The sequence below is a fragment of the Microbacterium sp. UMB0228 genome, assembly GCF_002871415.1.
Lineage (GTDB): Bacteria > Actinomycetota > Actinomycetes > Actinomycetales > Microbacteriaceae > Microbacterium.
In genome coordinates this window covers 536,295-591,387 of sequence record NZ_PNFU01000003.1, presented here as the reverse complement: position 1 = coordinate 591,387, position 55,093 = coordinate 536,295, and the positions used below count along the sequence as shown (strand labels likewise).

The following is a 55,093-nucleotide window of genomic DNA, read 5'->3' as shown; positions in this document are numbered from 1 at the left end:
ATGTCGACCTTCTGCCGCGGGGCGACGAGCGCGGCTCCGGGGAGACCGGGGACCGGAGACTCCTGGTACGGCGCGCGCTCGGCCTGGACGCGATCGATGAGCTGCACGAGCTGGGCCGCGCTCTCCAGGTCGCCGAGGAAGGGCTCGCTCTGCCCGGCGGGCGGGTCTCCGCGCAGGGCGAGGAAGCGGAGGATCCCGGCGTCGAGGAACTCCCGGATGAGCGCGGTGGCGCCGGCGTAGGTGTTGCCGACGCACGTGAGATGAGCGAGGGGTTCGACGTCGGTGTGCTCCCGGATGAAGCGCAGCACATCGAGCGAGCGGCCGCCGGTCGAGCCGCCGGCACCGTAGGTCACCGACAGGAACTCCGGGCCGGCCGCGGCGAGACGACGGACGGTCTCATGCAGGGCCTCCTGGCTCGACTCCGAGCGCGGCGGGTAGAGCTCGAAGGAGAACGGCACGCGGGAGGCGTGGGAGGCGTCGAACGTGGAAGACATCTTCTCTCCAGGGGACAGGGGCCGGGGTCCGCGCACGACGAAGAGCACGTCGTTCGCGGGCGGGTGCCGGGCTCGGCTGTCGCTCCACGCCCGGGATGAACCGGGCGTTTCCAGAAACCTAGAACACGCCCTCGGCCCGCCGCACGAGTGTGACGCCGTGTGTCACCGCCCGTAGGCTCGAGGCATGTCCTCACCGTTCGGCTCCTGGTCCTCCCCCTTCACCGCCGCAGCCGTCGCTGGAGCGGCGCCGCGCATCGACGGGGCCCGCTTCGTGGGCGACGAGGTGTGGTGGGCCGAGTCGGTCCCGGCCGAGGGCGGACGCGTCACGGTGCGCAGCTCGACGGGCGCGGAGATCCTCCCGGCACCCTGGAACGCCCGCTCCCGCGTGCACGAGTACGGGGGCGGCGCCTGGACCGTCGACGGCGACACCCTGTACTTCGTCTCCGGAGCCGACCAGCGCGTGCACCGGATGGACCGCGGGACGGAGCCGAGCCCCCTCACCGCCGCCGGCCCCGCGTACGGCGGGCTGCGCGTGCAGAGCGGCCGACTGCTGGCCGTGCGGGAAGACCTCTCGACCGACCCGCACCGCCGCGCGATCGTGGAGATCCCCGTGGACGGTTCGGCCGCCGAGGACGCCTCCGCGATCCGGGTGATCGTCGAGGGTCCCGGCTTCTTCGCCCATCCCGCGCTCTCGCCCGACGGCAGCCGCGTCGCCTGGGTCGAATGGCAGGCGGACAGCATGCCCTGGGAGAGCGCCACGCTCGCGATCGGATCGGCGGCCGGCGGGACGATCACCCGGGTCCCCGCCTCCGCCGCCCTGCAGCCGGAATGGATCGGCGACGACGCGCTCGTATTCGCCGACGACGGCTCGGGACGCTGGCAGCTCCAGCACCTCGCGCTCGACGGCCTCCAGCCCGGCGCCTCGCGCCCGCTCACCTCATCCGACGCCGACACCGGCTACGGCCTGTGGGTGCTCGGCAACCGCTGGTTCCAGCCGCTGGCGGACGGCCGCCTCGTGGCCGTCCGCACCGACGGACGCGACGAGGTGCAGCTCGTGTCCCCGGACGGCGAGACGCGCGCGATCGCGGTCCCGGCCGACGGGCATCTCAGTGTGGACGACGTCTCCGGCTCCCGCGTCCTGCTCAGCGGAGACGGCTCGCGCGTGACCTCCGGCGTCTGGTGCGTCGACGTGGACAGCGGGGCCGTCGAGACCGTCACCGGCGGCGCTCCGGTCGACGAGGACTGGATGCCGGCGGCCCAGCAGCTCGTCGTGGAGGGGGCGCACGGCCCGGTGCACGCCTTCGCCTATCCGCCCGCCGCGCCCGGAGAGCCCCGCGGCGCCGCCGGCGAGCTCCCGCCCTACATCGTGCTCGTGCACGGCGGGCCCACCGCCCACGTCACGGGAGCGGCCTCCGCCTCGATCGCCTTCTTCACGAGCCGGGGAATCGGGGTCCTCGACGTGAACTACGGCGGGTCCACCGGTTACGGCCGGGCGTACCGCGACCGCCTGCAGGGACAGTGGGGCGTCGTGGACGTCGACGACGTGATCGCGGCCGCCCGCGGGCTCGCCGACGCCGGGCTCGCCGATCCCGCGCGCATCGCCATCCGCGGCGGCTCGGCGGGCGGCTGGACGGTGCTCTCGGCGCTCGTGCGGGGTGGCACGTTCGCCGCGGGCATCAGCCGCTACGGCGTCGCGGATCTGCGGATGCTCGCCGCCGAGACCCACGACTTCGAGGCGTCGTACCTCGACGGCCTCGTCGGTCCGCTCCCCGCCGCCGAGGACGTGTACATCGAGCGCTCGCCTCTGACCCACGCCGACCGCATCGACGTGCCGGTGCTGCTGCTGCAGGGCGGGGAGGACCGCGTCGTGCCGCCGTCCCAGTCCGAGGCCATCCGCGACGCGCTGGCGGCGAACGGCATCGACCACGAGTACGTGCTCTACCCGGGAGAGGGCCACGGGTTCCGCAGCGCGGAGACCATCGTCGACGCGCTGGAACGCGAGCTCGCGTTCCTCGGCCGGGTGTTCGGCTTCACGCCGAGCCTCTGAGCGCAGGCGGCTACTCGCCCACCCGGTTGCGCAGCCGCATCGCCCGCTCGGCCTCACGGGTGTCCTGGCGTTCGCGGAGGGTCTGACGCTTGTCGTACTCGCGCTTGCCCTTCGCGAGGGCGATCTCGACCTTGGCGCGACCGTCCGAGAAGTACAGCTTGAGCGGGATGAGCGTGTATCCGCCCGCGGAGACGGCGTGAGCGAGCTTCGCGATCTCCTCTCGGTGCAGGAGGAGCTTGCGGATGCGCTTGGCCGAGTGGTTCGTCCAGTGCCCCTGCGAGTACTCCGGGATGTGCACGGCGTCGAGGAAGACCTCGTTGCCCTTCACGAACGCGTACCCGTCGCTGAGGTTCGCGCGCCCCTGACGGAGCGATTTCACCTCGGTGCCGGTGAGCACCATCCCCGCCTCGTACGACTTCTCGATGGTGTAGTCGTGACGCGCGCGACGATTGGTCGCGATGACCTTCTCCCCGCGTTCCCTGGGCATGATGATCTCCTGTGCTGTGGTGCTGTGGACGGCTCGGCAGCGGATCGGCCGAGCAGCCTTTCAGGATATCAGGTGCGCAGCCACCGTCGGATCGCGAAGCCCGCCGACAGGGCCGCGAGGACCACGCCGATCCCGACGAGGACCGGGACGACGAGGGCAGCATCCTGCATGGTCACCCAGGTGGTGATGAAGGGCACGCGGCCGCGCAGGTAGCCGTTCACGCCGAAGTGCATGCCCGCGACGACGGCGGCACTGGCCAGGGCGGAGCCCAGCAGCGCGGCGAACACGCCCTCCAGCACGAACGGCGTCTGGATGAAGCGGTTCGACGCGCCCACGAGGCGCATGATGCCGATCTCCTTGCGCCGCGCGTAGGCCGACAACCGGATCGTCGTGCCGATCAGCAGCGTCGCGGCGATGAGCATGAGCACGGCGATGCCGACGGCGATGTAGGTGGCCACCGTGAGCGCGGAGAACAGCGGTTCGAGGTATTGGAGCTGGTCCTGGACCTGCTCCACTCCTGCTTGGCCGCTGAACGCCTCGGCGAGCACCTGCGACTGCCCGGGGTCCTTCATGGTGACGAAGAAGACCTCGAACGCCTGGTCGGGCGAGAGCACGCTGGCCTGCTCCTCCCCCACCTGCTCGACGAGCTTGGCGTACGTCTCCTCCTTCGTGTCGAAGGTCATGGAGCTGATGAGCGGCGACAGCGCGTCGCCCTCCAGCTGGGCGCGCACGGCGGCGACCTGCTCCTCGCTCGCCGCGCCGTCCACGCAGGTGTCCGACTCCGACACCGCGGAGCACATGTATACCGCCACCTGGGCGCGCTCGGCCCAGTAGCCGCGCATCACGCCGATCTGCGACTGCATGAGGATCGCGGCGCCGACGAACGTCAGCGACACGAACGTGACGAGCACGACGGAGATCACCATCGAGATGTTGCGCCGCAGGCCGACGAGGGCCTCGGTCAGGATCAGGCCGATTCTCATGAGGTCGGACCCACTTCCTCGTCATCCTGGTCCGACAGGCCGAGGCGGTCCGCGACGCCGAGTTCGGCGACGTCCACCTCGGGGATCACGATCGGATGAGTGCGCGGCCCCCCGGGTGCGGGGCGCGCGGCAGCGGGCGGCGACGATGCAGCCGGAGGGTGCACGACATCCGGCGGTTCGACCACGCCCGGATCCCGCGCGGGCTCCGGCGGCTCGACCACCTGCGGCATCGGGTCAGGGGCGGGCGCGGTGACCGCGGGAGACGCCGCGGCGGCCCGACGCTGAGCCTCCACCTCCTCGGCCAGTGCGGCGCGGACCACCGAGAGGTCGGCGGTCTGGCGCTGCACCTCCTGCACGGCCGTGAGAGCGGCGGCAGCCGCGGCGCCGCGGACCTCCTCCGGCACCAGGCGGGGGATGTTCGAGGTGTCGCCGTATCCGCCGTGCACCTCGTCTCGGACCATCTCGCCGTCACGGAGTTCGATCACGCGGCGGCGCATCTGGTCGACGAATCCGGCCTCGTGCGTGGCCATGAGCACCGTGGTGCCGCCGGCGTTGATCCGGGCGAGCAGCTGCATGATGTCGACCGAGGTCGCGGGGTCGAGGTTGCCGGTGGGCTCGTCAGCCAGCAGCACCTGAGGGCGGTTGACGAGCGCCCTGGCGATCGCGACGCGCTGCTGCTCACCGCCGGAGAGCTCGTGCGGCATGCGCTTCTCCTTGCCGTCGAGCCCGACGAGGGCGAGCGCCTCGGGGACCGCCTGCTGGATGAAGCCGCGGGACGAGCCGGTGACCTGCAGCGTGAAGGCGACGTTCTGATGCACGGTCTTGGACGGCAGCAGCCGGAAGTCCTGGAACACCGAGCCGATGTGCCGACGGAAGTAGGGCACCTTCCGGTTCGCGAGCGCCCGCAGGTCGCGTCCGAGAACGGCCACCCGACCGCTCGTCGGCACATCCTCGCGGAGGATCAGGCGCAGACAGGAGGACTTGCCGGACCCGGAGGCGCCGACGAGGAAGACGAACTCCCCGCGCTGCACCTCGAAGTCGACACCGGACAGGGCGGGCTTCGACGTCCCGCGGTAGCGTTTCGTGACGTTCTCGAACCGAATCATGGCGATTCGAGCCTAAGCGCGCCACCGCCTGCGGCTCGGCACGACACCCCGCCGCGCCGCGCGCCGCCCCGTGATTCCTCCGTGTTCTCCGGCCCCGCGGCGTCGTCGCCCGCTGCTATACATGGAGTGTCGATTCGCGTGCCCACGCGAGCGCACACACGGAGGGGATCCCCATGACGACACCGGCTGGTTGGTACGACGACGGCTCCGGGCGCCTGCGCTGGTGGGACGGCCAGCAGTGGACCGAGCACTTCGCGCCGGAGACGACCGCGGCGACCGCGGCGACCGACGACACCACCGCGACGACGGCCGAAGACGCGGCCGCGGAGAGCACCCCGGCGGAGGACCCCGCCGCGGCCGACGACGGCGCTCCCCTCGGAGAGGAGCCGACGGCGTCGGCGGAGACCGTCGCTCCCGAGCCCGTCGCCGCTGAGCGCGAGATCGCTCCGGACGAGCCGGCGACCGAGTTCATCGTCGCGCCGGAGCCGGCCCAGGACTGGACCGCACCGGCCAGCGGCGCGCACGACCTCCCGGGCGCGGCGCCGATCGTCCCGCCGGCCGGAGCCGAGGGCTCAGCGCCGTATCCCCCGGCGGCGCCTGCCGCTCTCGGGCAGAACGCGTACCAGGGCCAGGGCGGATACCCGGCACCGGGCGCGTACCCGGGCGCGCAGAGCGCCGGCGGATACCCGAGCCAGGCGCCGGGTGGTCAGGGCACGTATCCGGGACAGGGGACGTATCCCGGCCAGGGCGTGTACCCCGGCCAGGGCTCGTATCCCGGTCAGGCGCCGGCTCCCGCGGCGCCGAAGAAGGTCTCGGTGCTGGGGCTCGTCGGCCTCGGACTCGCCGCACTCGGCCTCCTCCTCGCGTTCATCCCTGTGACGCTGCCGTTCGCCTGGTTCCTCCTGGCGGCCGGATTCATCGTCTCGCTCATCTCCCTGTTCCTGAAGGGCACCAAGTGGCCGGGGATCACCGGGCTCGGGGTGTCGGTGCTCGGCGGCATCGTCGCGATCGTCGTGAGCATCTTCTTCGTGCTGGCCGTCGCGAACACCGTGCGCCCGGTCACCCTTCCGGACTACGACGAGGGCACGAGCCAGAGCCCGGCGCCGGAGACCGACGACACCGGCGACGCGGGGACCGGGGAGATCGCCGAGGGCAGACTCGGCGAGCCGGTCGCCGTGCCGCAGCTGTCGGGCACGGCCGAGGTCACGATCCGCTCGGCCACGTACGGTCCCACCAACGGCACGGACTTCGAGGCCGCGAACGGTGGGTACCTGGTGATCGACGTCGCCTGGGAGACCCTCGATGGGATGACCTACGTCAACCCGGTGTACTTCTCCGTCGAGACCGCAGACGGCACCGAGGGCGACTACGACATCTTCGGCGAGGCGACGCTGGAGTCCAGCGAGCAGGACGCCGGTTCCACGGCGGAGGGCACCGTCTCGTTCGACGTCGCGGAGAGCCCGTCCTACGTGATCGTCATCACGAACGAGATGCTGCAGGAGGTCGCGCGCGTGACCGTCGAGGCGTCGGCACGCTGACCCGTTCGCACGGCACGACGAAGGCCCCGGGAGCTCCCGGGGCCTTCGTGGTCAGGGGTCAGTCCTCGTCTTTGCGCTTGCGCCAGCGGATGCCCGCCGAGATGAAGTCGTCGAGGTCGCCGTCGAACACGGCGGCCGGGTTCCCGGACTCCTGGCCCGTACGGAGGTCCTTCACGAGCTGCTGACCGTAGAGGAAATAGGAGCGCATCTGATCGCCCCAGCTCGCGGTGATGTTGCCCGCGAGCTCCTTCTTCTTGGCCGCTTCCTGCTCCTTCTGCAGCAGGAGGAGACGGTTCTGCAGCACGCGCATGGCCGCGGCGCGGTTCTGGATCTGCGACTTCTCGTTCTGCATCGACACGACGATGCCGGTCGGGAGGTGCGTGATGCGCACGGCGGAGTCGGTCGTGTTGACGGACTGGCCGCCGGGGCCCGAAGAGCGGAAGACGTCGACCCGGATGTCGCTCTCGGGGATGTCGACCTCGGTCGCCTCCTCCATGAGGGGGATGACCTCGACGGCGGCGAACGACGTCTGGCGCTTGTCCGCCGAGCCGAACGGGCTGATGCGGGCGAGGCGGTGTGTGCCCGCCTCGACCGAGATCGTGCCGAAGGCGTAGGGCGCGTCGATCTCGAAGGTCGCCGACTTGATGCCCGCGCCCTCCGCGTACGAAGTGTCCATGACCTTCACGGGGTACTTGTGACGCTCCGCCCAACGCAGGTACATGCGCATGAGCATCTCGGCGAAGTCGGTGGCGTCATCGCCGCCGGCGCCGGAGCGGATGGTGACGATGGCGCTGCGCTCGTCGTACTCCCCGTCGAGCAGCGTCTGCACCTCAAGCTGGTTGATGAGGTCGGTGAGGGTCTGGAGCTCCTTGCGGGCCTCGACCGCCGACTCCTCGTCGCCCATCTCGTTCGCCAGATCGACGAGCACCTCGAGGTCGTCGAGGCGCTGGGCGATGCCGGTGATGCGGGCGAGCTCCGACTGACGATGGCTCAGGGCGCTGGTGACCTTCTGGGCGTTCTCGGTGTCGTCCCAGAGGTCGGGCGCGCCGGCCTCCTCGCTGAGACGCGCGATGTCCTCGCGGAGACGGTTGACATCGACGACCTCGCTGATGTCGCCGAAGGTGTGCCTGAGCGCCTGGATTTCGGCGGAGAGATCTAGTTCGAGCATGACACCTCAGCCTAACGTGCCGCCCGCGCGCGCGGGGACGGTGGTGTCCGGTCGTCCGCGCCGACCGGAGTAGCGTGAAGGGCGTGAGCAGTGCATCCACGGTCCTCCGCCAGTTCGGACCGATGGTGTACCTGCCGACCGTCCTCTTCTCCCTCGGCGAAGGTGCGGTCATCCCGCTCATCCCAGTCATCGCCGCGTCCATGGGGGCCGACGTCGCCTTCGCCGCCCTCGTCGCCTCGGCGCTCGTGGTCGGTCAGCTGTGCGGCAACCTCCCGGCCGGCTGGGCCGTGGGGCGCATCGGCGAGCGCTTCACGATGGTGATCGCGGGCGTCATCGCCATCCTCGCCGCCGTCGGCATGGTGTTCGCGCCGTCGCTCGGGGTCCTCGCGGCGTCCGTGTTCCTCCTGGGCCTGTGCGCCGCGGCGTTCGGGCTCGCCCGGCACGCGTTCATGACCACGCGGGTGCCGCTGGCGTTCCGCGCCCGCTCGCTCTCCCTGCTCGGCGGCAGCTTCCGTCTGGGTATCTTCATCGGCCCGTTCGTCTCCGCGGGTCTGCTGCAGCTCTTCGGCACCGAGGCCGCGGCGATCTGGTTCTTCCTCGCCTGCCTCGTGGTCATGGTCGTGCTCGTGCTCTTCGGACCGGACCCCGAGAAGACCGTCGCCCCGCTGCGGACGACCGATCGATTCGTGGAGGACAGCGGAGAGGCGGTGACCGGGTCGATCCCCACCGTCGAGCGGGCCGGGATCTTCCAGACCATGTGGCAGCAGCGCGGAGTGCTCGGTCGGCTCGGACTCGCTGCGGCCTCGCTCTCGGCGGTGCGGTCGGCACGGCAGGTCGTCCTCCCGCTGTGGGGGCTCTCCCTGGGCCTCGACGCGTCGACCATCGCTCTCGTCGTCGGGGTGTCCGGCGCCATCGACTTCGCCCTGTTCTACGCCAGTGGCCAGGTGATGGATCGCTTCGGCCGGCTCTGGGCGGCGATGCCCGCGATGGTGCTGATGGGCGCCGGGTTCCTCGCCCTGTCGGTCACGCACGACCTCGACTCCGCGGTGCTCTGGTTCGGCATGTTCGCCGCGGTCCTCGGCGTCGGCAACGGACTGTCGAGCGGCATCCTCCTCACCCTCGGCGCGGACGTCGCCCCGAAGCACGACCCCGCCGCGTTCCTCGGGTCGTGGCGCACGCTGACCGATGCCGGCGGCGCGGTCGCTCCGCTCCTCGTCTCGGGCATCACCGCGGTCGCCTCCCTGTCGTTCGCGACGGGAGCCATGGGCCTGATCGGACTCGTCGGCGCCGCCGGTTTCCTCCGCTGGATCCCCCGGTTCGTCCCCCGGACGCCCCCGCGCACGCCGGACCCCGCCGGCGACTGAGCGCCCGATCCCTCAGCGCAGCGCTGTGCGGCTCGTCGCCGTCGCCTGCAGCGGCACCCCGTCCGGCACGAACGGGGAGAGCAGGGGCGGGTGCCAGACGGCCGCGACGGTGACGCGCGCGCTCACGCCGTCGGGGGTGCCCGCATCGACCACGGTCGCCTCCCACCCCGCGTCACGGATGAGCGGCACCACCTGCTCGGCCACCCCGGCATCGGTGAGCGTCGCCCGGGGCGTCTCCCCCTCCACCTCCAGCGTGAACCCGTCCGCTCCGGCGAGCGCCGCCGCATCCGCGAGCCCGTCCAGCCGCTTCTGGGTGATGTAGAGGTCGGTGGCGCAGACGCACACGAACAGCACGGCGAGCGCGAGGATCAGGTAGCCGAGCACGAGCAGCAGCACGCTCCCGTCGTCGTCGCCCTCACCGTGCTGCTTCGGCGCCGGCACGCGCCCCCTCATCCCCCGCCCCATCGCCGAGACACCTTCTGCACCGATACGGCTTCGACGGGGACGGAGGTCGCCTGGTCGAGTCCGAGCACGCCTGGCACGAGCGGCAGCGGTACCCGCGTCGAGACCGTGACGACCACCGTCGCTCCCGCCGCTGGACAGCCTGAGGTCCGGGAACGGCACGACACCGCAACGTCGACCGCTCCGCGATCGATGCCGTACTCCGCGACGACCCCGTCCAGCACCTCCTCCCCCCGGTCTGCCGCCGCTGCGATGTCGGGCGCCGAGGCGATGGCACGGGCGGCCTGCCGCGCCGCGGCCTCCACGCCCAGCGACTGCTCCTGCACCGAGCCCACGGCGATCACGAGGTACAGCAGCGGCACGAGCATGATCACGCCGACGGCGATGAACTCCAGCGAGCTCGACCCCGTGTCATCGCGCATCGAACGACTCCCCCGGTGCGTGGGCCTCCACCTGCAAGGCCGCAGGGACACCGACGAGCCCGAACACCGGGAGCATCGTCCGGATGCGGACCTCGACGGTCTCCTGTCCGCCCCGCCGTGCCGAGGCCACCGTGATGTCGTCTGCATAGGAGGGGCCGACCGCACGACGGATGACCTCGCGCGCCCGCTCTTCCCCCTCCGCGGCCGTCGTGTCGGCGAGAGCCGCGTAGTACGCCCCCTCCACGGCGGCGTCATGGACGACGTTGCGCACGTAGATCGCGAACGCCAGTTGCAGCACCGCGAGGGTGAGCGCGGTGAGCAGGGCGCCGACGAGGAGGAACTCCACCGGGTTCGACCCGCGGTCGTCGGTCACCCCCGCAGGCGCACGCATGTCAGAGCCCCGACACCCGCTGGATGGCCTGCTCGAAGAGGGAGGTGAGCGCGGGTCCGGCGACCGCCCAGATGAGCACGACGAGGCCCGCGGTCATCAGGGTCACGAGCACCCAGCCGGGCACGTCTCCCCGTTCGTCGTCGTGGAGGGCACGGAGCATCGAGCGCGCACGAGAGATCATGCCGCCAGTGTGCATCGGAGACCCGTCGCGGCGCGGACGTTATCCACAGGGGCGGCCTTCATGGTCGTCTACCGGTGCTGATCGCGATCGTCGTCGGCGTGGTGATCCTCGTCGCCGTCATCATCGTCGTCGGTGCGCGAAGGGCGAAGCGGCGCGGTTCTGTACTCCCGTCGCGTGAATCGCACAACCCCGGGTCCGGACACCACGACGAGGGATAGCCTGTCACGCATGCGCCCCGGACCTTACGATGAGATGCGGGCGCGGGTCGAGATCGACGGGCTCACCTATCTCCTGCCTCGCGGCACGGATGTCGTCGCCCTCCGCGAGCGGATCGAAGCCGCCGCGCGCGTCGAACCCACTTTCGTCTCGTTCGCCACGTCGGACGGCCTCGCCAGCGTCCTCGTCCACCCGACTTCGCGGGTGTTCCTCTTCCAGGTCAGGGCGTCCGACGACGGAACCCTCGCCGCAGACCTCGGCGGATTGCCGGACTGGGACGTCTGAGCACCTCGGAGAGCCGCCGCAGCGTCAGGAGGTGAACTCGTCGATGAGGAGTTCGCCGCGCGCGTTCAAGCGCTCCATCATGTGGCTGACCCGGGCCGGGTCTATCGCCGGGACCGGGTCGGCGTCGAACTCGAGCACCAGCGGGATGGCCGGGTGCATCCACGCGGAGAGCCGGCCGGGGCTCTTCCTTCCCGAGGGCCACGTCATCATGAAGCTCTCCTGGCGACGGAGCTTGGTGGAGATCACGATCTTCAGATGCGCCAGCAGGGTGTCCTCGACGTCGATCGGCGGACGAGAGCTGTTGTACTCGAGGCTTCCCATAGAGCAAACGTAAGCCCTCGCGCCCTTTCCCGCCGACCACTCACCCGATGCCGAGGCGCAAGATGAACAGACCAGGGTAGATCGCGAACACGACGGACAGCGGCAGGATCAGGAAGACCAGCGGCAGCAGCATGAAGATCTCCTTCCGTCCGGCCTGCTCGATGAGCGTGCGCTTGGCCTCCTCCCGCGTGTCGTCAGCCTGAGCGCGCAGGACGGCGGCGAGCGGCGCGCCATGTTCGAGCGCCGCGACGATCTGGTCCACCGCCCGCGTCAACCCGGGAAGCTCCAGACGAGCCGCCATCGCCGTCAGCGCATCCGCCAGCGGCGACCCCGTCCCGACTTCCACTACCACGTGACGCAGCTCGACCGTGAGCTCGCCCGACCCCACACCGGCCACGCGCTTCACGGCATCGAGGAACCCCTCGCCCGCCGAGAGACAGAGGGCCAGGAACTCCAGCGTCGTCGGCAGCTCCTCGGTCAGACGCACCTTCCGCCCACGCACCCGCGCCGACAGTCGCAGGTCGTACCCGACACCGGCCGCCGCTCCCGCGAGGAGCGGGATCGACCCGACCGGAAGCGACCACCGACCGATCACGACGAGAACGATGACGGCGAGCGCTCCGGCAGCGATTCCGCCCACGATCACCGCGAGCTGACGACCGCGGAAGGCGACGGGATCGAGTGCGGACCCCGCTTGCGCGAGCCGCCGTCGGAGAGCTTCCGTCCCGCCGAGCAGACGGTCGAGCGCCCGCGCCCCGCGCGCACCGAGGCGGAACCCTCCGGCGGGCAGGGTGCCTGGTCTGGGGAAGGCGTCCCGCGGCAACACCTCGTCATCGACGGCGTCCCGCACGTACGGCGCGATCCGCGACGCGAGCGACGCCGCCCGCCACCGCGGGAGGTCCGCCAGAAGCGAGAGGACACCCGCGGCGAATCCCCCGCCGAGCAGCACGGCCACGGCGAGCGCGGAGAGCCCGCTCACCCGAACCACCGACGGGGCTCGGGCAGCCGACCGATCCGGATCATGAGGCGGAATGCGACGACCGACACGACCGCGCCGACGACGATCACGGCGATCCCTTCCGGCGTGCCATAGGCCTTGGCCCCCTCCGGGCGCAGGATCAGGAGGGTGAGGATGACCCACGGCGCCACGGCTCCGAGGACGGCCGCCCCGCGGATCCACGACTGCCGCGCCTCGACCTCGCCGCGGAGCGCCGCGTCGGCACGCACGGACGACGAGAGCGCCCGCAGCACGCCGATGAGCTCGGTGCCACCGACCTGCCGCGCCATCCGAAGGGTCTCGATGATCCGGTCCCCGAGAGGATCAGCGAGGACGGCTTTCAGCCGGTCGAGACTGGCGTCGAACCGTCCGCTGCTCCGCAGGTCTCGGGCGAACACGTCGAACGCGGGGCGGAGCGGCGGTGGAGCCGATTCCGCGAGGGTGGCCACCGCGTCGGGGAGCGACAGACCGACCCGGATCGCGGCGATCAGCAGGTCGCAGACGTCGGGCCAGAGCTGGCGCCGCAGACGCCGCAGCCGCAGACGGCGGCCACGCAGGTAGGCGATCGGCACCGTGCCTCCGGCCAGCCCGGCGAGGATCGCGAGCGCGGCGCTCCCCGTGACGAGCCAGGCGAGGGAGGCGGCGCCGAGCGCGGCACCGGCGATGCCGATCAGGATAGAGCGGGTCTGCACCGCCGGGAACCCCGCCTCGCCCGCGAGACGAGCCAGGCGACCGCGACGCGGAGAGGACGCGGAGCGTTCCCCTGCCGGCCACAGCCACGGTGACAGGATCAGGAGCACGCCGGCCGCGAGCGTCGCACCGAGCAGGATCGTCATGCGAGGACCTCCGAGCCGCCCGGGGCCGATCGGCCGCGGGGGCGCCCGGCTCCGAAGACCGGCCTGCTGAGCACCCGCCCCTCGATCACCTCACCCGTCGGGGCGATGATCTCCTCGACGTATCGGCGCCCCGCCGCATCGCGCGTGCAGTGGACGACGAGGTCGACGGACGACGCGATCGCCGGGGCGACGAAGCCGCGGTCGATGTTCCGGCCGGCGAGCAGGGGCAGCAGGCACAGCTTGTCGAGTGCCTCCGCGGCGGAGTTGGCGTGGACCGTGCATGCGCCGGGCACGCCCGTGTTCAGCGCGAGCACGAGGTCGAGCGCTTCCGCATCGCGCACCTCCCCCACCACGAGCCGGTCCGGTCGCATCCGCAGGGCCTCCTTCACCAACCGCCGCAGCGTGATCTCGCCGGTCCCCTCGAGGCTCGGCTGACGCCCCTGCAGCGCGACCACATCGGGGCCCTCCACCGCGAGCTCGAACGTCTCCTCCACCGTGATGATGCGCTGGTCCGCCGCGCAGGCGGCGAGCAGCGCCCCGAGCATCGTCGTCTTGCCCGCGTGAGTCGCCCCCGACACGATCACGGATGCGCCCGTCCGCATCGCCTTCCCGAGGGCCCGCGCGGCCTCGGGGGTGAGCGCCCCCTGCATCACGAGCGCATCGAGCGAGCGGTGCCCGGGAAGGAACTTGCGGATGTTCACCGCCCACGACCCACGCACGACATCGGCGATCGCCACATGCAGCCGCGATCCGTCCGGCAGCGACGCGTCGACGAACGGCTGCCCGATGTCCACCCGCCGCCCCGTCGCCTGCAGCATCCTCTCCACCAGATCCCGAACCGTCGCCTCGTCCCACCGCAACGCCGTTCGCTCCGCCACCCCACCCCGCGCCGTATGCACGACCCCATCGCCGTTGACCCACACCCTCCTCGATGCCCGGGTCGTCGAGCAGCGGCTGCAGAGCACCGAAGCCGCTCACCGCCGCCAGCACGTCCCGCACGCACGCCGCCTCGTCCTCAACCAGCACGCCGCCCCGCGCGAGCGCCCGATCGTCGTGACGCCGCACCTCCGCCCGGGCGACCTCCCGCGCCCGCTCCGGGTCGGTCGCCGGATCCACCCCCTCGGTCCGCAGCCGACGCCGCACGAAATCGGCGATGATCGACGCGGGCTGCTCCATCCCTGCATCCTCGCAACGATCACCTCCCGGCCCACGGAGTTATCCACACCCCATGCGCGGCCTCCGAAGCGGAGGCCGTCCAGCACCCGGTACCGTGCAGGCATGAAGCGGTTCACTGTCTCGTGCGGGCTCCTCGGCGTTCTCGTCCTGTCCGGCTGCACCGGGGGTGCCGATCTCCTGCAGTGCCAGAGCGTGGCCGCCGTCGACACGGAGCTCGAGGCCTTCTTCGCCCAGGACACGGTCGGCGGCACGCCGAGCCCGGAGCAGACCGAGCGGCTGAAGGAGCTCGCGAACGAGTACGCCGATCTGGACGTCGACGGCGAGGTGCAGCAAGCGGCGACGGCGGTGAGCGACGACCTCCGCGCGCTCTACGACTACCGTGTCGGCGTCCAGAACGGCGACGACGCGAACCCTGACCGCGAACAGATGCTCCGCCGGACCGCGATCGATACCTTCGTCGAGGAGCAGGCCGTGTGCATCGAGGGCTCCTCCTGACGCCGCCGTATCGAGCCGCCCACCCAAGTGTCAACCGGTACGTCCCCCGTCGTCGCGCTCCCTAGGCTGAGGAGCAGACCTGCGAGGAGACGACGTGCACCGCGCCACACCAGCCGCCCCCGAACCGACCCTGAGCGTGGTCATTCCGGTCAAGGACGACGCGACGGAGCTGCGGCGGTGTCTCCGCGCCCTCGCCCGGCAGACGCTCCCGCCCGGCGAGATCATCGTCGTGGACAACGCCTCGACCGATGATTCGGCCGCCGTGGCTGCCCAGCACGGTGCACGGGTCGTGCGGTGCGACACCCCGGGCATCCCCGCGGCGAGCGCGACCGGGTACGACGCGGCGACGGGCGACGTGATCCTGCGACTCGACGCGGACGGCGTCCCGGGGCCCCGATGGATCGAGACGATGGCGACTGCGTGCACACGCGATCCGCGGGTCGGCGCCTGGACAGGCGGCGCGCATTTCGTCGACGGCCCCCGGTTCCTGCGCCGGCCCCTCGCGGCGGCCTACCTGCTGACCTACGTCGTCGTGTGCGGCTCGGCCCTCGGCCACGCACCGCTGTTCGGGTCGAACCTCGCGCTCCGCCGCTCGACATGGCTCGCCGTCCGGGACCGCGTGCACCGCGACGACGCCGAGCTCCATGACGACCTCGACCTCGCCTTCCACGTCGGCGAGCGCCACCGCATCCGCTGGCTCGTGCAGACCGACATGGGCATCTCCATGCGTCCGTTCGGCAGCGGCCGCTCTTTCGCCCGCCGCTCCTGGGTCGGTGCCCGCACCGTCCTCGTCCATTGGCCGGAGGACTTCCCTCCCGTGCGCTGGGTGCGGCTCGCCCTCCGCCGGGTACTGCACCGCCTCGGCGTCCCCGCGCCCGGAGCCCGCCGATGACCGTCCCGCTCCTCGGAACACCGTCCGCCACCGAGCTGCACGTCATGACCCTCAACATCCGCCGCGACCTCGGTGCCCTCGCCTGGCCGCGCGCCGACCGCTGGAAGATCCGACGCCCCCGGCTCACCGCGCTCCTGCGCACCGAGAGGCCGGACGTCCTCGGTGTGCAGGAGGCCGTTCCCGCGCAGGCTGCCGCCGTCTCCGCCGCGCTCGGCCCGTCGTTCCGCCGCGTCGGCCACGGTCGCCTCCCCGGACCCCGCGGCGAGGGCTGTCCCCTCTTCTACGACGCCGACCGGCTGGAGCTGCGCACCTGGCGACAGATCGCGCTCTCCCGCACCCCCGATCGCTCCGGTTCCCGCTCCTGGCTGAGCGTCGCGCCGCGGGTGGCGGTGGAGGCGTCCTTCCGCGACCGCCGCACGGACGCTCCCGTCACCGTGCTCAACACCCACCTCGACGCCTTCTCGCCGTGGGCGCGACTCCGTCAAGCCCAGGCCGTGCACGACCTCGCCGCCGCCTCTGCGACACCCGTCATCCTCCTCGCCGACGTCAACGCCGCCGCGGGCTCGGCACCGTGGCGTGCCCTGGAAGCCGACGACGTCCTCCGCGATTCGTGGACGGCCGCCGTGTCCCGCCGCACCCCCGCCTGGAGCACGTTCTCCGGCTACCGATCGCCGCGCCGCGGACGCCGCATCGACGGCATCCTCACCTCCCCCGCGCTGCCCGCGCGCCGGGTGGGCATCGACGCCCGCCAGTATGGAGGGGGCTGGCCGTCGGATCACCTCCCCGTGCACGCCCTGATCGATCTCGCCCCCGCTGCCGCACCCGAGGAGCCCGCATGAAGGAGGACTTCCTCCGCCCGCCGCAGTCCGTGGCGGAGTACGGCGCCGACGCCGTCCGGGTGATCGGCATCCTCAGCGTCCTCGTCGCGGCGATCTGGTCGACCCCGACCGACGCCGGCATCCTCGCGCTCGCCCTTCCCGCCCTCATGCTCCCCCGCGTCCTCGGGATGCGCGGCGGCATCGACCTCGCGATCGGCCTGATCGTGCTCATCGCGGCGGCGAGCAACGTGTTCGACCTGTACCGCACGCTCCCCGGGTGGGACCTCGTCGTGCACTTCGTCTGCACCGGCGCCCTCGCCGCCACCGGTTACCTCGTGCTCTCGCGCCTCGGCATCGTCACCGCGCAAGAGTCACCCGCGTTCCGCCCCCGCATCCCGATCGTCCTCTGCACCGTGATCGGGCTCGCGGCCAGCGCCGTGTGGGAGATGATCGAGTGGGCCGGGCGCACCTTCGTCACTGACGAGATCTTCGTCACCTACGAGGACACGATCGGCGACATGGCGATGGGCGGCCTCGGTGCGCTCGCGGCGGGAGTCCTCGTCGCCGTCGTCCGACTGGAGCGTCATCGCCCTGCGTGACGGCGCGGAACTGCGGGACGATCCCCAGGGTCGAACAGCGCGCGGGTCAGTAGACTGAAGCCACCGCGCGGGAGTGGTGGAATTGGCAGACACGCAGGATTTAGGTTCCTGTGCCCCAGGGCGTGTGGGTTCAAGTCCCACCTTCCGCACGACGGGTGCTTCGGCGCCCGCATCGCTCCACCGCCGACACCTCACGACCGACGGGAATCCCGCCAGTGCTCGAAAGCATGCTGCACGCCCCCACCGCGCTCATCCCGTGGCTCGATCCGCAGACGATCATCGGGGCGGCGGGTCCGTGGGCGCTCCTCGTGGTCTGCTTCATCATCTTCGCCGAGACCGGTCTGCTGGTCGGCTTCCTCCTGCCCGGTGACACGCTGCTCATCATCGCGGGCCTGCTGACCCACACGAGCAACGTCTTCGGCGTGAACATCTGGGTCGTCTCCCTGCTCATCGCCCTCTCGGCGTTCATCGGGGGCGAGCTCGGCTACGTCATCGGGCACAAGGGCGGCCCCGCGGTGTTCGAACGCAAGGAATCGGGCCTGTTCAGCAAGAAGAACGTCGAGCGCACCAACGCGTTCTTCGAGCGCTTCGGCGGCCTCACCGTGATCCTCGCGCGCTTCGTGCCGATCGTGCGCACGTTCGCTCCGGTCGCGGCCGGCGTGGGCCACATGCCGTGGCGGCGCTACTCGCTCTACAACTTCATCGGAGCGATGATCTGGGGCTTCGGGCTCACGATGGTCGGCTACCTCATCGCCTACATCCCGTGGATCCGGCACCTCGTCGTCGAGTACATCGACATCATCCTGCTCATCGCCGTCGGCGGTACGGCGATCGTCACCCTGTGGCACTACCTCACCGAGCGCCACAAGGCGAAGAAGGCCGCGGCCGCAGGCGAAGACGTCGTGACCGACCACGAGGAGGCGGAGGAACTCGTCCTCGACGCCGACGTGTTCGACCGGGCCCCCGACCTCGACGGCGACGGCAAGCACTGATCCCGTCGCGGGTCAGCCCGCGTTCTTCGAGCGCTTCTCCTTGGAGCGGGCCACGCTCGCGCGCAGCGCCTCCATCAGGTCGATGACCTCGCCGCCGTCCGCCGCCTTCTCGCCGTCGCCGCCGAACGTCTCGGCCACATCGAACGTCTCCCCGGCCTCGATCTTCGCGTCGATGAGGGTGCGCAGCTCCTTCTGGTACTCGTCGACGAACTCCTCGGGATCGAAGTCGGCCGAATAGCTGTCCACGAGGGAGGACGACAGCTCCAGCTCCTTCTTCGAGATCCGCACGTCCTCGTCGAGAGACGGGAACTCCGCCTCCCGGACCTCGTCCGACCACAGGAGCGTCTGGAGCACGAGCACCTTGCCCCGCACGCGCAGGGCGGCGAGGCGCGTCTTCTGGCGCAGCGTGAACCGCACGATCGCTGTTCGGTCGGTCTGCTCCAGGGTCTTGCGCAGCAGCACGTACGCCTTGGGCGACTTCGAGTCGGGCTCCAGGTAGTACGGCTTGTCGAGGGTGAGCGGATCGACCTGTTCCGAGGGCACGAACTCCACCACGTCGATCTCGCGGCTCTTCTCCGCCGGCAGCGCGGCGAGGTCGTCCTTGGTGAGCACAACCGTCTGCCCGTCGTCGACGTAGGCGCGGTCGATGTCGGAGTAGGCGACCGTCTCGCCGCACACCTCACACGTCCGCTGGTAGCGGATGCGGCCACCGTCCTTGTCGTGCACCTGATGCAGCGGCACGTCGTGGTCCTCGGTCGCGGAGTACACCTTGACCGGCACGTTCACCAGCCCGAACGTCAGGGCGCCCTTCCAGATCGTCCTCATCACACCAGTAGACACCAGCCCCACCCGTCACGACCACCCCTTGACTACGCTGGCTCCATGGTGGGAGAGGCGCAGGTCGTACAGGTCGACGGCCGACGACTGCGCGTGACCAACCTCGACAAGGTCGTCTATCCGGAGACGGGCACGACCAAGGGCGAGGTCATCGCCTACTACACCGCCATCGCACCCCTGCTCCTCCCGCTCCTCGACGGCCGCCCGGTCACCCGCAAGCGCTGGGTCGAGGGCGTCGGCACCGCCGCGGCTCCCGAAGACTCGTTCTTCACGAAGCAGCTCGAGCCCGGGGCTCCGGACTGGATCCCGCGGCAGGACATCCAGCACTCCGACGGCCCCAAGGCGTATCCGCTGGTGGAGGACGTGCCCACATTGGTCTGGCTCGCGCAGGTCGCGGCGATCGAGCTGCACGTGCCGCAATGGCGGTTCACCCCGGAGGGTCTGCCCGGTCGCCCCGACCGTCTCGTGCTCGACCTGGACCCCGGACCCGGCGCCGACCTGGCGCAGTGCGCCGAGGTCGCCCGGATCGCCAGGACGCTCCTCACCGGCATGGGCCTCGACCCCCTGCCCGTGACGAGCGGCAGCAAAGGCATCCACCTCTACGCGTCCCTGCCCGGCGAGCAGACCAGCGCCGAGGTCTCCGCCGTGGTCAAAGAACTGGCCCGCATCATCGAGAACGACCACCCGGACCTCGCGACGAGCGTCATGTCCAAGGCCGTGCGCGGGGGCAAGGTGTTCCTCGACTGGAGCCAGAACAACGGCAAGAAGACGACGATCTCCCCGTACTCTCTGCGCGGGCGCGCGCGCCCCGGCGTCGCGGCGCCGCGCACGTGGGAGGAGCTCGACGACCCTGGACTCGCCCACCTCGAACTGGACGACGTGCTCGCACGCGCGGCTGCGGGATTCGACCCCCTCTCGTCGCTCCGCCCCGACGCTCCGGCACTGCCCTCGAACGCGCCCGCCTCGACCCCGGCTCCCGCGATCCGGGCGGCGGCCCCCGCCCCCACCCGCCGCGGACGGCCCCTCGCCGCGCCCGCGCCGTCACCCGCCGGGGCCACCCTCCCCTCCCTGGCCCCGATGCTCGCCGAGAACGGCACCCCCGCGATCGCTCGAAACCTCAGCACCCCGTCCTGGGTGGAGGTGAAGTGGGACGGCATCCGTGCGATCGGCACCTGGCGCGACGGGCACATGTCGCTGCACGCCCGTCGCGGCACCGACATCACCGCCCGCTACCCCGAGCTGACGGCCGACGGCGCCCCGTTCCTCCCGGTCGATGAGGCGATCGTCGACGGGGAGATCGTCGCCTTCGACAGCGCCGCCCGGCCGAGCTTCTCCCTGCTGCAGAACCGCATGCACCTCACCCGGCCCCGGGAGATCGAGCGCGAGGTGGTGCGCACACCCGTCGTGTACATGCTGTTCGACCTGCTCCGCCTCGACGGCCATGACCTCACCGGGATGCCGCTCCGCGAGCGCCGCACGCTCCTGGGCGACATCGTGGCGGGAGTCGACGCGCCCATCCAGGTCCCACCCGTCTTCGACGACGTGGACGCGGCGCTGGCCGCGAGCGAGGAGTTCGGTCTGGAAGGCGTCGTCGTGAAGGATCCGGCGTCGCGGTACCGCGCCGGCCAGCGCTCGCCCTCCTGGCTCAAGCTCAAGAACACCCGCATGCAGGAGGCGGTGATCGTCGGCATCCGCCCGGGAAAGGGCGAGCGGGAGGGCACTCTCGGCTCTCTCCTCCTCGCGGTCCCGGAGCGCGGCGACCTCCGCTACATCGGCCGCGTGGGCACCGGATTCACCGACCGGATCCTTCGCGATCTCCTCGCGCGCCTGGAGCCGCTGCGCGTGCCGCGGGCACCGCTCGACGGCGTGCCCCGACCGGATGCCTCCGACGCCCTGTGGGTGCGACCCGAGCTCGTGGGCGAGGTGGAGTTCGCGAACTGGACGCCGGACGGCATCCTCCGGCACGCGCGTTGGCGAGGTCTGCGCCCGGACAAGACCGTCGACGAGATCACCGTCGAGGCGTGAGCGGCACGCCGCTCAGGCGTGGTGCGGTTCGCAGTCGCTCTGCTCGGCCGGCTCGATCTGGAACGTGGAGTGCGCGACGTCGAAGTGATCCGCGAGGCACGCCTGCATCTCCGACAACAGGGCCGCCGAGCGGCCGTCCGCCAGCAGGTCCGGTCGCACGCTGACGTGCGCGGTGAAGACGGGCGCACCGCGGGTGAGCTGCCACACGTGAACGTCGTGGACCCCGACGACGCCGTCGTAGCCGAGCAGGTGGGTTCGGATCTCGCCGACGGCCATGCCCTTCGGGGCCGACTCGGCGAGCACGGAGAACACCTCCTTGAGCAGCACGAACGCCCTCGGGATGATCATCGCCGCGATGAACAGCGAGGCGAGCGCGTCGGCCGGCATCCAGCCCGTCACGAGGATCACGCCCGCCGCGATGATGACCATGAGCGAGCCGAGCAGGTCGCCCATCACCTCGAGGTAGGCGCCCCGCACGTTCAGGTTCGTGCGCTGGGCCCGGCTGAGCAGCCACATCGACACCGCGTTGGCGACGAGGCCGACGACCGCGACGACGAGCATGAGCCCGCCGGCGACCTCGACCTCGGCCGGGTTCAGCAGCCGCTGCACCCCCTGCACGGCGACGACGGTGGCGAGGGCGATGAGGATGACCGCGTTGATGAGCGCGCCGAACACCTCGGCCCGCTGGTAGCCGAACGTCCGGCGGTCGTCCGCAGGACGCGCCGCCACGGTCGCGGCGATGAGGGCGATCACGAGCGCCGAGGCGTCCGTGAACATGTGCGCGGCGTCCGCGAGCAGCGCGAGCGAGCCCGTGAGGAGGGCTCCGACGACCTGCACGATCATCACGGTCGCCGTGAGGGTCAGCGAGATCGCGAGCAGGCGACGGCTGCTCGCCGAACGGAGACCGCCGGGCGCGGGCGCGTGATCGTGCATGCCCCCAGGCTAGCCCGGCATCGGGTGCGGAGAGGCCGTTTCCGCCTAGTCGGGAACAGTAACGATTCTCACCGTCAGCAGGGGTTCTTCTGCGGGATTCTCAGAGCGCGGCGAGCAGCGGCACGAGCGCCGTGAAGGCGCGGGCGCGATGCGACTGCGACTGCTTCTCCTCCGCCGTGAACTCTCCCACGGTGCGCTCCGCGCCGTCGGGCTGGCCGTCCGGGATGAAGATCGGGTCGTAGCCGAAACCGCCGCCCCCGGAGGCGTCGTGGGCGAGGCGTCCGGGCCAGATCCCTTCGACGACGTGCTCGCGACCGTCCGGGAGGACGAGGGCGATGGTCGAGGTGAAGTGCGCCGAGCGATGCGGGTCGGCGACGTCGCGCAGCTGGTCGAGCAGCAGCTCCAGGTTCGCCGTGGCGTCCTTCTTCTGTCCTGCCCAGTACGCCGAGAACACCCCGGGCGACCCGCCGAGCACGTCCACGCAGATGCCGGAGTCGTCGGCGAGCGCCGCGAGGCCGGTGTGCGCGGCGGCCGCTCGCGCCTTGAGGAGGGCGTTCTCCGCGAACGTCACCCCGTCCTCGACCGGCTCGGGACCGTCGTAGCCGACGACCTCCAGGTCGGGCCGCGTCTGCTGCACGATCTGCTGGAACTCCGCCACCTTGTGCGGGTTGTGGGTCGCGAGGACGACGCGCATGCTCAGGCTCCCGCCAGAGCGGCGAGCTGCCGGTCCTTCAGCTCCGCGCAGCCGGCGACCCCGAGGTCGAGGAGCGCGTCGAGCTCGCGCTTGTCGAACGGCGCCCCCTCGGCGGTTCCCTGCACCTCGACGAACAGGCCGCGGCCGGTCACGACGACGTTCATGTCGGTCTCGGCACGCACGTCCTCGACGTAGGCGAGGTCGAGCATCGGCTCCCCGTCGACGATGCCGACCGACACCGCGGAGACCGAGTCGAGCAGCGGCGTCGAGTTCTTGCCGATGAACTTCTTGTCCCGGCCCCATTCGATCGCGTCCGCCAGGGCGACGTAGGCGCCGGTGATCGCCGCCGTGCGAGTGCCGCCGTCGGCCTGGAGCACGTCGCAGTCGATGACGATGGTGTTCTCGCCCAGCGCCTTGGTGTCGACGACGGCGCGGAGAGCGCGACCGATGAGGCGGGAGATCTCGTGCGTGCGGCCGCCGATGCGCCCCTTCACGCTCTCCCGGTCGTTGCGGCTGTTCGTCGCGCGCGGGAGCATCGCGTACTCGGCCGTGACCCAGCCCTTGCCCTTGCCGGTGAGCCACCGAGGCACACCGTTCGTGAACGAGGCGGTGCACAGCACCTTCGTCCCGCCGAAGCTGATGAGAGCCGAGCCCTCGGCCTGCGCGCTCCAGCCGCGCTCGATGGTGATCTCGCGGAGCTGCGAGGTGGAACGGCCGTCGGCGCGGACGATGTCGGTCATGTGCTTCTCTCGGTCGGGGATGGAGGGACGGGCTCAGCGCGCGTCGAGGGCAGAATCGGGAAGCGTGATGACGCCGGTCTGGACGAGCTGCACGTCGCGCACCTCACGGCCCATGAGCCGGTTCGCGAGCGCCGTGAAGTCGTCGGCGGAGTCGCCCGTGGCCTCGTAGACGTACGTCGCGGTGGCGTCGGGCGGTGCCAGCAGATCGCCGCGCACGAGCTGGCGGTACACGTCACCCGCGGTCTCGTCGTCGCTGGAGACCAGGGTCACGCCCTCCCCCATGACGTAGCTGATGGCACCACGGAGGAACGGGTAGTGCGTGCAGCCGAGGACGAGCGTGTCCACGTCGGCCTCCCGCAGCGGCGCGAGGTACTCCTCGGCCACGGCGAGCACCTCGGGGGTCCCGGTCACCCCGCCCTCGACGAACTCGACGAAACGGGGGCAGGCCGCCGTGAACACCTGCAGGCGCTCGTTCACCTCGAGCATGTCCTGGTACGCCCGCGAGCCGATGGTGCCGACGGTGCCGATCACGCCGACGCGACCGTTCCGCGTCGTCGAGACCGCACGCCGGACGGCCGGACCGATCACCTCGACCACCGGGACGTCGTAGCGCTCGCGCGCATCGCGCAGCATGGCCGCGGAGGCGGTGTTGCAGGCGATCACGAGCATCTTCACGCCCTGGTCCACGAGCGTGTCGAGCACTTCGAGCGCGTAGCGGCGTACGTCGGCGATGGGCTTGGGGCCATACGGCGAGTGGGCGGTGTCGCCGATGTAGACGAACGATTCGCGGGGCAGCTGGGCCCGGATGGCCCTGGCCACCGTGAGCCCGCCGACACCGGAGTCGAAGATCCCGATGGGCGCGTCGTTCATGACTCCCCAGCCTACCCGCGTGCGCGGCGCCGCGTGCATCCTGGCCTCACTAAGCTGAGCGCATGACCACGTCGACGGCGCTGCTCACCGACCGTTACGAGCTCACGATGCTCGCCGCCTCGCTCCGGGACGGCACCGCGTCCCGCCCGAGCGTCTTCGAGCTCTTCTCCCGGCGTCTCTCCGGCGGACGTCGCTTCGGCGTCGTGGCCGGCACCGGGCGACTGCTCGGGCTGCTGCGCGATTTCCGCTTCGGTGACGACGAGCTGCGCTTCCTCCGCGACGAACACGTCGTCGATGCCGAGACCCTCGCCTCCCTCGAGCGCTACCGCTTCACCGGGACCATCCGCGGCTACCGCGAGGGCGAGCTCTACTTCCCCGGGTCGCCCATCCTCACGGTCGAGGGTTCGTTCGCGGACGCGGTGGTCCTGGAGACCCTGGCGCTGAGCGTGCTCAACCACGACTCCGCCGTCGCGACGGCCGCCGCGCGCATGAGCATCGCCGCCGGAGAGCGGCCGCTCGCCGAGATGGGCTCGCGCCGCGCGGCGGAGCGCTCGGCGGTCGCTGCCGCGCGGGCCGCCTACATCGCCGGCTTCGGCGCCACGAGCAACCTCGAGGCCGGTCGCTCCTGGGGCATCCCGACCATGGGCACCGCCGCCCACTCGTGGACCCTGCTGCACGACAGCGAGGAGGACGCCTTCCGCGCGCAGGTCGAGAGCATGGGCGTGGACACCACCCTCCTCGTGGACACCTATGACATCCGCACCGGCGTCGAGACCGCGATCCGGGTGGCCGGGACCGGGCTGGGCGGCGTCCGCATCGACTCCGGCGACCTCCCGATCGTCGCCGCGGAGGTGCGCGCACAGCTCGACGAGCTCGGCGCCACCGAGACCCGCATCACGGTCACGAGCGATCTCGACGAGTACGCGATCGCCGCTCTCGCCGCGTCGCCCGTGGACGCGTACGGCGTGGGCACGTCCGTCGTGACGGGTTCCGGCTATCCCACCGCGAGCATGGTCTACAAGCTCGTGGCCCGGCAGGATGCCGACGGCTCGTGGATCGGGGTCGCCAAGGCGTCCGCCGACAAGGCCTCGTTCGGCGGCCGCAAGGCGGCGTTCCGCACGCTCAGCGACGGAGTCGCCGCGGCGGAGACGGTCGTCGTCTCCGACGGGTTCGAAGCGCTGGACACTCCTGCCGAGCACCCGGACGGGCGCCCGCTCCAGGTGACCCTCGTCGACGGCGGGGAGATCGACAGCGCCTTCGAGGGTGCTGCGGGGACCGCCGCCGCCCGCGCGCACCACCTGCGCGTCCGCGAAGAGCTGCCGGTGCGCGCGCTCGCGCTCAGCAAGTCCGACCCCGCGATCCCGACGGTCTACGTCGAGGCCGACTGACCGGGGTCAGCGGACCATCGACTCGTAGATCTCCTTGCACGTCGGGCAGATCGGGAACTTCTCGGGGTCGCGGCCCGGCGTCCACTTCTTGCCGCAGAGGGCGCGGACGGGCTTGCCCGTGATCGCCGACTCGAGGATCTTGTCCTTCTTCACGTAGTGCGAAAAGCGCTCGTGGTCGCCCGGTTCGATGTTCTCCTCGCGGAGGAGTTCTTCCAGTTCGCGATCAAGCGTTGCCACGCCGCCCTGATCGGGGCTGTCCAGCGGAGTACTCATCCCGCGATTCTAGCCGCGTCTCCCCCTCGGCGGGGCGGTCTCACGCGGTCTCGACGAACTCCATCAGACGTTCGCCACTGCGCTCGAAGATGCGACCACCGAGCACGGCTCCCCCGAGGAACACCGCGATGCCGGTGAGGATGCCGACCCAGAAGGCGGCGGGCGCGTAGCCGGAATCGGCGACGATGCTCGCCGCGAACAGCCACATCGTCGGCACACTCAGCACGATCGCGCCGAGGAACGCCGCCGCGGGGCCGTACACGCCGCGGGACGTCGGCCGCTGCGGCTGCTGGAACGGGCTGTCCCCCGGGCGGGAGACCGCATAGGGCGCGACCACGGACACCACGCTGGAGATCCCGAGGGCGCTGAACAGCAGGCTCGCTCCGAGACCGACGAGCGGCAGGAGCAGGCTCCACCGACCGGCGAGGAGCAGCGAGAGCGGCACCGCGATCGCCAGCACGGGGACGGCGACGAGCAGCACCGGCACGAGGCGCCCGAGACGGTCGGGAAGACCGCGGACGCCGCTCGCGACGTGGGTCCACAGGGCCGTGGAATCGTAGGCGACGTCGTTGTGGGGCAGCCAGCCGAAGAACAGGGCCATGACGGGCACGGGCACGAGGGCGGCGATCTCGACCGGCACACCCGCGACGATGAGGGGGAACACGGTGAGCACGCCCGCCACCGGCACCACGATGATGTTCATGATGTACCGGCGGTCGCGCAGCCAGTACACGAGGCTCCGCGCCGCGATGGCGCCGAAGGCGTTCGAGGGCAGGAGACCGAACCAGCCGAGTCCGCTCCGTTCCCGTGCCGCCACCGGACGCTCGGTCGTGGTGAGCAGTCGACGCACGAACCAGGTCCAGGCGAGCCACAGCAGCGCCAGGGTGACGACGGCCACCAGGCCGCTGACCCAGGCCGCGGCCGTCTCCCCTTCTGCCGCCGCGAACATCGCCGCCGGCGAGGCGGCGAGCGGGGTGAAGCCGATCACGGAGGTCAGGGTCGCCAGCGATGCCGGCACCTCGCCGTCCCAGCGGAGGGAGCCGAGGAACACGGCGACGGGGAACGCGATGACGATCAGGGCAAGGGCGAACAACGCGGTCAGCTCCCGGGAGCGGCGCTCCGGAAGCAGGAGCGCGTTGAGCGCCATCCCGACCCGCGAGAGGAGGATGGTCGACAGCAGCCCCATCAGCGCCAGGAGGATGGCCGGGAACCACGGCGCACCGGCCCCGATCGCGACGACGGTCACGCTGATGTAGACCGCGAGGAGCGCGAGGCTCGGGACGCTGACGAGCGACGCGACCGCGAGCACCCAGGGCATCTTCCGCTCGTCGACGCCGAACACCGCGAAGCGCCGCGGATCGAGCTGGTCGACGGCCCCCACGAGCAGCGGCCCCACGAGGAAGCCGAGAAGGACGGCCGCCCCGCCGAGCACGGTCACCGCCTTGGATACCGGGACCGGGGCGCCGCCGAGGCTGAACACCGCCACGCACACCACCACGGTGACCGCGATCACCGCGCCGAAGGAGAGCAGGGTGCGCACCCGGTGTTCCCCGCGCAGGGCGCCCAGGAGGAGCGCGAACCTCAGTCGGAGAACGTGTGCAGCCACTCGAGCCCCTCCACCTCGCCGCTGGAGCCCGCGAGCTCCACGAATCGGGACTCGAGCGTCTGGCCTGCGCGCACCTCGTCGATCGTGCCCTCGGCGAGCACCTCGCCGTTCACGATGATCGCCACCCGGGAGCACACGCGCTCCACGAGGTCCATGCCGTGGCTCGACAGGATCACCGTGCCACCGTGCGACACGTACGCCCGCAGGATGTCGAGGATCACGGCGGACGACACGGGGTCGACGGACTCGAACGGCTCGTCGAGGACGAGCACGCGGGGCGAGTGGATCATCGCGCCCGCGAGCATGATCTTCTTCGTCATGCCGGCCGAGTAGTCGGACACCACCCGGTTCAGGGCGTCGCCGAGGTCGAAGGCCCTGGCGAGGTCGCCGGTGCGCTTCTCGATGACGTCGGCGGCGAGCCCACGGAGCAGTCCGTAGTAGTAGAGCAGTTGACGCCCGGTGAGGCGGTCGAACGTGCGCAGCCGGTCGGGCAGCACGCCCATCACGCGCTTCGCGGCGAGCGGGTCGGTCGCCTGGTCGATGCCGCAGATGAGGACGCTGCCCTCGTCGGCGCGCAGGAGGCCGGCGACGATCGACAGGGTCGTCGTCTTGCCGGCGCCGTTCGGCCCCACGATGCCGTAGAAGGAGGCCGCGGGCACGGTGAGGTCGATGCCGTCGACCGCGCGGTTCTCGCCGAACTGCTTCACGAGGCCGCGGATGCGGATGGCCTCGGTGCCGGGCTCCGCCGCCGCGTCGTCAGCGGTCTCTGCCGGTGGCTCCTCGGCGATCACCGGGTCGACCACCTCGACGATCTCGACCTCCGCGACGCGGCCGTCTTCCGGTGCAGGCTCCGTCGTCACCGGCAGAGCGGTGTCGGACACCTCGACGGCGGGCTCCGTGGCACGGTCCTCGATGACCGCGGGGTCCTCGACGAGCGTCGCAGGTTCGGCGGTTCCGTCGTCCGACGCCGCCGCCTCGGTGGAGGCGGTTTCGGTGTCGATGGCCTCTGCGGACGCGGTCGGCGACGACACGGCGCTGGAGTCCTCCGGCTGCGTCTCCGCAGCGGCCTCGGCTTCCGCGACCTGTGCTTCCGCGGCCTGTGCTTCCGCCGCCTCTGCTTCCGCCGCCTCTGCTTCCGCGGCTTTCGCGGCAGCCGCCTTGGCCGCGGCCGCCTTCGCCGCAGCGGTCTTGGCGGCGGTGGTCTTGGCCGTCGTCTTGGCCGCCGATGCCTTCGCGGCGGCCGTCTTCGCCGCCGCGGCCTTGGCCGCAGCCGTCTTGGCGGCCGTCGTCCTGGCGGCAGCCGTACTCGGCTTCGTGGTCGTCGCGGACGGACGCTTCGAGCCGGTGGTGCGCGCCGCGGTGTTCTTCATCGCGGCCGTTCGGGCTGCGGAGGCCGTGCGCGCAGCGGCGGGATCCACGCTCGCTGCGGGCGTGGGCTCCACCACGACCTCGGACGAGGGGGCCGCCTTCTCGGCCGCAGCCTTGGTCGGCGCGGGCCGCGTGGCGGCCGTCTTCTTCGCCGCGGAAGCCTTCGCCGCGGGTGCCTTCGACGCCGCGGAGGACTTCGCCGCGGACGACTTCGTCGTGGAGGACTTCGTCGTGGTGGTCTTCGCCGAAGCGGGCTTCGCACCCGCGGTCTTGCCCGCGGTCGACGTCGCACCGGTGGTCTTCGTCGCAGGCGACTTCGCGCTCGTGGTCTTCGCAGCCGGGGACTTCGCCGCCGTGGCCTTCGCAGCGGTGGACGTCGAGGCCGCGGTCTTCGAGGTCGTCGTCTTCGCGCTCGTGGTCTTCGCCGCCGTGGACTTCGCCGTGGAGGTCTTCGCTGCGGTCTTCTTCTTCGTCGGCGACGCGTCCGCGGCGGACGTGCCCGCGGTCGAGGTCGCGGCCGCCTTCTTCGCGGCGGCAGAGGACGAGGCAGGCCTCTTGGCGGCCGGCTTCCGAACGGGCGCGGAGGCCTCGGCCGGAGTCTCGGCTCCCTCTGCCTGGGGGGTGGGGTCATCAGGGGAGGAAGTCACCGTCCTACGGTATCAACGGGCGGCTGAGAGCCAAGGCCCCACGCCCGATTCCGCCGCCCGAACCCCTTCTCCGCGGGTTTCGCAAGGGGGTTGTCGTCCCTGTGCGTTGCGTGTGTACTCGGTCACGAAATGGCAACGGGACCCCCCTGGCCCCGGGCTTTCCAGGGGGAATCGCTACCATGATTCCCGGCACGACGAAGTGTCTGGTCGGTGAACCGGCCGTGAACACAACTTCCTTTAGGAGTATTCGTGACTCTTCAGACCGTCATCCTCGCCGCGGGCATGGGCTCCCGCCTCGGCCGCGCGCTGCCCAAGCCGCTCACCGAGCTCAGCGACGGCCGCACGATCATGGGCCAGCAGCACGACAACATCCGCGCCGCCTTCGGCTCCGACGCCCGCATCACCACGGTGGTGGGCTACCGCGCGGAGACGATCATCGAGGCCTTCCCCTCCGTGAACTACGTCCACAACGACCGCTACGACGAGACGAACACCTCGAAGAGCCTCCTGCGCGCCCTGGGCGCCACCGGCAGGAGCGGTGTGCTGTGGATGAACGGCGATGTCGTCTTCGACCCGATGATCCTCGGCCGCGCGGCCGCGTACATCGAGCGCGACCAGTCGTTCGTCACCGTCAACACCGCCAAGGTCAGCGACGAAGAGGTGAAGTACACCGTCACGGCGGAGGGCTTCATCAAGGAGCTGTCGAAGTCCGTCAAGGGCGGCCTCGGCGAGGCGGTCGGCATCAACTACATCTCCTCCGGCTTCAAGAAGGCGTTCATGCGCCAGCTGCAGCGGGTCGAGGATCAGGACTACTTCGAGCGCGGTCTCGAGCTGGCGATCGCCGAGGACGGCCTGCTGCTCGAGCCGATGGACGTCTCCGACCTGTACGCGGTCGAGGTCGACTTCGCGGAAGACCTGGAGCGCGCGAACCTCTTCGTGTGACGCTCCCCTCCGAGAGCCCCGTTCCGCCACGGACCGGGGCTCTCGGTGTTTTCGCGGTCGCGCTTCATAGGATCGGCACATGGCCCCCAAGGTGCACAAGATCCACTCCCTGCCGGACGACGCCCCGTGGGACAAGGGCGTGCCGCCGGTCGGCTCCCCCGAACACCCGATGATGGTCCGCGGGCTCGATCGGGTGCTCTCGATCCAGCGCCCGCTGGTCCTCGCCCACATCCGCAGCATCCGGCTGCGCAACCCGCACGCGACCCCCGACGAGATCATCCGGATCCTGGAGCGCCGCTATCTCGCAGCCGTCACGACGGGCGGGGCCGCGGTGGGGGCGACCGCCGTGGTCCCCGGTATCGGCACGGGCATCACGCTCGCCCTCTCCGGCGTCGAAACGGTGGGATTCGTGGAATCCACCGCCCTCTTCGCGCAGTCGGTCGCCGAGGTGCACGGCATCGCCGTCGGCAACCCCGACCGCGCACGCGCTCTCGTCATGACCCTCATGCTCGGCAAGGAGGGCGTCGACCTCGTCGGACAGCTCGCCCGGCAGGTCACCGGTCGCGGCAGCAGCCGATCGGCGTACTGGGGCGAGCTGGTGACGAAGTCGCTCCCCCGCGCCGCCGTGGGGCCGCTCGTGGACCAGCTCAAAGGGATGTTCGTGAAGCAGTTCGCGACCAGGGGCGGGGCGTCGTTCCTCGGCAAGGCGATGCCGTTCGGGATCGGTGCGGCGATCGGCGGCGCGGGCAACCACATCCTCGGACGCCGGGTCCTCACCACCTCGCACCGGGCATTCGGGGCCGCGCCTCTCACCCTCCCCGCGGAGCTGGAGCCCGTGCCCGGTGCCGAGAAGGTGGAGCTGCGGATGCTGCGCGGAGCGCGCTATGCCGGCAACGCGGTCGCGGGAGCCGCGGGCACCGTGGCACGCGGCGCGGGATGGGTCGGACACCGGGTCGGCGAGATCGCCGGTCGCCGACGCGAGCACCCCACGGAGGAACTCGACGCCGGTCCCGCCGATGGCGATCACGGGTTGCCGCCACGACCGGGTTCCGACACGACCGCGGGGTGAGCGGGCGCGCACCTCGCCAAAGGATCCGCCGCCCCGTTGTGCCGATCATCCAACGGACGGCGCGGAGCCGACGCTAGGGTGGAATCCGTGACGGACAAGCCCGACCCCTTTACCACCGCCGGAAAGATCGCGGACCTGCGCGCTCGCTACACCGAGGCCGTCGTCGACGCCGAGGCCAAGGCGAAGGAGAAGCAGCACGCCAAGGGCAAGATGACCGCCCGCGAGCGCATCGAACTCCTCGTCGATCCCGGCAGCTTCGTCGAGTTCGACGAGTACGTGCGGCACCGCACCACCGCGTTCGGCATGGATCGCTCGCGTCCGTACGGCGACTCCGTGGTGACCGGCGTCGGCACCATCCACGGCCGCACGGTCGCCGTGTACTCGCAGGACTTCTCGACTTTCGGCGGCTCGCTGGGCGAGGTCGCCGGGGAGAAGATCGTCAAGATCATGGAGTTCGCGCTGGCGGGGGGCATGCCCTGCATCGGCATCCTCGACTCCGGCGGCGCCCGCATCCAGGAGGGCGTCGTCGCCCTCGGCAAGTACGGCGAGATCTTCCGCCTCAACACCCGCGCCTCGGGCGTGATCCCGCAGATCTCGATCATCATGGGCCCGGCGGCCGGCGGCGCGGTCTACTCCCCCGCCCTCACCGACTTCGTCATCATGGTCGACAAGACCAGCCAGATGTTCGTCACCGGACCCGACGTGATCAAGACCGTCACGGGCGAGGACGTCGGCATGGAGGAGCTCGGCGGCGCCTACACGCACAACACGCGCTCCGGCGTCGCGCACTACCTCGCCGAGGACGAGGACGACGCGATCGACTACGCGCGCACGCTCCTCGGCTTCCTGCCGGACAACAACATGGCGGAGCTGCCCTCGTACGAGAGCGCGTTCGAGTTCGAGACCACCGACGCCGACCGGACCCTCAACGCCCTCATCCCGGACTCCCCGAACCAGCCGTACGACATCCACACCGTGATCGAGCACGTCGTCGACGACGGTGACTTCCTCGAGGTGCAGCCGCTGTTCGCCCCGAACATCGTCATCGGCTTCGGACGCATCGAGGGCCGCTCGGTCGGCATCATCGCCAACCAGCCGTCCCAGATGGCCGGAACGCTCAACATCGAGGCCGGCGAGAAGGCGAGCCGGTTCGTGCGCTTCTGCGACGCGTTCTCGGTCCCCATCGTGACCCTCGTCGACGTTCCCGGCTACCTCCCGGGCACCGACCAGGAGTGGACCGGCGTCATCCGCCGCGGCGCCAAGCTCCTCTACGCGTACGCGGAGGCCACCGTGCCGCTCGTGACCGTCATCCTCCGCAAGGCCTACGGCGGCGCGTACATCGTCATGGGCTCGAAGCAGCTCGGCGCCGACGTGAACCTCGCCTGGCCGACCGCCGAGATCGCCGTGATGGGCGGACAGGGCGCCGTCAACATCCTCTACCGCGGGGAGATCCGCAAGGCGGAGGAAGCGGGCGAAGACGTGGCGGCGGTCCGTACGCGTCTCGCGAACGAGTACACGTACAACGTGGCCTCGCCCTTCCTCGCGGCCGAGCGCGGCGAGCTCGACGGGATCATCGAGCCGGCGAACACGCGGGTGGCCATCGCGAAGGCTCTGCGGGCGTTGCGGGGCAAGCGTGCCGAGCTGCCTCCGAAGAAGCACGGGAACATCCCGCTGTGAGCGGCCAGGAACCCGCCGTCGACGGGGCGGCGCCTGCGCCCGTGATGCTGGAGGTCACCCGCGGCACCGCGACCGAGGAGGAGCTCGCTGCCCTCATCGCGGTGCTGGGGGACGCCTATGCGAACGAGCAGGCGGAGGCGACGGTCGAGGAGCCGCGGGTCTCCGCGTGGACCCGTACGCAGCGTCCGCTGCGCCGACCACTGCGCCGGGACATCCCCTGGGGACGTTTCGCCGGCTGAGTTCCGGCCCGGATCTTGTCCCCCAAAATACCTACAGACAACCGTTGCTCGGGACCGCAGACTAGAGGAGACGCTTCGCGTTCGGCTGGTCTCTCTGTCCCAGGGTAGACAGACGCTGATCGGCCACCAGCGGACGGTTTTCGGGTAACTGTCCGCACGGCGAGGGGCAGGCGGATTCGCCGCCCCTCGCCCACTCTCATCTCCGCGCGTCGGACGTCGTCCCGCGCCGCTCCCTCGTGATCTCGTGCCACAGGTCCACGGAATCGTCGTCCGATGCCCGCAGACCCGCGCGACCGACGACGGTGACGGCGACGAGCGGGTCTCGAGCGGAGCGGATGATGATGCGCCCCGTCCCGGCGTTGCGGAGCACCGACGCGAGCTCGTCGCGGATCTCCATGCGGCGGCCCTCGTCGACGCCGTCGAGTCCGCCCTCGTCGAACACGGTCACCGAGGCGCCGCGACGGCGGGCGGCATCGATCGCGTTGCGGACGTCGTCGTTCAGCAGGTCCGCCCCGCGCAGCTCGTCGCGGAGGCGCCCCTCGGCGAGCCGCGCCTCCAGCCGCTCGTCCTCGTCGAGCTGGCCGCGTGACGCCACCACCCGGCTGAGGACGGGGCCGGCGACCGCGAGGGCGAACTGGGTGCGGAGGCGGCGCTCGCGCTGGCGCACCCGTTGCGTCGCGTGCCAGGCCGACACCGCCTGCTGGATCTCCGACAGGCGCTCCGTGTCGCTCACGGCGCGGTCCCAGAACATCACCAGGAGCTGGGCGACCGCGACCCACATGATCGACCCCACGACGCCGAGGTTCAACGCCACTCCGAACCCGAGGGCGGCGGAGGCGGCGACGACGAGCACGACCAGCGTCGCCCAGCCCGCCCACGCGCGGCGACGGACCACGCAGACGATGCCGAGCAGCCCCAGGGCTCCGATGTACCAGGTGGCGAAGGGCGCCGTCCGATCGTCGGGATCCAGCGAGAGGGTGACCAGCACCGGGATGACCGCGCTCGCTCCGAGGGCGAGGAGCGCCGACCACAGCGGCATGCGCACCGTGACCGGACTCCCGAGGATCGCGATGTTCACCACCACGAGGTACACGGCGATGGCGAGGACCATGAGCAGCGGAGCCGTCGGCTGCTCGATCCACCAGATCCCCCGGGCGACGAAGTACAGCGCGAAGCCGACGGCGAGCGAGGTGGCGACGCTGCGGACGGTCCGGTTCATGAGCGCTCCCACCCCAGGGTCACGACGGTGCCTTCCGCATCCGAGGAGATGTGCGCGGTCCCGGCCACACCGGCCATGCGGGCGAGGATCGAGGCGCGGATGCCGAGCCGGTCGGGACCGATGGCGTCGACATCGAAGCCGCCGCCGGTGTCCGAGATCGTCACGGCGATGCCCTCGTCACCGTGACCGACGACGAGGATGTGCAGACCACGACCGTGGGCGTGCGCGACGGCGTTCCCGATCGCCTGGCGGGCGGCGAGCACGAGGGCCCGCGCGGCCCGCCCCGGGATGAGGCCGCTGCCGCCGCGCTCCTCCACGATGGCGTCCGCGCCCAGCTCGGACAGTGCTCGTCGCAGTTCCACGACGATCTGCGCGGCCCCCACCGGCTCGTCGCTGCCCTCCTCCGCGACCGCGGCCTCGGTGTTCGCGAGCCGCGTGAGGGCCTCCCTGGCCATCGCCACGGCGAGCTCCCGTGCGCGCTCGCCCTCCGCGCGCTCGGCGGCGATGAGCGCGGCGAGGACGCTGTCGTGCATGAGGGCCGACATCGCGACCCGCTCCTCCTCCGCCGCCGCGGCCGCGGCCGCCGTCGCGTACGAGGCCACGGCCGTCCCCCGCGCTTCGTCCACGCCCGCGGCGACCGAGCGGAACATCCAGCCGAGCGACACGATCACGACCCCGAGGATCAGCGTGAAGGAGACGTCGAACGCCGTCGTCACCCAGAACTCCCGGGAGAACTCCCCCTGCACCAGACGCACGTACCCGTAGACGAAGGGCACGCCGACGGCCCACGCGAACTGCAACCGCACGGGGAAGGCCAGCATCGCCGCCACCACGCCCACGTTCACGAGGAAGAAGATCCACGGCTGGTCGCCCGCCACCTTGTCCGTGGGGTCGACGACGATGGGCCACGCCGCGAGCGCGAGCACGTACACGACGGCGAACACCCCCGCGGCCAGGCGCACGCCGCGTCCGACCAGACAGGCGACGAGCATCGCGGTCAGCGGTACGAAGACGGCGACGAGCATCGAGATGTGCGGCGCGTCCGCGCGGGACATCGTCTGCACGGCCGCGATCAGCGCCTGCGCTCCGAGCACGGCCGACCCCAGGGCGACGACGATCGCGAGGATGCGCTCCATCCGCTTGCCGGTGAACCGCTCGAAGCCGTTCTCCGCGCTGCCGGGAGAAGGGATCTTGCTCCAGGCGTCGCGGACGCTCAGCGGCTCAGCGGGCACTCGGCGCCCCGTCGGCCGTCACGATGCCGTCCTCCATCGCGCGCCGCAGCAGATCGACCTTGGTGGGCGCCGGCCGACCGACCTCGACGTACTTCACCCGGATCCGGGTGATGTTCTCCTTCGCCGTGGAGTACGCGACGCCGAGACGCTCGGCCACGGCCTTCAGCGGCAGGCCCGTCGCGTACAGACGGAGCACCTCCCGCTCGCGGCTGGACAGCTGGGCATCGGCGAACGCGCGGTCGCCGTCGACCGCACTCGCCCATTCGACGTTGTTCAGCGCCTCGCCCTGCGCCACGGTGCGGATCGCGTCCAGCACGTCGTCGAGGGCCGACGACTTGCTGACGACACCGGCCGCCCCCGCCGCCAGGGCCTCCCGCACCGCTGCGGGCCGGTCGGCGACGCTGTGGATCACGACACTGGCGCCGTCGGCGACGAGGGACACGACGTTCTCCGTCACCGTCGTCCCATCCCCCAGCGTCAGGTCGAGCACGACGACGTCGGCGGGCGGGGCGCCCGTGGAGGACCGCCACACGAGGTAAGAGCCGACCGTGCTCCCGGTGAACACGACGGTCTGCCCGTCCCTGGCGCACGCGGCCTCGAGGCCGAGGCGGACGGACTCGTGGTCGTCGATGAGGGCGACGGTGCTCATGCCCACAGCCTAGTGAGTCGCGGACCGGGGGCCGGGAATGCGCTCACCGGGTGAGCAGGGCGACGACCTCGAAGTGATGCGAATGCGGGAAGAGGTCGAACCCGCGGAGCGCGTCGATCTGCCACCCCAGGCCCCGGAACGTACCGAGGTCGCGCGCGAGGGCGACGGGGTCGCAGGCGACGTAGGCGATCGCGGACGGAGCCAGCGCATGCACGCCCTCCACGACCGCGCGTCCGGCGCCGGACCGGGGCGGGTCGAGCACCACCGCCCCCGTCGCGCCCCCGCGCCGCGGCTGCTGCAGGAAGCGGTCGACCCGGGCCGTGACGGCGGTCACGTCGAGCGGGGCGAGGTTCGCGGCGGCGTGCTGCGTCGCGCGGCGGCTGGATTCGACGGTCACGACGTCGGTGCCGCCGAGATCCGCGAGAGTCCGCGCGAACAGGCCCACTCCGCCGTACAGGTCGTAGTGCGTCGCGTCCGGCTCCACGTGTCCGTCGAGCAGCCCGTACACGGCGCCGTCGAGGACGGAGGCGGCGCGGGGGTGCACCTGCCAGAACCCGCCGGCGTCGACGTCGAACGTGCGGTCGCCGACGCGCTCCTGCACCACCTCGGGCTTGGGCCGGGGGCGGCGGTCCCTGGGCGCCCGGCGCTCGGCCTCAGGGTGCCGGAGGATGCGCACGCGGCCGTCCGCGGGCTCCACGAGCTCGATGCGCCCGGGCTTCTCGCCCTGCAGGGCCAGGGCGGCCTCGGCGATCGCGGGGCGGGCGAGCGCGTAGGTCGACACCGGCACGACGCGGTGGCTGCGGGCGGCGAAGGGACCGATCCGCCCTGCATCGTCGACGTGCAGGGTCACCCGCGTGCGCCACCCCCTCCCGTCGCCGGACTCCACGGCCTCGATCTCCGGGGCTTCGAGGCCGGGACCGGCGAAGCGGTCGAACGCCTCCGCCAGCACCTGTCGCTTGAGTGCGCGCTGGTGGTCGAGCTCGATGTGCCCGAGGTCGGCGCCGCCGGGTCGCTGGGCGGGGTCGTGCGCGATGTCCGCCTCCGGCCAGATGTGCGGCCGGCGATGCGGGGAGGCGTCGAGGACCTCGAGCGTCTCGGCGCGCCAGAAGCTCCGGGTGTCCGGCTCCCCGGCGGCGGGGGACGGATCCAGCAGGCGGGCACGGACGCGCTCGCCCGGGATCGCGTCCGAGACGAAGATCACACGGCCCTCGTGACGGGCGATGAAGGTGCCTCCGTGGGCGATGCCGGTGATGTCGAGATCGAGCACGTCGGCTGCGGAGGAAGTCATCCTTCGAGGATACGGTGGTCTCCATGCGCGTCTGCCTCGCCTCCACCTCCCCCGCCCGGCTCATGCTGCTGCGTCAGGCCGGCATCGAACCCCTCACGCTGTCGCCAGAGGTGGACGAGGACGCCCTCGCCGCCGCGGCGGAGGAGCGCATGGGTCCCGTCGCACCCGCCGACCTGGTGCTGCTGCTCGCCCGCGCCAAGGCCGCAGCCGTCGCCGAGCGGCTGGCCGCCGAGGGCGCGTTCGACGGCATCGTCATCGGCGGAGACTCGATGTTCGCCCTCGGGGACCGGGTGTACGGCAAGCCCTACACGCCGGAGGAGGCCACGCGCCGGTGGCAGGAGATGCGCGGCGCCACGGGCGTGCTGCACTCCGGGCACTCCGTGTTCCGCGTCTCCCCCGGCGCGGCTCTCGTCGAGGCGACCGCCGTCGCGGAGGCCGCCGTGACGTTCGCCGAGGACATCAGCGATGAGGAGATCGCCGCGTACGTGGCATCGGGGGAACCGCTGCACGTCGCCGGGGCCTTCACCGTGGACAGCCTCGGCGGCGCCTTCATCACCCGGGTCGAGGGCGATCCCTCCACCGTGGTGGGCATGTCGCTGTCCACCGTGCGCCGCCTCACCGCCGACCTCGGGGTCCGGTGGACGGATCTGTGGTCGTAGACTCCCCTCGACGTTTTTCCCTCTTTCTTGTCGAGAGTCGTCAAAAGTATCGGGATGCTACTCGCTAGGCTGGCAACCATGCCTGAAATCGCGAAGGTGCTCGTCGCCAACCGCGGCGAGATCGCCGTCCGCATCGTCCGTGCCGCTCGTGACTCCGGGATCGCCTCGGTCGCCGTCTACGCCGACCAGGACAGGGACGCGCTGTATGTGCGCCTGGCCGACGAGGCGTATGCGCTCGGTGGCGCGACCAGCGCCGAGACGTACCTCCAGATCGAGAAGATCCTCTCCGTCGCCCGCCGTGCCGGTGCCGACGCCGTGCACCCCGGCTACGGCTTCCTCGCGGAGAACGCTGAGTTCGCGCGCGCGGTGATCGACGCCGGGATGATCTGGATCGGCCCCTCCCCGGAGGCGATCGAGGCGCTCGGCGACAAGGTCACCGCCCGCCACGTGGCCGAGAAGGTCGGCGCGCCCCTCGCGCCCGGCACCCCCGGCCCGGTCTCCGGTGCCGACGAGGTCGTCGCCTTCGCGCAGGAGTACGGTCTGCCGATCGCGATCAAGGCGGCCTACGGCGGCGGCGGACGCGGCCTCAAGGTCGCCCGCGAGCTCGACGAGGTCGAGGAGCTGTTCGAATCCGCCACCCGCGAGGCCGTCGCCGCCTTCGGCCGCGGCGAGTGCTTCGTGGAGAAGTACCTCGACAAGCCCCGCCACGTCGAGACCCAGTGCCTCGCCGACGCCGAGGGCAACGTCGTCATCATCTCGACCCGCGACTGCTCGCTGCAGCGCCGTCACCAGAAGCTCGTGGAGGAGGCCCCGGCCCCGTTCCTCACGCCCGAGCAGAACGAGAAGCTCTACTCGGCATCCAAGGCCATCCTCAAGGAGGTCGGCTACGTCGGCGCGGGCACGTGCGAGTTCCTCATCGGCGCCGACGGCACGGTCTCCTTCCTCGAGGTGAACACCCGGCTCCAGGTCGAGCACCCGGTGTCCGAGGAGGTCACCGGCATCGATCTCGTCCGCGAACAGTTCCGCATCGCCGCCGGCGGCACGATCGACTACGACGACCCCCAGCCGCAGGGCCACTCCATCGAGTTCCGCATCAACGGCGAGGACCCGGGTCGCGGATTCCTCCCCCAGCCGGGCCCCATCCACGTCTTCAAGACCTTCGGCGGCCCCGGCATCCGCCTCGACTCCGGTGTGACGGCCGGGGATGCGGTCTCCGGCGCGTTCGACTCGCTGCTCGCGAAGATCATCGTCACCGGCAAGGACCGCGCCGAGGCCCTGGAGCGCGCGCGTCGGGCCCTCGACGAGTTCGAGGTCGCCGGTCTGCCCACCGTCATCCCCTTCCACCGCAAGGTCGTCCGCGACCCCGCCTTCACGGCCGAGGACGGGACGTTCGGGGTGTACACGCGCTGGATCGAGACCGAGTTCGACAACGACATCCCCGCGTGGGACGGCGAGCTGGAGGCTCCGGCTCCGGCGAACGCCCGGCACACCGTGGTCGTCGAGGTCGGCGGCAAGCGCCTGGAGGTCAGCCTGCCCGATCGCGTCGCAGTCGCGCCCGGCACCACCGGCCGCCCGGCGGCCGTGCCGCCGTCGCGCCGCAGCCACGCCACGGTCGCCAACGCCGGTGCCTCCGGTGACGCGGTGAAGTCGCCGATGCAGGCCACGGTCGTCAAGGTCGCGGTCGAGGAGGGGCAGCAGGTCGTCAAGGGCGACCTCGTCGTCGTCCTCGAGGCGATGAAGATGGAGCAGCCGCTGCAGGCGCACAAGGACGGCGTGGTGGGCAACATCGACGCCGCCGCGGGCACCACGGTCTCCGCCGGCCACCAGCTCCTCACGATCTCCTGACCCGCGAGACCCCGCTTTCACGCCGAGACCCCGGGCTGCAGATGTCTGCAGCCCGGGGTCTCGGCGATTGCGCGGGGTCTCGGGGTCAGGAGATGTTCACGAGGTGCATCGCGCGGCTCGCGTCGGTGATGCTGCTCGAGAGCGAGGGGTACGCGGCGAAGACCCGCGAGACCTGGTCCACGGTGAGGCGACGCTCGACCGCGATCGCGATGGGGTAGATCAGCTCCGAGGCCTTCGGGGCCACGATCACGCCGCCGATCACCGTGCCGGAGCCCTTGCGGGCGATGAGCTTGACGAAGCCGTCCTTGATGCCCATCATCTTCGCGCGCGGGTTGGCGGCGAGCGGCAGCTTGTAGACCATGCCGTCGGCGAGGCCGTCCTCCACGTCCTTGACGCCGTAGCCGACGGTCGCGATCTCCGGCGCCGTGAAGATGTTGGAGGTGATCTTGATGAGCTCGAGCGGGATGACGATGTCCCCCAGCGCGTGGAACACCGCGGTCCGTCCCTGCATCGAGGCCACCGAGGCCAGCGGGAAGAAGTTCGTGCAGTCCCCGACCGCGTACACGTTCGGCACCGAGGTGCGCGCGACGCGGTTCACCCGGACGTGACCGGAGTCGTCGAGCTCGACGCCGGCCTCCTCCAGGCCGATGCCCGCGGTGTTCGGGATGGAGCCGACGGCCATGAGGCAGTGGCTGCCCTCGACCGTGCGACCGTCCGACAGGGTCACGGTGACGCCGTCGCCTGTGACCTCGACCTTCTCGGCCCGCGACTTGGACAGCACCTGCATGCCGCCGCGCTTGAACACCTTCTCCAGCACCCGCGCCGCATCCTGGTCCTCGCCGGGGAGGACCTGCTCGCGGCTGGAGACGAGCGTGACCTTCGCCCCGAGGTTCATGTAGGCGGACGCGAACTCCGCACCGGTCACGCCGGAGCCGACGACGATGAGGTGCTCGGGCAGCGCCTTCATGTCGTAGAGCTGGGTCCACGTGAGGATGCGCTTGCCGTCGGGCTTGGCGGAGTCGAGTTCGCGCGGCGAGGCGCCGACTGCGACGACGATGGTGTCGGCCTCGACGCGGTCGAAGTCCGTGCCCCGCTCACCCGTGGAGACGACGATCGCGTTCGGACCCTCCAGACGGCCGTGACCGGAGAGGATCCGGACACCCGCGTCGAGGAGGGTGGTGCGCATGTCCTCGGACTGCTGACCGGCCAGCGCCACGAGACGCTTGTTCACGGCGGCGAGGTTGATGGCGATCTCCGGCTTGAGCGGCTTGCCGTTCTCGCCCTTGGCGTAGAAGTTCACGCCCAGGTCGCTGGCCTCGGAGATGGCGACCGCGGCGTCCGCCGTCGCGATGAGGCTCTTCGACGGCACGACGTCGGTGAGCACGGCCGAACCGCCGACACCGACGCGCTCGACGAGGGTGACCTCCGCTCCGAGCTGGGCGGCCGCCAGGGCCGCCTCGTAACCGCCGGGTCCGCCGCCGAGGACGGCGACGCGCTGAGTGCGCTCGAAAGTGGTGGAAGACATGCTCTCCATTCTTCCGCAATCCTGGCACCGGAGCCTGCCACTTCCTAGAGTGGATCCATGCCTGAAACCCACAGCAACCCCCTCGACGACCCCGCTGCGAACCCGTTCGAGGTCGCAGCCGAAGCCGCCGCCGACATCGCGAGGCTGACCGGCGTCGAGAAGCACGACATCGCCCTCACGCTCGGCAGCGGCTGGGGCAAGGCGGCCGACCTCATCGGCGAGACCGTCGCGACCATCCCCGCGACCGAGGTCACCGGATTCTCGAAGCCCGCCCTGGAGGGCCACGTCGGCACCCTGCGCAGCATCCGGACCCCGGGCGGGAAGAACGTCCTCGTCATCGGCGCCCGCACGCACTACTACGAGAACCACGGCGTGCGCCGGGTCGTGCACAGCGTCCGCACCGCCGCAGCCACCGGCGCGAAGATCATGGTCCTCACCAACGGCGCCGGCGGCATCCGCGAGACGTGGAAACCCGGTCAGCCCGTGCTCATCAGCGACCACATCAACCTCACCGCCGACTCCCCGCTCGAGGGCGCGACGTTCATCGACCTCACCGACCTGTACGCGAAGCGCCTGCGCGACATCGCCCGCACGGTCGACCCGACGCTCGACGAGGGCGTCTACACGCAGTTCCGCGGCCCGCACTACGAGACCCCGGCCGAGGTGCAGATGGCGAAGCACATCGGCGGGCACATCGTCGGCATGTCCACCGCGCTCGAGGCGATCGCCGCGCGCGAGGCCGGCATGGAGATCCTCGGGTTCTCGCTCATCACGAACCTCGCCGCCGGCATCCAGCAGACGCCGCTCAGCCACGCCGAGGTCATCGAGGCCGGTCGCGAGGCGGAGCCGGTGATCTCCGCCCTGCTGGCCCGGGTGGTCGAGGCCCTGTGAGCGAGGAGCGGCTCGCCCAGGCCCGCGCCTGGCTGCGCCAGGACCCGGATCCGCAGACCCGCGACGAGCTCGCCGGCATCGTCACCCGGGCCGCCTCCGGGGACGAGGCCGCCGTGGCGGAGCTCGACGACCGCTTCGGCAGCCGTCTCGCGTTCGGGACGGCGGGACTGCGCGGCGCCCTCGGGGCCGGGAGCAACCGGATGAACCGGGTGCTCGTCTCCCAGGCCGCGGCGGGCTTCGCGGCGTACCTGCGCGAGCGGGCCGCCGGGGCGACGCCGACGGTCGTGATCGGCTACGACGGACGCCGGAACTCCCGGGTGTTCGCCCAGGACTCCGCGGAGCTGTTCGCCGGGGCCGGCCTGCGCGCGATCCTGCTCCCCCGCCTGCTGCCGACGCCCGTGCTGGCCTTCGCCGTGCGTCACCTCGGCGCCGATGCGGGCGTGATGGTGACCGCGAGCCACAACCCGCCGGACGACAACGGCTACAAGGTGTACCTCGGCGGCGCGGATGCCGGCTCGCAGATCGTCGCTCCCGCCGACGCCGAGATCGCCGCCCACATCCAGCGGGTCGCGGACAGCGGCGATGTGCGGGCTCTGCCGCGGTCCACCGCCTACGAGACCGCGGGCGAGGATCTCGTCCAGGCCTACGTCGCCGCCACCGCCGCCGTCGCCCCGGCGCCCGCCGGCGCCCGCCGCCTCCGGTGGGTCTACACCGCGATGCACGGCGTCGGCTGGGAGACGGTCGCCCGCATCCTCGATGCCGCCGGCTACCCGCGACCGATCGTGGTCGACGAGCAGCTGCATCCGGACGCGACGTTCCGCACGGTCTCCTTCCCGAACCCGGAGGAGCCGGGGGCCATGGATCTCGCGTTCGCCACGGCCCGGAGGGCGAAGGCGGACTTCATCCTCGCCAACGACCCGGACGCCGACCGCCTCGCCGTGGCCATCCCGGACGAGACCGCCGCGGACGGCTGGCGCCGCCTCACGGGCAACGAGGTCGGCCTGCTGCTCGGCGCCCGCGCCGCGCGCGCCGCGGCCGGCACTCCCGGGGCCTCGCTCGCGTGCTCGCTCGTCTCCTCCCCCGGGCTCGGCGCCATCGCCGCGCAGCACGGGCTGGAGTTCCACGAGACGCTCACCGGCTTCAAGTGGATCTCCCGGGCGCCGGGCATCGTCTTCGGCTTCGAGGAGGCCCTGGGCTACCTCGTCAACCCCGAGACCGTGCGCGACAAGGACGGCATCTCCGCCGCGGTCGCCGTGCTCGGCCTGGCCGCCGAAGCCCAGGAGCGCGGGCTCACCCTCGCCGATCTCGTCCGCGAGGTCGGCGACACGTACGGGCACTTCGCGAGCGCGCAGGTGTCGGTCCGGGTGGCGGATCTGTCGCTCATCGGCACGGTGATGCTGTCGCTGCGCTCGCTTCCGCCCACGCAGATCGCGGGGCGTTCGATCGCGTCGGCCGAGGACCTGCTGCAGAGCGCTCCGGGGCAGCCCTCCGGAGACGTGCTGCGGTACCGGCTCTCGGACGGCTCGCGGGTGATCGTCCGGCCGAGCGGCACGGAGCCGAAGCTCAAGGTGTACATCGACGCCACGGGTGACTCCGCCGAGGCGGCCGCAGCGGCCGTCGCCGAGCTGGAGGCGGGCGTCCGGGTCCTCCTGGACGAGCGCTCCTGACCATGCCCGTCCGCCACGTCGTCGTCAGCGCCCACAACGGCGTGCACGCACGACCGGTCGCGGAGCTCGTGCGCCTCGCGCAGGCGCACGAGCTCCCGGTCACGTTGCGCACCGCGGACGGCACGGCCGTGGATCTGCGCAGCGTCCTTGCGGTGATGGACCTCGCCCTCGCCCCCGGAGACGCCGTGACGCTGGAGACTCCGGCCGGCCCGGCATCGGAGAGCGTCCTCGACCAGCTCGCCCTGGTGCTGGCCCCCGACGCCTGAGCCTCAGCCGTCGATCACGGCGACGAGCTCGTCGAGGAAGCCCTCGAAGGTCGCGCTGCGCCGGACGATCCGCTGCACGCTCTCGCGCTCGCTGAACACCTCCACGAGCTGCTCGAACACGGTCTGGAAGGCGGCGCGGTCGCTCTCGCTGAAAGCTGCCAGCGCGACGACCTGCACGCGTCCCTCGCCCCAGGCCGCCGACCCCTCCGCCACGCCGAGCGCGATCGCCGTGCGGGCCGCGGTCATCTGCAGCGCATGCGGCACGGCCAGCGCGTCGGTGAACGCCGTGGAGGACATGCGCTCCCGGACGATCGTGTTCTCCACGTAGTCGTCGCCGATCAGGCCGGCTCGCACGAGCGGCGCGCCGAGCCGCCGGATGATGGCCTCCTCCCCGTCGTCCGGAAGAGGATGCACGAAGGCGTCGGGGTGGAAGTAGCGCGCGAGCTCCTCTCGGAGCCGTGCCAGCCGCCGCCCTCGGCGCAGGCGCCCGGCGGCCTGCTGGATGCGGTCGACGTCCGCGTCCGTGAGGAACGGCTGGATGCGCACGAACCGGTCACCCGAGGCCTCGGGCTCGATCGTGCTCAGCACGAGGTCGGTGTCGAACGACGCCCAGTCCGGGTCGACGTTCGTGACGACGCTGGTGACCTCGATCGCGGAGCCCAGCGAACGGTCCACGCTCGAGCGCAGGAGTTCGTGGAGCTCGTAGTAGCCGGGGCAGACGATGGTCGCGGTGAGGATGGACTCCGCTTTGCGGCTCCGTTCCAGCCGTCCCCCGACGTGCATGGCGATGTAGGCGATCTCGTCGTCGTGGATGGGCGTGCCGAGGCGGTCGTGCAGGCCGCTCGCGATCGACACCGCGACCTCGAAGATCATCGGGTAGGTCGTCTTCAGCGAGCGGGTCAGCGGGTTGCGGGTGAGGGCGCTCTCCTCGGCGCGGCGCAGGAGGTTCTGCACGTGCAGCGCGAGACGGAGCACGAAGGTCTCGTCGACGAGGTCGACACGGTAGTCCTCCGCGGCCCGCGCGATCTCCGCCCGGACCGCCGTCTCCACGTCCGGGGCGACGCCGCTGCGGGCGAGCTCCTGCGCCGCCTCGCCGCCGGGGGCGACGATCCGGGTGAGGACCAGGGAGGCGAGGTGACCGCTGTCGCCCTCGCCCAGGACCACGGTGAAGTGCTCGGCCGCGAGGCGGGCGATCACCGCGCCCACCCGCGGGATCTCCGGTCGGGCTCCCACCGGCGGCGCGTCGAGGGCGCGCCCGGCGGCCACCCGCTCGGCGGCGATCGCGATGTGCAGCAGCACGTCGGCGATCGCGAGCTCGTTGACGTAGTAGCCCAGCTCGCCGAGCTCTCCCACCAGGGCGGACTTGAAGGGTCCCACCGCCCGCGCGTCCACTGCCGTGCCGGAGAGGGCCCGCCGGAAGATCTCGGGGTGGAAGGAGGCGTCGTCCATCTCGTCGTGCGCGAGGCGGCTGAGCAGCCGGCGCTGGGCGGCCTCATCTCCGCGGAGCCGCACCCGCTCCCGTGCGCGTTCGAGCGTCAGGTCCGTGCCGTCGAGGAGCCCGCGCACCCGCACGAGGTCCGCCTCCAGCGTCGCCTCGCTCACATGCAGGGCGTCCGCGGTGTCGAAGACGTCGATCCCCTCCTCCGCGTCCAGCAGCAGCCGGACCAGGGCGTGCAGCCGTTCGCGGGGCGCGGAGTCGCCGCCCTGCCGCACCCGGAGCGCACCGCGGGCGCCGGGGCCCGCCCGATAGCCCGCCGGGCCGGACTCGACGACCGCGGCGCCGGGCGTGCGGGCGTTCAGGGCCGCGACGTAGGAACGGATGCTGCGGGGCGTCACGCCGAGGAGGTCGGCCAGCGTGCCCGCGGTCGCCCAGCCCTCCTCGCGCAGCAGGGCGGCGAGGAGCTGGTCCTGGCGCTGGCGCGACATGATCCCTCCGAGTTCCCGTGCTGACGGCACTGTCCGACTGCTCTCCATGATGACAGCCTCCGGCGACAGGGGCGCGGCGAGCAGGGTTCCGCAGGGGCGGAAGAGAACGTGTTGGTGCCACCCCGGACCGGTTTCCCAGACTGTTCTCAGGAAGGTGACATCGATGAGGATTCTCGTGGTCTGCGGCGCCGGCGCGTCGAGCACGTTCGTCGCCCAGCGCCTGCGCACCGCCGCCGCGGCGGCGGGACTGGACTGGGACGCGGACGCCGGCGTCGAGAGCACCGTCTCCCTCGGAGGGCACGACCTCGTCCTCGTGGGTCCGCACCTCCGCGAGCGCCTCGGCGCCATCCGCGACCTGACCCGCGCGCCCGTCGCGGTCCTGCCGGATGACGTGTTCGCCGATCGCGACGGCGGCCGCACGCTTCTCCTCGCCCAGTCGACCCTCGCCGCTGCCGGCGGGGCCCCGAAAGGAACACCATGACCGCCACCCGCACCGTCCGCATCGGCTCCTCGCATGGACTGCACGCCCGGCCCGCCAAGATCTTCGCGCAGGCCGCGAAGGACTCCGGCCTCGCGGTCACGATCGCCAAGGACTCCGGCAAGCCCGTCAACGCCGCGAGCATCCTCGGGGTGATCGCCCTGGCCATCGAGCACGGCGACTACGTGACGCTCACGGCCGACGGCGACGGCGCAGAGGGGGTCCTGGACACGCTCACCGAGCTGCTGACCACCGACCACGACCAGGACGCCGCCGGATGAGCGCGCTGCGAGGGGTGGGCATCGGTCTCGGCGTCGCGCAGGGACCGGTCGTCCGCATGACCGAGGCGCTGCCCGCGCCCGAGAACACGCCGAGCACCGCGGGGGCGGATGCCGAGCGTGCGCGGGTCCGCGAGGCCGTCGCCGTCGTTGCGCAGGAGCTGACCCAGCGCGGCGAGGCCGCCGGTGGCGCGGCGCAGGAGGTGCTCGAGGCGCAGGCGATGATCGCCGAGGACCCCACCCTGCAGGACGAGGTCGACAGCAGGATCGATGCCGGCGCCACCGCGGAGTGGGCCGTGCACGACGCGTTCGCGGGCTTCCGGGCCACGCTCGAAGCCGTCGGCGGGTACCTCGGCGAGCGCGCCGCGGATCTCGACGACATCGCGCAGCGGGTGCTCGCCCGGCTGCGCGGCGTGGAGGCCCCCGGCGTGCCCGACCCTGGGCACCCGTTCGTCCTCGTGGCGCGTGACCTCGCGCCCGCCGACACCGCGCTGCTGAACCTCGACCAGGTGCTCGCCCTCGTTACCACCGACGGCGGCCCGACCTCCCACACGGCGATCCTCGCCAGGGAGAAGGGCATCGTGGCCGTGGTCGGCGTCGGCGACGGGCACGCACTGACGACCGGGGAGACCGTGATCGTCGACGCGGCCGCGGGTGTCATCACCCGCGAGCCGACCGATGACGAGCGCGCCCGCGCCGCCGAGCGCGCCGCCGCCCGCCGTGCCGCCGACGACGCCCCGCTCACCCCCGGCGCGCTCGCCGACGGCACGCCGGTCGCGCTGCTCGCGAACCTGGGGAAGCCTGCCGACGCCGCAGACGCGGTCGCGCGGGGGGCCGAGGGCGTCGGCCTGTTCCGGACGGAGTTCCTGTTCCTCTCCGCGTCGCAGGCGCCGACGGTCGCCCAGCAGCGGGACGCCTACCGCGAGCTCCTGGAGGCCTTCCCCGGCAAGAAGGTCGTCGTGCGGATGCTCGACGCGGGGGCCGACAAGCCGCTGGCCTTCCTCAACGACGCACACGAGGAGAATCCGGCCCTGGGATTGCGCGGCCTGCGCGCACTCCGCGCGAGCGAGGACATCCTCCGCGAGCAGCTGACCGCGCTGGCCGAGGCCGACGCCGCGACCGACGCCGACCTGTGGGTCATGGCACCCATGGTGGCCACCGTCGAGGAGACCGTGTACTTCACCGGCCTCGCCCGCGAGTACGGGCTGAAGACGGCCGGCGTCATGGTCGAGGTGCCCTCCAGCGCCCTGCTCGCCGACCGGGTGCTCGCGCACGCCGACTTCGCGTCGATCGGCACCAACGACCTCACCCAGTACACGATGGCCGCGGACCGGCTGCTCGGTTCCGTCGCGTCGTTCCAGGACCCCTGGCACCCCGCGGTGCTGCGCCTGGTGCGCGAGGTCGGCGCGGCCGGCGCCCGTCTCGGCAAGCCGGTCGGCATCTGCGGCGAGGCCGCGGCCGACCCGCTGCTCGCCGTCGTCCTCGTGGGGCTCGGTGCGACGAGCCTCTCCATGGCGCCGTCGGCCCTCGCGGACGTCCGCCAGGCGCTCGCCGCCCGGACTCGCGACGATGCCCTCCGCCTCGCAGAAGCCGCGCTCGGCGCGGACGACGCCCCCTCCGCCCGCACCGCTGCGGCGGCCCTCGCCGCGGCACTCCCCCCTCATCAGAAAGAGACCACATCATGACGACGACGTCACCCGCCGCCACCGCCCCCGGTGGCCTCCGCGTGGGCGTGCAGCGTTTCGGCACGTTCCTCTCCGGCATGATCATGCCGAACATCGCGGCCTTCATCGCCTGGGGCTTCATCACGATGCTCTTCATCCCGAAGGGCTTCTTCGGGGCCGAGAGCCCGTTCGGCTGGCACTGGGCCGGCGTCGCCGAGATCATCGGCGGCGGCGGCGACTCCGCCGTCCTCGGCTGGCAGGGCGCGATGACCGCGGTCGCCGAAGGCGCGGACGGCAACATCCTGGCCTACGTGGGCCTGGTCGGCCCGATGGTCACCTACCTGCTGCCCCTCCTGATCGCGAACACGGCCGGACGCATGGTCTACGGCGAGCGCGGCGGCGTGGTCGCCACGATCGCGACCGTCGGCGTGATCGTCGGGACGAACATCCCGATGTTCCTCGGCGCCATGATCATGGGCCCGATCGCCGCGTGGATCATGAAGCAGGTCGACAAGCTGTGGGACGGCAAGATCCGCCCCGGCTTCGAGATGCTCGTCAACAACTTCTCCGCCGGCATCCTCGGCATGATCCTCGCCATCGTCGGGTTCTTCGCCTTCGGCCCGGTCATGCTCGGCATCAGCGCCGCGCTGGGCGCCGCCGTCGACTGGCTCGTCTCGCTCAACCTGCTGCCGCTCGTGTCGATCATCGTCGAGCCGGCCAAGGTGCTGTTCCTCAACAACGCCATCAACCACGGCGTGTTCACCCCGCTGGGGATCGAGCAGGCCGCGGAGACGGGCAAGTCGATCCTCTTCCTCATCGAGGCGAACCCCGGCCCCGGCCTCGGTCTGCTGCTCGCCTTCACCTTCTTCGGGGTCGGCGCGGCGAAGGCCTCCGCTCCCGGTGCCGCCATCATCCAGTTCTTCGGCGGCATCCACGAGATCTACTTCCCGTACGCGCTCAGCAAGCCGACCACGATCCTCGCGCTCATCGCGGGTGGAGCGGCCGGTGTGACGACCAACATGGTCCTCGGCGGCGGGCTCGCCTTCCCGGCGGCCCCGGGCAGCATCATCGCCGTGACCGCCGCGGCCATCGGGCCCGGCGTCGCCAACCTCCTCGTCGTCTACCTGTCGGTCATCATCGCGGCGACCGTGACGTTCCTCATCACCGGCGTCATCCTGCGGGCCTCGCGGAAGCGCGATATCGCCGCCGAGGGCGACGCGTTCGGCGCGGCCATCGCGCAGACCGAGGCGAACAAGGGCAAGTCGTCCGCGGCGATGGACGCCCTGCGCACCTCGACCGCGACGACGGCGCCGGAGGCCACGCCGGCTCCCGCGACCACCGCGGTCGCGGCGGCCCCGATCGAGACCATCGTGTTCGCGTGCGACGCCGGCATGGGCTCCTCTGCCATGGGTGCCAGCGTGCTCCGCAACAAGCTGAAGAAGGCCGGTATCGAGGGCGTCACCGTCACCAACGCCGCCATCGCCAACCTCGACGGCGCCGCCGACGTGGTCATCACGCAGCAGCAGCTCACCGACCGTGCCACGGCGAAGTCGCCGGACTCCCTGCACGTGTCGGTGGACAACTTCATGAACTCGCCGAAGTACGACGAGGTCGTCGAGATGGTCAAGGAACAGCGAAAGGACGAAGAATGAGCGTTCTCACTGCCGAGCAGGTCCGCATCCACCCGGGAGGCGCGTCGCGCGACGACGCCCTCCAGGAGGCGACGGACATCCTCGTCGCCGCCGGTGCGGTGACCCCGGCGTACGTCGACGCGATGCGCCAGCGCGAGGAGACGGTGTCGACGTACATGGGCAACGGCCTGGCCATCCCGCACGGCACGAATGAGGCGAAGGACGCCATCCTCGCCTCGGCCCTCTCCGTCGTCCGCTACGACGGCGGCGTCGACTGGGACGGCGAGCAGGCGCGATTCGTGATCGGCATCGCCGGTGTCGGCGACGAGCACCTCGACATCCTGTCGCGCATCGCGATCCTCTTCTCCGAGGAGGACGACGTCGCCCGGCTGGAAGCGGCGGCGACGCCGGACGAGCTGTTCGCTCTCCTCTCGGAGGTGAACGAGGGATGAAGGCGGTCCACTTCGGGGCGGGCAACATCGGGCGCGGTTTCGTCGGCCTGCTCCTGCACGAGGGCGGTTACGAGGTCGTGTTCAGCGACGTCGCGGACGCGCTCGTGGAGGCGATCGACCGGGCGGACTCGTACACCGTGCACGAAGCCGGCCCCGGAGGGACCGACCACGTCGTCTCCGGGTTCCGTGCGGTGAACAGCCGCACGGACCCGGCCGTGGTGGCGGAGGAGGTGGCGACGGCCAACGTCGTCACGACCGCCGTCGGCCCCACCGTGCTGCGGTTCGTCGCCCCGTCGATCGTCGCCGGACTCGCGCTGCGCTCCCCCGAGGCCGCGCCGCTGCAGGTGATGGCCTGCGAGAACGCCATCGGCGCCACCGATCAGCTGCGGCAGGAGATCGTCGCCGCGGCAGGGCCGGATGCCGATACGCTGCTCGGCCGCGCCGTGTTCGCGAACACCGCCGTCGACCGGATCGTGCCCGCGCAGCCGGAGGGCGGCGGCATCGACGTCACGGTGGAGCCGTACTTCGAGTGGGCGATCGAGGCCCGGCCGTTCGGCGACACCCCGCCGCGCATCCCCGGCGCCCACTTCGTTGACGACCTCGCTCCGTACATCGAGCGCAAGCTCTTCACGGTGAACACCGGTCATGCCGCCACCGCGTACTTCGGTGCACGGGCGGGCATCGAGCGGATCTCGGACGCCCTCGCGGACGAGGCGATCGCTGCGCAGGTCTCCGCCGCGCTGGAGGAGACCTCGGCGGTGCTGGTCGTCGAACACGGTCTCGATCCTGCGGAGCTCGCGCAGTACCGCGCGACCATCCTCGAGCGGTTCCGCAACCCCGCACTCGTGGACACCGTGCAGCGCGTCGGCCGGCAGCCGCTGCGGAAGATCTCCCGGCACGAGCGCTTCATCGGTCCCGCGGCGATGGCGGCCGAGCACGGACTATCGACGGACGCGCTCGTGGCCGCCGTCGCCGCCGCGCTGGAGTTCGACGACCCCGCCGACGAGCAGGCGGTCGAGCTGCAGACGCTGCTCCGCTCCGAAGACCCCGCAGGCTTCACCGTCCGCACCACGGGCCTCGATGCGGAGCACCCGCTCTTCCCCGCCGTCCGCGACGCGGTGGCACTCCGCCAGGCAGCACTCGCCGGCTGAGAGGACGCGGCGTCCGGGCGGGAGTAGCGTTGCTGCTGTGCAGCAGAAGCCCCGACGCCGCGTCCTGAGACGAGTCCTGTGGAGTGTGGTGATCGTCCTCGTGCTCGCCGTCGGCGGGATCCTCGTGTGGAGCCAGGTCGGCGTCATGGCCGCGGAGCCCGAACCGCTCGCCGCCGTCCGGGAGAACCCCGCGATCACGGTGACCGATGCCGAGGAGGGGATCGTCCTGGAGCCTGCGGACGGCTCATCCGACCGCGGACTCGTCTTCATCCCGGGGGCGAAGGTCGACCCGTGGGCCTACGCCTCGATCCTCCAAGGGATCGCGGAGGAGGGCACCACGGTCGTGATCACGCGGCCCTGGCTCCACCTCGCCTTCTTCGATCCCCGCGGCCTCGGCTCGTTCACGAGCGCCGCGCCCGACGTGGACACCTGGGCCGTGGGCGGCCACTCCCTCGGCGGGGTGCGCGCCTGTCAGCTCGCGACGGACGCCGACGCCCTCGTCCTCTTCGCCTCCTACTGCGCGACCGACCTCGCCGGAACCGACCTCCCGGTGCTCAGCGTCTCCGGCAGCGAGGACGGCCTCTCCACACCCGAGAAGATCGCGGACGCCCGCTCCGAGCTCCCCGCGGACGCCGAGTTCGTCGAGATCGACGGCGCCTCCCACGCCTCCTTCGGCGACTACGGCCCCCAGTCCGGTGACGGCACCCCGACGATCGACGACGAAGAGATGCACGCCGAGATCACCGAGGTCGTCGGCGGCTTCCTGGAGCAGATCGCTCCCTAGGCCGCCCGCGGATCCCCGAGGATGGGGTCGAGCAGCGGATGCAGGTGCCGGGTGGTGAGGACCCCGGCGGCCGACCGCGCACCCGCCGAGAGCGCCGACGCCAGGTCCGCCCCTGCCAGCCGCGCGTCGAGGACTCCGGCCAGGAACGCGTCGCCCGCGCCATTGGTGTCGATGACGGTGGTCGGCAGCGCGGGCACCCGCAGCTCGGCGCCGTCCGCTCCGACCGCGACCGCTCCCTCCGCGCCGAGCGTGCACACGGCGAACGCCGCTCCCTCCGCGACGACGGCGCGGAGGAACTCCACCGGCGCGGTCAGCCGATCCGCGTTGCAGAAGACCGCCGCGGCCGCCTCCAGGAACGGCCGGTGGTACCCGTCGACGCCGTCATAGTCGTGCACATCGACCCAGAGGGGCGTGCCACTGGCCACCGCGAGCGGGAGCAGCCGCCGCGGCTCGGCGGCCAGATCGAGCACGATGGCGTCGGCCGCGGCCATCCCGGCGGCGTGCGCGGCGTCGTCCGTGCCTGTCGTCTCCGTCGGAGTGGAGAGGTACAGCGACACCCGGTCGCCCTGCGCCGTCATGAGGTTGAGGTGTCGCTCCGTGGTTCCGTCCGTCCACTGCGCGACCACCCCGGCCGCCTCCAGTGCCGCACGCACCCGGAGCCCCTCCTCGTCCTCCCCGGCGACGGCATGCAGCACGACGGATCGGCCGAGCGCCGTCAGGCTCAGCGCCTTGCCCGCACTCGTGCCGCCGACCGTCTCCCAGCTCGCCTGCGCGAACTGCATGTGCGGCACGGGCTCGGGGAGCCGGTCGAGGAGGACCATGCGGTTCCAGGAGGCGGGACCGGCGAGGAAGACGGAAGCGGGCATGCCCTCATCCTCGCGCCTCGTGCGGGGTCACCCGATGCGCGACACCAGGGCATCCAGGCCCATTCCGTAGTCGATGCGCACGACGGGGAGGGCCAGCTTGTCCGTCCCGATCACCACGTACCCGGGATCGATGGTCCGCGCCAGCTCGTAGCCGGCCTGGCGGACGCCCTCCTTCGCCGTGTCGTCATAGTGGCCGAACGGGTAGGCCACCACCTCGCGGACGCCGAGTACGTCCCCCGACGTGATGAGATCGGCGGCGATCTCATCGGGGGTCCAGTTGACCATGCGTCCCTTGCCGTCGTCTCCGGCCTGATGCATGTCGTGGGTGTGCGAGCGCCGCTGGACCCACGGCGAGGGCGCGGGGTCCTGACGGTAGGCCGTGACCATGAACGAGGTGCTGAGGAGCCGATGCGCGTCCACCACCGGCACCGCGAGATCGAACCACGTCTGATCGGCGTCGTCGTCGGTGATGATCACGCTCCGCGCCGGGAGGGAGAGCCGCCCGTCGATGAACGCGCTGAGCTCGTCCCAGGTCGGCAGATAGAAGCCGGTGCTCGCGATGTGCGTCATGTGCGCCTCGAAGTCTCCGATGTACGCGTAGTTGCCGCGCAGCCACCCCTTCTCGCCCTCGGGCTTCGCCGTGAACTGGTGATACATCAGGATCGGGACGCGCACGCCCTCGGCGGCGTTCTCCTCCGGCGTCTTCCAGGCCGCGAAGAGTTCCATCTGCTGATCGACGCATACGACGGGGTCTGCGCCGTTCACCCTGTCGTCAACGGTGAGGGCAGCGGCAGCTTCCGCACTGGTGTACCAGCCCGCGAACACCCGCCCGTCGAGCTGCGGGATCGGCAGCCCCTGGTACAGCCCCTCCTGGAGCTGGAGGGCCGGCTCGGTCGGAGCGCCTTCCCCGTGGAAGATCACGGCACACGCACGAGGATCATCCGCGTCGGCCACGAGCTGTTGCGCCGGCGTCATCGGATGCGCGATCGGCGCGGACTGTGCCTTCCCGGCCGGGTTCTCCGGCGCCCGATCCATCCCGGCGAA

57 protein-coding genes and 1 tRNA gene (2 of these 58 only partly in view) are annotated in these 55,093 nt (G+C 71.6%); 29 read left to right on the top strand and 29 right to left on the bottom strand.

What is annotated here, in order from left to right:
* Positions 1-494: the 5' portion of a methylenetetrahydrofolate reductase gene (locus CJ226_RS10320; protein WP_102209097.1), read on the bottom strand. It extends 454 nt beyond the left edge of the window; only the first 494 of its 948 coding nucleotides appear in the window; it begins with the start codon at positions 492-494; its stop codon lies beyond the left edge, outside the window.
* Positions 495-678: 184 nt separating this feature from the next.
* Between CJ226_RS10320 and CJ226_RS10315 the strand changes: the two genes are divergently transcribed.
* Positions 679-2,541: a prolyl oligopeptidase family serine peptidase gene (locus CJ226_RS10315; RefSeq protein ID WP_102209096.1), complete on the top strand. Its 1,863-nt coding sequence runs from the start codon at positions 679-681 to the stop codon at positions 2,539-2,541.
* A 10-nt stretch (positions 2,542-2,551) separates the two neighbouring features.
* Here CJ226_RS10315 and smpB read toward each other — a convergent pair whose 3' ends face one another.
* From smpB to ftsE, 3 genes are all read right to left on the bottom strand, one after another.
* Positions 2,552-3,028, bottom strand: coding sequence for an SsrA-binding protein SmpB (smpB, locus tag CJ226_RS10310; protein ID WP_062636644.1), 477 nt, complete (start codon positions 3,026-3,028; stop codon positions 2,552-2,554).
* 68 nt (positions 3,029-3,096) lie between these two features.
* Positions 3,097-4,011 (bottom strand): permease-like cell division protein FtsX, encoded by a 915-nt coding sequence (gene ftsX / locus CJ226_RS10305; protein WP_062636642.1) that lies wholly within the window; start codon positions 4,009-4,011, stop codon positions 3,097-3,099.
* On the bottom strand, positions 4,008-5,117 hold the full coding sequence (ftsE, locus tag CJ226_RS10300; protein ID WP_102209095.1) for a cell division ATP-binding protein FtsE: 1,110 nt from the start codon (positions 5,115-5,117) through the stop codon (positions 4,008-4,010). The genes ftsX and ftsE overlap by 4 nt, the downstream gene beginning before the upstream one ends.
* 173 nt (positions 5,118-5,290) lie before the next feature.
* Here ftsE and CJ226_RS18605 point away from each other — a divergent pair, with 173 nt between their 5' ends.
* Positions 5,291-6,655, top strand: a complete 1,365-nt coding sequence (locus CJ226_RS18605) for a DUF2510 domain-containing protein (protein ID WP_308409685.1) — start codon at positions 5,291-5,293, stop codon at positions 6,653-6,655.
* Positions 6,656-6,713: 58 nt separating this feature from the next.
* On the opposite strand, the gene prfB is transcribed toward CJ226_RS18605, so the two are convergent.
* The gene (gene prfB, locus CJ226_RS10290) at positions 6,714-7,823 is read right to left on the bottom strand and encodes a peptide chain release factor 2 (protein WP_062636637.1); all 1,110 of its coding nucleotides are present in this window, start codon (positions 7,821-7,823) and stop codon (positions 6,714-6,716) included.
* A gap of 122 nt (positions 7,824-7,945) precedes the next feature.
* Here prfB and CJ226_RS10285 point away from each other — a divergent pair, with 122 nt between their 5' ends.
* Positions 7,946-9,187 (top strand): MFS transporter, encoded by a 1,242-nt coding sequence (locus tag CJ226_RS10285; RefSeq protein WP_102209146.1) that lies wholly within the window; start codon positions 7,946-7,948, stop codon positions 9,185-9,187.
* A 12-nt stretch (positions 9,188-9,199) separates the two neighbouring features.
* Here CJ226_RS10285 and CJ226_RS10280 read toward each other — a convergent pair whose 3' ends face one another.
* From CJ226_RS10280 to CJ226_RS10265, 4 genes are read right to left on the bottom strand one after another with little or no spacing between them, the layout of a single operon-like run.
* Positions 9,200-9,628 carry a pilus assembly protein TadG-related protein gene (locus tag CJ226_RS10280; RefSeq protein WP_231868267.1) on the bottom strand — a complete coding sequence of 143 codons (429 nt, stop codon included), beginning with the start codon at positions 9,626-9,628 and terminating at the stop codon, positions 9,200-9,202.
* A gap of 8 nt (positions 9,629-9,636) precedes the next feature.
* Positions 9,637-10,071 carry a TadE family protein gene (locus tag CJ226_RS10275; RefSeq protein WP_062636633.1) on the bottom strand — a complete coding sequence of 145 codons (435 nt, stop codon included), beginning with the start codon at positions 10,069-10,071 and terminating at the stop codon, positions 9,637-9,639.
* On the bottom strand, positions 10,061-10,462 hold the full coding sequence (locus CJ226_RS10270; protein WP_102209094.1) for a TadE/TadG family type IV pilus assembly protein: 402 nt from the start codon (positions 10,460-10,462) through the stop codon (positions 10,061-10,063). Before CJ226_RS10270 ends, CJ226_RS10275 begins: the two co-directional genes overlap by 11 nt.
* A 1-nt stretch (position 10,463) precedes the next feature.
* A complete protein-coding gene (locus CJ226_RS10265) occupies positions 10,464-10,643 on the bottom strand; it encodes a hypothetical protein (protein WP_025105301.1) in 180 nt (59 codons plus the stop codon).
* Positions 10,644-10,717: 74 nt separating this feature from the next.
* Between CJ226_RS10265 and CJ226_RS18110 the strand changes: the two genes are divergently transcribed.
* Positions 10,718-10,861, top strand: a complete 144-nt coding sequence (locus CJ226_RS18110; RefSeq protein WP_180964579.1) for a hypothetical protein — start codon at positions 10,718-10,720, stop codon at positions 10,859-10,861.
* Between the two features lie 10 nt (positions 10,862-10,871).
* A complete protein-coding gene (locus CJ226_RS10260; RefSeq protein WP_146008240.1) occupies positions 10,872-11,144 on the top strand; it encodes a hypothetical protein in 273 nt (90 codons plus the stop codon).
* A gap of 24 nt (positions 11,145-11,168) precedes the next feature.
* Here the strand turns inward: CJ226_RS10260 and CJ226_RS10255 are convergent, their stop codons facing one another.
* From CJ226_RS10255 to CJ226_RS10240, 4 genes are read right to left on the bottom strand one after another with little or no spacing between them, the layout of a single operon-like run.
* Positions 11,169-11,465, bottom strand: coding sequence for a hypothetical protein (locus CJ226_RS10255; protein WP_062636627.1), 297 nt, complete (start codon positions 11,463-11,465; stop codon positions 11,169-11,171).
* Positions 11,466-11,505: 40 nt separating this feature from the next.
* A complete protein-coding gene (locus tag CJ226_RS10250) occupies positions 11,506-12,444 on the bottom strand; it encodes a type II secretion system F family protein (RefSeq protein WP_102209092.1) in 939 nt (312 codons plus the stop codon).
* A complete protein-coding gene (locus CJ226_RS10245) occupies positions 12,441-13,298 on the bottom strand; it encodes a type II secretion system F family protein (RefSeq protein ID WP_102209091.1) in 858 nt (285 codons plus the stop codon). Before CJ226_RS10245 ends, CJ226_RS10250 begins: the two co-directional genes overlap by 4 nt.
* Positions 13,295-14,176, bottom strand: a complete 882-nt coding sequence (locus tag CJ226_RS10240) for an ATPase, T2SS/T4P/T4SS family (protein WP_308409684.1) — start codon at positions 14,174-14,176, stop codon at positions 13,295-13,297. The genes CJ226_RS10245 and CJ226_RS10240 overlap by 4 nt, the downstream gene beginning before the upstream one ends.
* A gap of 400 nt (positions 14,177-14,576) precedes the next feature.
* Here CJ226_RS10240 and CJ226_RS10235 point away from each other — a divergent pair, with 400 nt between their 5' ends.
* The 6 genes from CJ226_RS10235 to CJ226_RS10210 all read left to right on the top strand — a co-directional run bounded on the left by CJ226_RS10235 (position 14,577) and on the right by CJ226_RS10210 (position 18,270).
* Positions 14,577-14,969, top strand: coding sequence for a hypothetical protein (locus tag CJ226_RS10235; RefSeq protein ID WP_102209090.1), 393 nt, complete (start codon positions 14,577-14,579; stop codon positions 14,967-14,969).
* A 94-nt stretch (positions 14,970-15,063) separates the two neighbouring features.
* Positions 15,064-15,861, top strand: a complete 798-nt coding sequence (locus tag CJ226_RS10230; RefSeq protein ID WP_102209089.1) for a glycosyltransferase family 2 protein — start codon at positions 15,064-15,066, stop codon at positions 15,859-15,861.
* A complete protein-coding gene (locus CJ226_RS10225; protein WP_102209088.1) occupies positions 15,858-16,700 on the top strand; it encodes an endonuclease/exonuclease/phosphatase family protein in 843 nt (280 codons plus the stop codon). Before CJ226_RS10230 ends, CJ226_RS10225 begins: the two co-directional genes overlap by 4 nt.
* Positions 16,697-17,278, top strand: a complete 582-nt coding sequence (locus tag CJ226_RS10220) for a hypothetical protein (protein ID WP_102209087.1) — start codon at positions 16,697-16,699, stop codon at positions 17,276-17,278. The genes CJ226_RS10225 and CJ226_RS10220 overlap by 4 nt, the downstream gene beginning before the upstream one ends.
* 67 nt (positions 17,279-17,345) lie before the next feature.
* Positions 17,346-17,427 (top strand) — tRNA-Leu (locus CJ226_RS10215).
* Between the two features lie 78 nt (positions 17,428-17,505).
* A complete protein-coding gene (locus CJ226_RS10210; RefSeq protein WP_102209086.1) occupies positions 17,506-18,270 on the top strand; it encodes a DedA family protein in 765 nt (254 codons plus the stop codon).
* A 12-nt stretch (positions 18,271-18,282) separates the two neighbouring features.
* Here CJ226_RS10210 and CJ226_RS10205 read toward each other — a convergent pair whose 3' ends face one another.
* A complete protein-coding gene (locus CJ226_RS10205; RefSeq protein WP_025105313.1) occupies positions 18,283-19,095 on the bottom strand; it encodes a Ku protein in 813 nt (270 codons plus the stop codon).
* A 57-nt stretch (positions 19,096-19,152) separates the two neighbouring features.
* Here CJ226_RS10205 and ligD point away from each other — a divergent pair, with 57 nt between their 5' ends.
* Positions 19,153-21,132 (top strand): non-homologous end-joining DNA ligase, encoded by a 1,980-nt coding sequence (gene ligD, locus CJ226_RS10200; protein WP_102209085.1) that lies wholly within the window; start codon positions 19,153-19,155, stop codon positions 21,130-21,132.
* A gap of 12 nt (positions 21,133-21,144) precedes the next feature.
* Here the strand turns inward: ligD and CJ226_RS10195 are convergent, their stop codons facing one another.
* The 4 genes from CJ226_RS10195 to murI all read right to left on the bottom strand — a co-directional run bounded on the left by CJ226_RS10195 (position 21,145) and on the right by murI (position 24,369).
* Complete coding sequence (locus CJ226_RS10195; RefSeq protein ID WP_062636599.1) at positions 21,145-22,065, bottom strand: cation diffusion facilitator family transporter; 921 nt, start codon at positions 22,063-22,065, stop codon at positions 21,145-21,147.
* 100 nt (positions 22,066-22,165) lie between these two features.
* Positions 22,166-22,759: an RdgB/HAM1 family non-canonical purine NTP pyrophosphatase gene (gene rdgB, locus CJ226_RS10190; protein ID WP_062636597.1), complete on the bottom strand. Its 594-nt coding sequence runs from the start codon at positions 22,757-22,759 to the stop codon at positions 22,166-22,168.
* A 2-nt stretch (positions 22,760-22,761) separates the two neighbouring features.
* Positions 22,762-23,499 carry a ribonuclease PH gene (gene rph, locus CJ226_RS10185; RefSeq protein ID WP_025105317.1) on the bottom strand — a complete coding sequence of 246 codons (738 nt, stop codon included), beginning with the start codon at positions 23,497-23,499 and terminating at the stop codon, positions 22,762-22,764.
* Between the two features lie 33 nt (positions 23,500-23,532).
* On the bottom strand, positions 23,533-24,369 hold the full coding sequence (gene murI / locus CJ226_RS10180) for a glutamate racemase (RefSeq protein ID WP_102209084.1): 837 nt from the start codon (positions 24,367-24,369) through the stop codon (positions 23,533-23,535).
* A gap of 62 nt (positions 24,370-24,431) precedes the next feature.
* Here murI and CJ226_RS10175 point away from each other — a divergent pair, with 62 nt between their 5' ends.
* The gene (locus tag CJ226_RS10175) at positions 24,432-25,757 is read left to right on the top strand and encodes a nicotinate phosphoribosyltransferase (protein WP_025105319.1); all 1,326 of its coding nucleotides are present in this window, start codon (positions 24,432-24,434) and stop codon (positions 25,755-25,757) included.
* A gap of 6 nt (positions 25,758-25,763) precedes the next feature.
* On the opposite strand, the gene CJ226_RS10170 is transcribed toward CJ226_RS10175, so the two are convergent.
* From CJ226_RS10170 to CJ226_RS18600, 3 genes are read right to left on the bottom strand one after another with little or no spacing between them, the layout of a single operon-like run.
* Entirely contained in the window at positions 25,764-26,030 is a 267-nt protein-coding gene (locus CJ226_RS10170) for a DUF3039 domain-containing protein (RefSeq protein ID WP_025105320.1), read from the bottom strand.
* Positions 26,031-26,070: 40 nt separating this feature from the next.
* Positions 26,071-27,636 carry a hypothetical protein gene (locus CJ226_RS10165; protein WP_062636591.1) on the bottom strand — a complete coding sequence of 522 codons (1,566 nt, stop codon included), beginning with the start codon at positions 27,634-27,636 and terminating at the stop codon, positions 26,071-26,073.
* The gene (locus tag CJ226_RS18600) at positions 27,612-29,651 is read right to left on the bottom strand and encodes an ABC transporter ATP-binding protein (RefSeq protein ID WP_308409683.1); all 2,040 of its coding nucleotides are present in this window, start codon (positions 29,649-29,651) and stop codon (positions 27,612-27,614) included. The genes CJ226_RS10165 and CJ226_RS18600 overlap by 25 nt, the downstream gene beginning before the upstream one ends.
* A gap of 249 nt (positions 29,652-29,900) precedes the next feature.
* Between CJ226_RS18600 and CJ226_RS10150 the strand changes: the two genes are divergently transcribed.
* The 4 genes from CJ226_RS10150 to CJ226_RS10135 all read left to right on the top strand — a co-directional run bounded on the left by CJ226_RS10150 (position 29,901) and on the right by CJ226_RS10135 (position 33,578).
* A complete protein-coding gene (locus CJ226_RS10150; RefSeq protein ID WP_025105324.1) occupies positions 29,901-30,593 on the top strand; it encodes an NTP transferase domain-containing protein in 693 nt (230 codons plus the stop codon).
* A 79-nt stretch (positions 30,594-30,672) separates the two neighbouring features.
* Positions 30,673-31,662 (top strand): hypothetical protein, encoded by a 990-nt coding sequence (locus tag CJ226_RS10145; RefSeq protein WP_062636585.1) that lies wholly within the window; start codon positions 30,673-30,675, stop codon positions 31,660-31,662.
* A gap of 87 nt (positions 31,663-31,749) precedes the next feature.
* A complete protein-coding gene (locus CJ226_RS10140) occupies positions 31,750-33,339 on the top strand; it encodes an acyl-CoA carboxylase subunit beta (protein ID WP_374754530.1) in 1,590 nt (529 codons plus the stop codon).
* Positions 33,336-33,578 (top strand): acyl-CoA carboxylase subunit epsilon, encoded by a 243-nt coding sequence (locus CJ226_RS10135; protein WP_306304915.1) that lies wholly within the window; start codon positions 33,336-33,338, stop codon positions 33,576-33,578. Before CJ226_RS10140 ends, CJ226_RS10135 begins: the two co-directional genes overlap by 4 nt.
* A 196-nt stretch (positions 33,579-33,774) precedes the next feature.
* On the opposite strand, the gene CJ226_RS10130 is transcribed toward CJ226_RS10135, so the two are convergent.
* The 4 genes from CJ226_RS10130 to CJ226_RS10115 are packed head-to-tail and all read right to left on the bottom strand — an operon-like array spanning position 33,775 to position 37,966.
* Positions 33,775-34,797, bottom strand: a complete 1,023-nt coding sequence (locus tag CJ226_RS10130) for a hypothetical protein (protein WP_102209082.1) — start codon at positions 34,795-34,797, stop codon at positions 33,775-33,777.
* Entirely contained in the window at positions 34,794-36,029 is a 1,236-nt protein-coding gene (locus tag CJ226_RS10125) for an ATP-binding protein (RefSeq protein WP_062636580.1), read from the bottom strand. The genes CJ226_RS10130 and CJ226_RS10125 overlap by 4 nt, the downstream gene beginning before the upstream one ends.
* Entirely contained in the window at positions 36,019-36,678 is a 660-nt protein-coding gene (locus tag CJ226_RS10120; RefSeq protein WP_060923517.1) for a response regulator transcription factor, read from the bottom strand. Before CJ226_RS10120 ends, CJ226_RS10125 begins: the two co-directional genes overlap by 11 nt.
* A 43-nt stretch (positions 36,679-36,721) precedes the next feature.
* On the bottom strand, positions 36,722-37,966 hold the full coding sequence (locus tag CJ226_RS10115; RefSeq protein WP_062636578.1) for a class I SAM-dependent RNA methyltransferase: 1,245 nt from the start codon (positions 37,964-37,966) through the stop codon (positions 36,722-36,724).
* A gap of 23 nt (positions 37,967-37,989) precedes the next feature.
* On the opposite strand from CJ226_RS10115, the gene CJ226_RS10110 reads away from it, so the two are divergent.
* Together CJ226_RS10110 and CJ226_RS10105 are read left to right on the top strand one after the other, a co-directional pair.
* Positions 37,990-38,625, top strand: coding sequence for a nucleoside triphosphate pyrophosphatase (locus CJ226_RS10110; RefSeq protein WP_102209144.1), 636 nt, complete (start codon positions 37,990-37,992; stop codon positions 38,623-38,625).
* Between the two features lie 78 nt (positions 38,626-38,703).
* On the top strand, positions 38,704-40,470 hold the full coding sequence (locus CJ226_RS10105) for a biotin carboxylase N-terminal domain-containing protein (protein WP_102209081.1): 1,767 nt from the start codon (positions 38,704-38,706) through the stop codon (positions 40,468-40,470).
* An 85-nt stretch (positions 40,471-40,555) separates the two neighbouring features.
* On the opposite strand, the gene CJ226_RS10100 is transcribed toward CJ226_RS10105, so the two are convergent.
* Positions 40,556-42,004 carry an NAD(P)H-quinone dehydrogenase gene (locus tag CJ226_RS10100; protein ID WP_025105680.1) on the bottom strand — a complete coding sequence of 483 codons (1,449 nt, stop codon included), beginning with the start codon at positions 42,002-42,004 and terminating at the stop codon, positions 40,556-40,558.
* A 48-nt stretch (positions 42,005-42,052) separates the two neighbouring features.
* Between CJ226_RS10100 and CJ226_RS10095 the strand changes: the two genes are divergently transcribed.
* From CJ226_RS10095 to CJ226_RS10085, 3 genes are read left to right on the top strand one after another with little or no spacing between them, the layout of a single operon-like run.
* Entirely contained in the window at positions 42,053-42,886 is an 834-nt protein-coding gene (locus CJ226_RS10095; RefSeq protein ID WP_025105679.1) for a purine-nucleoside phosphorylase, read from the top strand.
* Complete coding sequence (locus CJ226_RS10090; RefSeq protein ID WP_102209080.1) at positions 42,883-44,553, top strand: phospho-sugar mutase; 1,671 nt, start codon at positions 42,883-42,885, stop codon at positions 44,551-44,553. Before CJ226_RS10095 ends, CJ226_RS10090 begins: the two co-directional genes overlap by 4 nt.
* A gap of 2 nt (positions 44,554-44,555) precedes the next feature.
* The gene (locus CJ226_RS10085) at positions 44,556-44,819 is read left to right on the top strand and encodes an HPr family phosphocarrier protein (protein WP_102209079.1); all 264 of its coding nucleotides are present in this window, start codon (positions 44,556-44,558) and stop codon (positions 44,817-44,819) included.
* A gap of 3 nt (positions 44,820-44,822) precedes the next feature.
* Here the strand turns inward: CJ226_RS10085 and CJ226_RS10080 are convergent, their stop codons facing one another.
* The gene (locus CJ226_RS10080) at positions 44,823-46,745 is read right to left on the bottom strand and encodes a PRD domain-containing protein (protein ID WP_062636570.1); all 1,923 of its coding nucleotides are present in this window, start codon (positions 46,743-46,745) and stop codon (positions 44,823-44,825) included.
* A gap of 163 nt (positions 46,746-46,908) precedes the next feature.
* Here CJ226_RS10080 and CJ226_RS10075 point away from each other — a divergent pair, with 163 nt between their 5' ends.
* From CJ226_RS10075 to CJ226_RS10045, 7 genes are read left to right on the top strand one after another with little or no spacing between them, the layout of a single operon-like run.
* On the top strand, positions 46,909-47,226 hold the full coding sequence (locus CJ226_RS10075; protein ID WP_025105675.1) for a PTS sugar transporter subunit IIB: 318 nt from the start codon (positions 46,909-46,911) through the stop codon (positions 47,224-47,226).
* Positions 47,223-47,504, top strand: a complete 282-nt coding sequence (locus CJ226_RS10070; protein WP_062636567.1) for an HPr family phosphocarrier protein — start codon at positions 47,223-47,225, stop codon at positions 47,502-47,504. The genes CJ226_RS10075 and CJ226_RS10070 overlap by 4 nt, the downstream gene beginning before the upstream one ends.
* Positions 47,501-49,186: a phosphoenolpyruvate--protein phosphotransferase gene (ptsP, locus tag CJ226_RS10065; protein WP_082802946.1), complete on the top strand. Its 1,686-nt coding sequence runs from the start codon at positions 47,501-47,503 to the stop codon at positions 49,184-49,186. Before CJ226_RS10070 ends, ptsP begins: the two co-directional genes overlap by 4 nt.
* Complete coding sequence (locus tag CJ226_RS10060; protein WP_062636565.1) at positions 49,183-50,817, top strand: PTS mannitol transporter subunit IICB; 1,635 nt, start codon at positions 49,183-49,185, stop codon at positions 50,815-50,817. The genes ptsP and CJ226_RS10060 overlap by 4 nt, the downstream gene beginning before the upstream one ends.
* Positions 50,814-51,248, top strand: a complete 435-nt coding sequence (locus CJ226_RS10055) for a PTS sugar transporter subunit IIA (RefSeq protein ID WP_025105671.1) — start codon at positions 50,814-50,816, stop codon at positions 51,246-51,248. Before CJ226_RS10060 ends, CJ226_RS10055 begins: the two co-directional genes overlap by 4 nt.
* Positions 51,245-52,399, top strand: a complete 1,155-nt coding sequence (locus CJ226_RS10050; protein WP_102209078.1) for a mannitol-1-phosphate 5-dehydrogenase — start codon at positions 51,245-51,247, stop codon at positions 52,397-52,399. The genes CJ226_RS10055 and CJ226_RS10050 overlap by 4 nt, the downstream gene beginning before the upstream one ends.
* Before the next feature lie 37 nt (positions 52,400-52,436).
* On the top strand, positions 52,437-53,183 hold the full coding sequence (locus CJ226_RS10045; RefSeq protein WP_257996615.1) for an alpha/beta hydrolase: 747 nt from the start codon (positions 52,437-52,439) through the stop codon (positions 53,181-53,183).
* Here CJ226_RS10045 and CJ226_RS10040 read toward each other — a convergent pair.
* Together CJ226_RS10040 and CJ226_RS10035 are read right to left on the bottom strand one after the other, a co-directional pair.
* Entirely contained in the window at positions 53,180-54,049 is an 870-nt protein-coding gene (locus CJ226_RS10040; RefSeq protein ID WP_062636559.1) for a carbohydrate kinase family protein, read from the bottom strand. The two genes, CJ226_RS10045 and CJ226_RS10040, sit on opposite strands and share 4 nt — an antisense overlap.
* Positions 54,050-54,076: 27 nt before the next feature.
* Positions 54,077-55,093: the 3' portion of a polysaccharide deacetylase family protein gene (locus tag CJ226_RS10035; protein WP_102209076.1), read on the bottom strand. 93 nt of this gene lie beyond the right edge of the window; the window shows 1,017 of its 1,110 coding nt (coding positions 94-1,110); its start codon lies beyond the right edge, outside the window; the stop codon is at positions 54,077-54,079.

Bases quoted from the DNA above. Each gene is read 5' to 3' on its own strand.
- CJ226_RS10315 (WP_102209096.1), top strand. From the start codon at position 679: ATGTCCTCACCGTTCGGCTCCTGGTCCTCCCCCTTCACCGCCGCAGCC.
- smpB (WP_062636644.1), bottom strand. From the start codon at position 3,028: ATGCCCAGGGAACGCGGGGAGAAGGTCATCGCGACCAATCGTCGCGCG.
- ftsX (WP_062636642.1), bottom strand. From the start codon at position 4,011: ATGAGAATCGGCCTGATCCTGACCGAGGCCCTCGTCGGCCTGCGGCGC.
- ftsE (WP_102209095.1), bottom strand. From the start codon at position 5,117: ATGATTCGGTTCGAGAACGTCACGAAACGCTACCGCGGGACGTCGAAG.
- CJ226_RS18605 (WP_308409685.1), top strand. From the start codon at position 5,291: ATGACGACACCGGCTGGTTGGTACGACGACGGCTCCGGGCGCCTGCGC.
- prfB (WP_062636637.1), bottom strand. From the start codon at position 7,823: ATGCTCGAACTAGATCTCTCCGCCGAAATCCAGGCGCTCAGGCACACC.
- CJ226_RS10285 (WP_102209146.1), top strand. From the start codon at position 7,946: ATGGTGTACCTGCCGACCGTCCTCTTCTCCCTCGGCGAAGGTGCGGTC.
- CJ226_RS10275 (WP_062636633.1), bottom strand. From the start codon at position 10,071: ATGCGCGATGACACGGGGTCGAGCTCGCTGGAGTTCATCGCCGTCGGC.
- CJ226_RS10270 (WP_102209094.1), bottom strand. From the start codon at position 10,462: ATGCGTGCGCCTGCGGGGGTGACCGACGACCGCGGGTCGAACCCGGTG.
- CJ226_RS10265 (WP_025105301.1), bottom strand. From the start codon at position 10,643: ATGATCTCTCGTGCGCGCTCGATGCTCCGTGCCCTCCACGACGACGAA.
- CJ226_RS10260 (WP_146008240.1), top strand. From the start codon at position 10,872: ATGCGCCCCGGACCTTACGATGAGATGCGGGCGCGGGTCGAGATCGAC.
- CJ226_RS10255 (WP_062636627.1), bottom strand. From the start codon at position 11,465: ATGGGAAGCCTCGAGTACAACAGCTCTCGTCCGCCGATCGACGTCGAG.
- CJ226_RS10245 (WP_102209091.1), bottom strand. From the start codon at position 13,298: ATGACGATCCTGCTCGGTGCGACGCTCGCGGCCGGCGTGCTCCTGATC.
- CJ226_RS10235 (WP_102209090.1), top strand. From the start codon at position 14,577: ATGAAGCGGTTCACTGTCTCGTGCGGGCTCCTCGGCGTTCTCGTCCTG.
- CJ226_RS10225 (WP_102209088.1), top strand. From the start codon at position 15,858: ATGACCGTCCCGCTCCTCGGAACACCGTCCGCCACCGAGCTGCACGTC.
- CJ226_RS10220 (WP_102209087.1), top strand. From the start codon at position 16,697: ATGAAGGAGGACTTCCTCCGCCCGCCGCAGTCCGTGGCGGAGTACGGC.
- CJ226_RS10210 (WP_102209086.1), top strand. From the start codon at position 17,506: ATGCTGCACGCCCCCACCGCGCTCATCCCGTGGCTCGATCCGCAGACG.
- CJ226_RS10205 (WP_025105313.1), bottom strand. From the start codon at position 19,095: ATGAGGACGATCTGGAAGGGCGCCCTGACGTTCGGGCTGGTGAACGTG.
- ligD (WP_102209085.1), top strand. From the start codon at position 19,153: ATGGTGGGAGAGGCGCAGGTCGTACAGGTCGACGGCCGACGACTGCGC.
- CJ226_RS10195 (WP_062636599.1), bottom strand. From the start codon at position 22,065: ATGCACGATCACGCGCCCGCGCCCGGCGGTCTCCGTTCGGCGAGCAGC.
- rdgB (WP_062636597.1), bottom strand. From the start codon at position 22,759: ATGCGCGTCGTCCTCGCGACCCACAACCCGCACAAGGTGGCGGAGTTC.
- rph (WP_025105317.1), bottom strand. From the start codon at position 23,499: ATGACCGACATCGTCCGCGCCGACGGCCGTTCCACCTCGCAGCTCCGC.
- murI (WP_102209084.1), bottom strand. From the start codon at position 24,369: ATGAACGACGCGCCCATCGGGATCTTCGACTCCGGTGTCGGCGGGCTC.
- CJ226_RS10175 (WP_025105319.1), top strand. From the start codon at position 24,432: ATGACCACGTCGACGGCGCTGCTCACCGACCGTTACGAGCTCACGATG.
- CJ226_RS10170 (WP_025105320.1), bottom strand. From the start codon at position 26,030: ATGAGTACTCCGCTGGACAGCCCCGATCAGGGCGGCGTGGCAACGCTT.
- CJ226_RS10145 (WP_062636585.1), top strand. From the start codon at position 30,673: ATGGCCCCCAAGGTGCACAAGATCCACTCCCTGCCGGACGACGCCCCG.
- CJ226_RS10130 (WP_102209082.1), bottom strand. From the start codon at position 34,797: ATGAACCGGACCGTCCGCAGCGTCGCCACCTCGCTCGCCGTCGGCTTC.
- CJ226_RS10120 (WP_060923517.1), bottom strand. From the start codon at position 36,678: ATGAGCACCGTCGCCCTCATCGACGACCACGAGTCCGTCCGCCTCGGC.
- CJ226_RS10115 (WP_062636578.1), bottom strand. From the start codon at position 37,966: ATGACTTCCTCCGCAGCCGACGTGCTCGATCTCGACATCACCGGCATC.
- CJ226_RS10110 (WP_102209144.1), top strand. From the start codon at position 37,990: ATGCGCGTCTGCCTCGCCTCCACCTCCCCCGCCCGGCTCATGCTGCTG.
- CJ226_RS10105 (WP_102209081.1), top strand. From the start codon at position 38,704: ATGCCTGAAATCGCGAAGGTGCTCGTCGCCAACCGCGGCGAGATCGCC.
- CJ226_RS10100 (WP_025105680.1), bottom strand. From the start codon at position 42,004: ATGGAGAGCATGTCTTCCACCACTTTCGAGCGCACTCAGCGCGTCGCC.
- CJ226_RS10095 (WP_025105679.1), top strand. From the start codon at position 42,053: ATGCCTGAAACCCACAGCAACCCCCTCGACGACCCCGCTGCGAACCCG.
- CJ226_RS10085 (WP_102209079.1), top strand. From the start codon at position 44,556: ATGCCCGTCCGCCACGTCGTCGTCAGCGCCCACAACGGCGTGCACGCA.
- CJ226_RS10080 (WP_062636570.1), bottom strand. From the start codon at position 46,745: ATGTCGCGCCAGCGCCAGGACCAGCTCCTCGCCGCCCTGCTGCGCGAG.
- CJ226_RS10075 (WP_025105675.1), top strand. From the start codon at position 46,909: ATGAGGATTCTCGTGGTCTGCGGCGCCGGCGCGTCGAGCACGTTCGTC.
- CJ226_RS10070 (WP_062636567.1), top strand. From the start codon at position 47,223: ATGACCGCCACCCGCACCGTCCGCATCGGCTCCTCGCATGGACTGCAC.
- ptsP (WP_082802946.1), top strand. From the start codon at position 47,501: ATGAGCGCGCTGCGAGGGGTGGGCATCGGTCTCGGCGTCGCGCAGGGA.
- CJ226_RS10060 (WP_062636565.1), top strand. From the start codon at position 49,183: ATGACGACGACGTCACCCGCCGCCACCGCCCCCGGTGGCCTCCGCGTG.
- CJ226_RS10055 (WP_025105671.1), top strand. From the start codon at position 50,814: ATGAGCGTTCTCACTGCCGAGCAGGTCCGCATCCACCCGGGAGGCGCG.
- CJ226_RS10050 (WP_102209078.1), top strand. From the start codon at position 51,245: ATGAAGGCGGTCCACTTCGGGGCGGGCAACATCGGGCGCGGTTTCGTC.
- CJ226_RS10040 (WP_062636559.1), bottom strand. From the start codon at position 54,049: ATGCCCGCTTCCGTCTTCCTCGCCGGTCCCGCCTCCTGGAACCGCATG.